Origin of the sequence: Bacillus sp. AFS077874 (genome assembly GCF_002566505.1) — a bacterium.
GTDB lineage: Bacteria > Bacillota > Bacilli > Bacillales > Bacillaceae_G > Gottfriedia.
Genome location: NZ_NUYF01000012.1, coordinates 230,686 through 288,356 on the forward strand (window position 1 = coordinate 230,686; position 57,671 = coordinate 288,356).

Sequence of the window (57,671 nt, forward strand, 5' to 3'; positions counted from 1 at the left end):
ACATCAATCATTATTAATAAAATTATTAATGAGAATTTTGATAAAGAATATATTACGGTAGTTGATGGTGGAATCGAAGAAAGCACGATATTATTACAACAAAAGTTTGATTTCATCTTTTTTACTGGCAGTGTTCAAGTTGGAAAAATTGTGATGGAAGCAGCAAGTAAAAATTTAACGCCATTAATACTTGAATTAGGTGGGAAAAGCCCAACAATTGTACACAACGATTCGAATATCCAACTTGCTGCGAAGAGAATTGTTTGGGGAAAATTTACAAATGCAGGACAGACTTGTATTGCTCCAGATTATATTTATGTCCACAAATCAGTAAAAAAGGATTTTATTGATGCATTAAAGAATGAAATTGTTCAGTTTTATAGTGATAAGCCTTTGTTAAATAATGATTATACAAAGATCATCAGTGATCGCCATTTTAACCGCTTAGTTGGATTTTTGAATAATGGTGAAATCCTACATGGTGGGGAATTTGATCAATCATCTCATAAAATCGAACCAACTTTAATTTCTGATTTATCTTGGGATTCCCCAATTATGTCTGAAGAAATATTCGGTCCCATTTTACCAATTCTTACCTATGAAAATATAGATGAAGTAATCAATGAAATTAATCAACACCCTAAGCCATTAGCACTATACGTCTTTACAGAAAGTAAACAGATTGCTAATAAGGTAATTGAGAGAGTTCCTTTTGGTGGTGGATGTGTAAACGATACGCTTTATCATATGGCGAATCCGAATTTACCTTTTGGTGGGGTAGGAGAAAGTGGTTCAGGAAATTATCATGGGGAGTACAGTTTTGCTGCTTTTACACATGATAAAAGTGTCCTTTTACAAACTACTAAAATTGACTTGAAAATTAGATATCATACAACAAAAAACGCTTTACGGTTTATTCGTAAATTGTTAAAATAAAGGTTAATTGTAACTTAGTTTCTTAGCTCCTTGACAAAAGGGGCTTTTTATATGTTGAAAATAATTTATACATTTTTACATAATTATAAAAATATTAATATAGATGGGACGCGAAAATGAAAAATATAATTGAAATTGAACAGGTCGAGAAAAATTTTAGTGAAAATTATGTGATTTCTCCACTTTCACTAGAAATTTATTCTGGAGAATTCTTAACAATCTTAGGACCAAGTGGTTGTGGGAAAACGACACTATTAAGAATGATTGCTGGTTTTGAAGAACCATCGTCAGGTGTAATCAAACTAAATGGAGAAGCAATTAATAGTTTACCTCCATATAAAAGGGATATGAACTTAGTATTCCAACACTATGCATTATTTCCTCATTTGAATGTTGAAAGAAATATTCAATTTGGATTAAAAATGAAAGGTATTTCGTTAGAAGAGCAAAAGGTCCGTGCTGACGAAGCGATGAGATTAACCCAATTAACTGAATATAGAAATCGTAAACCTAGTCAGTTATCAGGTGGACAACAGCAAAGGGTTGCAATCGCTCGTGCAATAGTGAACAATCCAAAAGTCTTATTATTAGACGAACCACTAGGAGCACTTGATTTTAAGCTTCGTAAAGATTTACAAAGGCAACTGAAAAATCTTCAACGCGAATTAGGAATTACTTTTATTTATGTAACCCATGATCAAGAAGAAGCGATGAGCATGAGTGATCGAATCGTCGTTATGAATAATGGGAAAATCGAACAAATCGGCACACCGAAAGAAATTTATCAACATCCAGCAAGCAAATTTGTTGCTACATTTATTGGTGAAAATAATTTCTTTGATAAAGGTGTGAAAGAAATTGCAGTTAGACCAGAAAATATTAAAGTTTCTCATGCTACAAATGAGAATAATCCTTATTCAGGCATAATAAGAGATGTAGAATTTGTCGGGACTCTAAATAAAATCTTTATTGATTTACAAAAACATGAACAAACGATTATTGTCTATCAAATGCCAGATCAAACAAGTTTTAATCGAAATGATAAAGTTGAGATTAGTTGGAAGTCGGAAGATGAGGTGATTATGTATTGAGAAATGAAAAGTACATAATTGCACCTACGATTATCTGGCTATTAGTTTTTTTTCTAGTACCTTTATTATTAATTTTTGGTTTTGCATTTATGAAAAATGGAATGTACGGTGAAATTGAAAAAACATTTACACTTGAAAATATTGTAAAAGTTTTTGACCCACTTTATTTAAAAGTTTTATGGACAACTTTTTGGATTGCTTTAGTTACTACAATAATAACTCTTTTGATTGGATATCCTTATGCATATACGGCTACAGTTGTAAATGAAAAATGGCAGAGGGTTTTACTATTATTAATCACAATCCCCTTTTGGATAAATTTCTTAGTGAGATCATATGCATTAATTGTTATCCTTCGTTCAAAAGGGATTATTAACACATTATTAATCCAGCTTGGGATTATAAAAGAACCTTTACAACTACTTTATAATACACCATCAGTCATAATGGGAATGGTCTATACATTACTACCATTTATGGTGTTACCGATCTTTGTTGCCATTGAGCAATTGGATAACCGAAAATTGGACGCTGCTAATGATTTAGGGGCTACTCCACTTCAAACCTTTATATATGTAACTCTTCCGTTAACGATGAAGGGGATTTTTGCAGGTAGTATTTTAGTTTTTGTTGCTTCATTTGGAATGTTTGTCGTTTCTGATGTAATGGGTGGATCAAAAGTTGCTTTAATCGGAAATGTCATTCAAAATCAATTCTTAGCAGCAAGAAACTGGCCATTTGGTTCCGCACTTTCAATATTCTTAGTCATTACTTCAATCGGTTTAATAGGACTTTACTATTTAGCTACAAAAAATATTGGTGCTGATAAAAGTAGAGGTGAAAAATAAATGAAAAAACCTATACTTATTGGATTTTCAACAATTATCTTGATTTGTTTATACTTACCAATCTTGATATTAATCCTATTTTCATTTAATAAATCAAAGATTAATGCACATTGGACTGGATTTACGTTTGATTGGTACATAAATTTATTTCATAACCCGCAAGTTATTGATGCCTTTATAAATAGTTTATTTATTGCCATTGTAACGACAATCCTTTCAACAATTCTTGGTACTATTTGTGCACTTGCCTTACATAAGCATAAATATAAATTTTCAAATCTTATTAGTGGGCTAGTTTACTTACCAATTGTCGTTCCAGATATTTTAATGGGACTTTCATTACTAATACTATTTACTAATTTCCATATTGAATTAGGTAGTATCACAATTATTATTGCCCATGTCACTTTTTGTATTTCATATGTCATTATTCTTTTAGAAGCACGACTTTCAGGAATGTCATCTGATTTAGAAGATGCTGCAACTGATCTTGGTGCTACACCATGGCAGACATTTAGATTTGTAACTTTACCAGCGCTAATGCCTGGAATTATAGCTTCAGCACTTTTATGTTTTACATTAAGTATTGATGATTTTGTCATAAGCTTTTTTGTTTCAGGACCAGGTTCAACTACATTGCCAATTTATATTTATGGAATGGTTAAAAAAGGTGTAACTCCTGAAATAAATGCAATTTCGACGATTTTAATTGTTACAATTATTTTCTTAATGGTAATTTCTGAAGTTTTTCGTACAAAAGGTATTAATAATCAAGAAGAATCAGAGAAAAAATCCTATATCGTTTAAAAGTGCTAGTGACCTTTTTTCTAGTTCCACTTAAAAACGAATTTTCTGGTTTAGAATTCAATTAAGGCATACTGGTTTATGTGCCAAATTTTAAGGAGGTAGTCAGTAGGCATTATGAGTATATTTAGAAAAACTGCTACAATAATGGTTTCTTTAGGCTTAGTAAGTTTACTTTTATCTGCCTGTTCAGTTGGAAAAAAAGAATTAAATATTTATAGCTGGGCAGATAATTTTGACGAGAAGGTTTTAGAATCATTTGAAAAGAAATATGATGTTAAAATTAATTATCAAGTTTTTGCAAGTAATGAAGAGTTGTATGCAAAACTAAAAGCTGGTGGTTCGAATTATGATGTAATTCAGCCTTCAGATTATATGGTTAAACTAATGATTCATCAAAATATGTTGGCTAAATTGGATAAAAATAAGATGCCAAATTTAAATAATATTTCACCAGAATATACAAATCAAGAGTTTGATCCAAAAGGTGACTATTCTGTTGTTTATACTGGGGGATTAACGGGGATTGCTTATAATCCAAAATATGTAAAAGAAGATATAAATAGCTGGGATGATTTATGGAACCCAAAATACAAAGGTCATGTAACTTTACTTGATGATAATAGAGAAGTATTTGGAATGGGATTAATTAAAAATGGTTATTCAAATAGCTCAACAAATGAAGACGAATTGCTAAAAGCTTATAACAATTTAAAAACATTAACACCTAATTTATTAGCATTCGACACAGATACGGTGAAACAAAAGTTTATTACAGAAGATGCATGGATTGGTCAAGTATGGTCCGGAGATGCTGCATATATTCAAAAAGAGCTTAAAGATATTAAATGGGTTGTACCAAAAGAAGGATCATCAAGATGGGCAGATACTATAGCAATACCAAAAGATGCAAAACAAAAAGATCTAGCTGAAAAGTTTATTAATTATCTATATGACCCAAAAGTAAGTGCACAAAATTATGAGGCGATTGGTTATGCGGATCCAAATAGTAAATCAGGACCATATCATTCGGCGGAGTATAAACAAAATCCGTTTATTAATGTAACAAAAGAACAAACTGATGCAACCAACTGGATTAAGGACGTTGGGGACCAAACAGAATTATATGATAAGTATTGGACAGAATTAAAAACTGGCAAATAATATTCCAAACTAAAAAGGTTATCTCCTAAGAGGTAACCTTTTTAGTTTGAGATTAATTTGTTTAATAAAAATCGAAATTGATCCCTTTCACTAGGTGAAAGATTTTCGAATAAATTTAGCCACAATTCCTGACGGAAATTGAAGTTTTCTTCAATTAAACGTTTTCCTTCATCAGTTAATTCAAGCCATGTAACTCTTCGATCACGGCTATCTCTTTTTCGAGAAATTAAATGATTATTAACCAATTTATTCACAGCTGTTGTAATAGAACCTGAAGATAGTCCAATTTGTCTTCCAAGTTCAGAAGCAGTAAGTTTTTGATTTTTATATATTAAATATAAAAGCAAATATTTTGGTGGAGTTAAGGAGTTTTTTACTTCCTCATCAGTTTTTTGCCAGTTTTTTCGAACTCGAATCATTAAACTTGTTAAATCATCTAGAAGAAGTTTGTCGTTTTCGGTTAACAAGGAAGAGCACACCTCCTAAATTATGATTTAAAGTTGTTAATAAAGTGGGTATTGTACGTATAGGTTACCAATATTCTAAATCATTTTCAAGAATGTAGTGAATTTAGTCAAGATTTTTAAATTTGTCAAGTTTTGGCTGTATAGTATCTATAGTGTTTTGTAAATAGTATGATAAAAGACATTGGTAGGGGTGAAATTCAATGTTTAAGTATTTTAAGTTTAAAATAAATGATACTGTTCAATTTGTAAAGAACGATGGTCATTTCTATCGAGTGATCGGGTACAGGATCGAAAAAAGTATTTATTTAAATGATGAGTACAGTAGCATTATTTATGAACTCTTACGAGAATTTGATGGTCTTCAAGTAGACGCTGAAGAAGAAGAATTAGTAAGCGTATCGAACTTTGATGAATTCTACGGTTCAATGTTTGAAAAACTAGGTACATTTACAATTAAGTTTGCTAAAAAGCAAGAAGAAGTAAAAAAAACAAACATAGGTGAAGCCTCATCTGTGGACGAGCTATTAGATAAATATAATGATTATCGAAGACTGGCAATACTATTTAAAGATTGTCTTTACGATTTAGCTGCCGAAAATGTTCTAAATGAGCTCACCGATTTTTCTGAATCAAAAAAGGTTTGAAACTCTAATTTACAACGTAAAAAAGATTACATGCATTAAGCATGTAATCTTTTTTCATTAGTTTTAATTGTAACAGATTTTTTTTGAAATTTACTTTCATAGACCAATTCTGTTACTTTCGCACAGATTGCAACAGAAAGAATTGTATATCCTACTTCATTCCATGATAGGTAAGATAGTGAACAAAGAAGAATGATAAAGTCAAAAATAAAATATACTTTACCAATCGATATTTTTGATTTTTTGCTCATTATTATTGTTATTAAATCATCTCCACCAGTTGCACCACCACTTCTTAGAATTAACCCTAAACCAAGTCCAGCGAAAATTCCACCTAAAATAGCGGGTATCCAAAGATGATTTCCGAAGTTAAATGTAATATTAGAAGATGTTTTTTCTATTATAGAATAAAAAACAGAAAACGAGATGGCTCCGATGGTAGTATTGATTAATAATTTTCTACCTAAATACAATCCAGCGATCAAGATAATTGGAATATCGAGTAGCAAAGTTGTAATTGAAGGTGATATATTTAGTGCGTTCTTTACTAATAAAGCAATACCAATAAATCCACCTTCAGCTAAATTATTTTGATAATGAAAATGATACAGTGTAGTGGCTAAAATAAATGAACCAATTAAAATCATTAAGGTCTCACCCAAACGATTGTTACTCATTGTTATTTCCTCTTTTCGTAGTTAGTAGTTAAAAGTACAGCTTATAAACTAACTACGTACATATAGAGCTCGTAGTTAGTTTTTTGGCTTTCTAACTACATAGCTATATATCATTGAAGAAATAACATAATCGCCTGTCAACCATAGTTTCGCCTACCTTCAGTTTTATTTTAGAGTTCTTTTGGTTCTCTAAATTAAAACTGCTAAGTGTAGGATAAGTCTTTACGTTGCCAAATGCTCCTTCGAGCAATCATGGTTACACGTCCTTTTTACCAGTTTTGTTAGAAAAATCTAACAGGTGAAAAAAGTTCTACTAGAACTTATTCCTAATTTTATCATATGCGGAAATTTTTGAAAAAAGAAAAGAATTAACAAAAATCAACAAAAAGTTAAAATATATACGAATAAATGTGAAATATTTCACAAAAAAGACATAGCATTTTCAATTAAAACGATATATATTATATTTGTAAACAAAAATGTGAAATATTTCACAAGATGATTTGATTAAATGGGACGTTTTGAATCCTAATTGGATAATTTATGTCCAACATCAGAGGAGGAGAGCCAAATGGCTGTTCAAGAAAAAATTGTAAAAGAAATTAGTAACGCTTCTGAAATGGTAAATGAATTAGTTATAAAAGGACAAAAAGCATTAAAAGAATTTGAAAACTTTAATCAAGAACAAATCAATGAAATTGTACATTCGATGGTTTTAGCTGGTTTGGATCAACATATGCCACTTGCTAAAATGGCAGTTGAGGAAACTGGGCGAGGAATCTATGAGGATAAAATAATTAAAAATATTTTTGCAACAGAATATATATGGAATTCAATAAAAGATAATAAAACAGTTGGGATTATAAGTGAAGATCAACAAACTGGCATAACAGAAATTGCTGAACCTGTTGGAGTAATCGCAGGTGTCACTCCAACTACTAATCCGACATCAACAACATTATTTAAAGCAATCATTGCGATTAAAACAAGAAACCCAATTATATTTGCTTTTCATCCTTCCGCACAAAAATGTAGTAGAGAAGCAGCAAGAATCGTTCGTGATGCGGCAATAAAAGTTGGAGCACCTGAAAACTGCGTACAATGGATTGAAGTCCCTTCAATTGAAGCAACAAAGTGTTTAATGAATCATGAAGGAGTAGCACTTGTTTTAGCAACAGGTGGTGCTGGAATGGTTAAATCGGCTTATAGTACAGGAAAACCTGCTTTAGGGGTTGGACCTGGTAATGTACCATGCTATATCGAGAAATCTGCTGAAATAAAGTGTGCAGTAAATGATCTTATTCTTTCAAAAACATTTGATAATGGAATGATTTGTGCATCTGAACAAGCAGTTATTGTAGATAAAGAAATTTATGATGAAGTGAAAGCAGAGTTAAAAGCAAATAATTGTTATTTTGCTACAAAACAAGATAAAAAGAAATTAGAAAAGCTTGTTATAAATGAAGCAACATGTGCTGTAAATGGTGATATTGTTGGTAAATCTGCATATGAAATAGCAGCGTTAGCTGGGGTAAATGTCCCAGTAGATACAAAAATTCTTATCGTTGAATGCGAAAGCGTTGGCGCAAATGAACCTTTAACTAGAGAGAAACTAAGTCCAGTTTTAGCTGCAATTAAAGTAAATGGAAAAGAAGAAGGGTTTAAACGTTGTGAAGAAATGTTAGAGCTAGGAGGATTAGGCCATTCGGCAGTTATTCATAGTAATAATGAAGAAATTCAAAAAGAATTTGGTCTAAGAATGAAAGCTTGTCGTGTTATTGCAAATGCTCCTTCAGCACATGGTGGAATTGGGGATTTATATAACGCATTTATTCCTTCGCTTACATTAGGCTGTGGTTCACACGGTAAAAACTCTGTATCAACAAACGTAACAACTGTTCACCTATTAAATATTAAAAAATTAGGAAGAAGAAATATGAATATGCAATGGGTTAAACTGCCACCGAAAATTTATTTTGAAAAATATTCAACTCAATATCTAGAAAAAATGCCTAATATTAAAAAAGCATTTATTGTAACAGACGAAGCAATGGTTAAATTAGGTTATGTTGACGTAATTAAATATTATTTGGAGAAAAGACAAGAGAATATTCAGATTGAAATCTTTTCAGATGTAGAACCAGATCCTTCAGATGTTACTGTAATGAAGGGTGCAGATAGAATGTTATCATTTGAACCGGATACAATTATCGCTTTTGGCGGTGGATCAGCTATGGACGCAGCCAAGGGTATGTGGATGTTCTTTGAATACCCGGAAACTACTTTAGACGGACCGAAACAAAAATTCTTAGATATTCGAAAAAGAGCTTATAAATACCCTAAATTAGGTCGTAAAGCTCAGTTTGTCGCAATACCTACTACTTCTGGTACGGGTTCTGAGGTTACACCTTTTGCCGTAATTACTGATAAAGCTAATAATATTAAATATCCTTTAGCTGATTATGAATTAACGCCTGATGTTGCAATTATTGACGCTCAATTCGTATCAACTGTTCCTAAAAGCATTACAGCGGATACAGGTATGGATGTATTAACACATGCAATTGAGGCTTATGTAAGTGTATTAGCAAATGATTATACAGATGGATTAGCTTTACAAGCTATAAAATTAGTATTTAAATACTTGCCTAAAGCATATGAAAATGGAAACGATTTTGAAGCTCGTGAAAAAATGCATAATGCATCAGCTATCGCAGGTATGGCATTTGCAAATGCGTTCTTAGGAATTAACCACAGTTTAGCGCATAAAATTGGAGCGGAATTCCATATCCCTCATGGCAGAGCAAATGCAATCTTAATGCCGCACGTAATAAGATATAATGCAAAAAAACCAACTAAATTTACAGCATTCCCTAAATATAAGCATTTCATTGCAGATGAACGATATGCTGAAATTGCTCGTTTCCTAGGACTTCCAGCATCAACTACTGAAGAAGGCGTTGAAAGTTTAATTGCAGCAGTTATTAAGTTATCTAAGGATTTAAATATTAGTATGAGCATCGAAGCACAAGGTGTTACTGAAAAAGAATTTTTAGAAAAAGTTTCATATTTAGCTGATCGTGCTTTCGAAGATCAATGTACTACTGCAAATCCAAAACTACCTCTAGTAAAAGAATTAGAAGAAGTTTATCTGAATGCTTTCAAAGGATGTTAATTCATTAACTAAAAACTTGAGTTTCAGACTGATTGCAAGCGTTTGTCTTTCGAGGCGTGAAGCCTGGTGAGGAGCGGAGTTNNAGAAAGCGAGCGTTTGTCAACAATCTGGGAGCACCTAAACAGGTGCTTCTTTTTTGACTAATTATATTTTGATATAATAGTCATATTGAAAGTGGTGATTAATGATGGAGTTAAAGCAACAGAATCCATGGTTTAAGGTAATAATAGGTGTTGAATATAAAAATCAAACAGTGGAGTCATATTTAAAAAATGTGTGGCAGTTTCCAAAGAAGTTGCTACATGAATTAAGGATGGCAAAAGGTTGTAGGATTAACGGAGAAGTTAAACCTTGGAATACAATCCTTTTGAGTGGTGACCAAGTTGAAATGCAATTGTACATAGAAGAGGAATATGGTGTAATTCCAATAGAACAATCTATTGAGGTCTGCTACGAAGATGAACATTTACTTATTGTTAATAAACCGTATGGAGTCGATACACATCCAAATGAAAAAGGACAGTTAAATACATTAGCAAATGGGGTAGCATTTCATTTTCAAGAAAATGGATTAAAAACAAAAGTACGCCATATACACCGCCTCGATAAAGACACTACCGGTGGAGTCGTATTTGCTAAACATGCTTTAAGTAGTTCAATTCTAGATTCGATGTTAAGTCAACGTAAAATAAAACGTACCTATACTGCTATAGTTGAAGGGAATGTAAAATTACCTAAAGGTACAATAAATGAAGCGATTGGAAGGGATCGACATCATCCTACCAGAAGAAGGGTTTCACCAAAAGGCGATAAAGCAATTACACATTATAAAAAAATAAGATATATATCAAATTTGAATATAACGATATTAGAATGTCAGTTAGATACTGGTCGAACACATCAAATCCGAGTTCATTTAAGTTTTTTAGGTCATCCATTAATTGGAGATCTAGTGTATGGTGGGAAACAAAAATTATTGAAACGTCAAGGATTACACGCTAGCAATGTACAATTTACACATCCTTTTACGAAAGAAAATATATCGATTGATATCCCATTCCCGTCGGACATAAAACAACTACTTAATGAAAAGTGAGATGAATGAAATGTTATTAGAAGTCATTGCCACAAACGTAAAAGATGCATTAGATGCAGAAAGCTTTGGGGCAAATCGCATTGAATTAGTTACTGGAATAAAAGAGGGAGGATTGACACCAAGTTATGCGACAATTAAACAGGTTGTTAAAAGTGTCTCTATTCCAGTGCATGTCATGATTCGACCACATAGTCGTTCATTTTTATATGATCAATATGATCAAGAAGTAATCTTAAGCGATATTGATGTATGTAATGAGCTCGGAGCAGCTGGTATCGTTTTTGGAGCCTTGACTAAAGAGAATACAATTGATGAAGATCTTTTAAAAAAAGTAACAGCTCGAGTAAAAGAAATGAACTTTACATTTCATAGAGCAATAGATGAATCAAATGATCTGTTATCATCTATCGATACATTAAAACAATATCCTGAGATTACGCATGTATTAACATCAGGCGGTGTTGTTAGTGCAATTGATGGAAAAGAAACAATAAAAAATATGATCGAACTGACAAATAAATCGAATCTAAAAATTTTAGCAGGAAGCGGATTATCTATTGAAAATGTTTCAGACTTCATTGAATTTACGAATGTAGAAGAAATACATTTCGGTTCTGGGGTTCGAAAAAATAACTCTGCAATTGAAGAGATTGATTCTTCCTTGATGAAAAGTTTGCGAAGAAGGTTAGTACGAGGATCAATCAAATAATGTTTGAATACATCAAAATTATTTTCATATAATAAAAAAGTAGTCCGCAAAAACGGACTACTTATAATACAGCTTTATACAATTTTATTTATTATTTACCGATAAATTGTTGAGTCCAAGCATTTGATCTTGAATCATAACCAACACCAATTTGAGTTAAGTTAGGATTTAAGATATTTGCACGGTGACCAGCACTGTTCATCCAAGCAGTAACTACTTCTTCAGGTGTTTTTTGACCTTTAGCAATGTTTTCTGCTGCATAGCTATAAGTGATTCCGAATTGTTTCATCATATCAAATGGTGATCCATAAGTCGGTGAAGTGTGATCAAAGTAATTCTTGTCAGTCATATCTTGTGATTTTAAACGTGCTGTTTTAGATAATGTTGCATTAACAGTAAATGGTTTTAAACCAGCTTTAGTACGTTCAGCATTTGTTAAATCAACTACTTTTGATTCATAAGCTGATAATGATGCTGAATTTGATGGTGTTTCAGGTTTAGCTGGCGTTGTTGGTACTGTTGGTTTTGTAGTAGGTGTATTTGAACCATTACCTTTTAATTGAGCTTCTAATTGTTGTTTAATTGCATCTTGAAGCTTCGTCATATCAATACCAAATTTAGTTAAATCTACTTTACCGTTAGTAGTGTTTAAGCTTGGTAGATTAAAGTAGCTAAATAATACATTATTTAAATCAACTTTTTGAGTATATGCTTTTGTATCCTTATTAATTGTATCCGCGTGTACTGCAGTTACAGGAGCACCCACTAGTAGAGTAGCAGCCAATGTTGATAATGAGATTACTTTTTTCATGTCTTATTCCTCCATTTGTTTGGTTATTGTCTCGCTGTACAAGTAATACTTTAGCATGAAAACGCATGACATAATTATGGGAAATAATGGGGAGCCAAATTTGAGGATTTTTTTGGTAGTACCGTTTTAGTACAGAAACAAATTAAATCGTTGTTATGACAACTATTTTACTAGAATAATATTAAATGAGTATCATAAATTTTTGCTTAAAATTTCCATTAAAAAAGTTTGAAGTTAAGAAAACGTCATATTTCCTCGTTATAATACAGGAAGAAAAATCCAGTTTTGTTGTTATCCAGTTACGATTGTAATCATTCTGTAACGAACGTATAGAGGGTGAATAATTTGAAATTATTTATTGATGATACTGGGCCAGTTCCAAACGGTTTTATATTGGCAAGACCCTTTGAGGAATGATTAAAAGAATGTAAACAACAACAATTTCAACAAATATCTCTAGATTATAAGCTACGATTTAGGAAAGAAAATGGATTAGACCATATAAAGAAGTTTATTGCACATACTTGGCGTTTTTAAAATGGAATATGAAATAAATCATTAATAATAGAAGGAAAGAAACAAAACACTATAATTACATAGAGCTATTTATTAAAAAAAGGACACTAATTAAATTAGTGTCCTTAAACTTTTCCTTCATATATATATATAGAAGCGAAATTGTATAACCCGGTTTACTTAAATAATACATGCTTCTCTATCACTGTCTTATGCACTTTATAATAATGTGTAATAACAGGAAGTATATCTTTAAAGTCCGGACATTTAATACTTGTATTTTGTAGATCAGTTAAGGTATTCATACAATCATACTCGGATTTACAATTAAAATAAGATAAAACTTCTTTTTCAACTTTAAGTAATCGTCTAATGAATGGAATTGATAGGAGAGGACTAATAAATTTAATTGGAATATTGCCCACGGTAGTTTTGTTTAAATAATAGGAAAGAAAATCTTTATAAACATCTTGTACAAGGTAGGGAGAGGGATCTGTAATTTGATAAGTTTTGTTAACTCCGATTTCTGCATGACTCAAATAGTAAACAGCATTAATTAAATAATCAATGGGAATGAAATTGCAATAAGCATTGTCTTTACCTATTTGAGGTATAGGTAAATAGCGAAGTTTTGTGAAGAAATTTAAAATGAAATATGGTCCATCAAATTTACTTGTCTCACCAGTTTCTGAGTGACCAACTACAATTCCTGGTCTGATTATGGTGATTGGAAGTTGTGTTTTTAGTTTCTCAACTTCTCTTTCAGCATAATACTTCGTTTCTTCATAAAAGTTTTTAAATGTTTGTCCCATTTCTAACTCATGTTCATAAATTTTTCCTTCACGAGTTCCCGAGACATAGCTAGTACTAAAATAGGTGTATCGCTTCAAAGATTTCAGTTTAAGAGCAAATTCATTTACGTTTATTGTTCCTTTCACATTTACTTCATATGCAATCTTTTTAGGGACTGCAAGGTCGTAAATTGCAGCCAAATGGAATAAGTCCGTTAGATCATTAAAAAGTACATTAAGGTTTTTTAGGCTGAGCCCAAAGTTTTTCTTTGTGATATCACCACTTAATAGTTCTATTTTTAAAAGAGCGTAATATGGATACTTTTGATCTAATGTAAATAAGAAGTCTCGGCATTGTTTTTCAGTATTAGGAAGAACGAGTAAATAAATTTTTTGAAAAGACATTTCATTATCAAGAATTTTGAGGAGTAAATGCTTCGAAATAAATCCAGGAAATCCAGTAATAAAGTATGTTCTTTCCATTTTAGCCACCTACTTTATGTAAATTAAATCCCTTTGTTTATTTTATTAAAGAAATATGCATTTAATGTAAAGTTCGCTTCAATATAATAAAGGAATTTTGATCTTTTTTCACTATTTATGGTAGGTAAAACTCAAGTTTTAGCCTATCTAGTTCCTCATGAACCTTTTATGAGGATGTATGATTCAAGTTTTAGCTTATTTAGTGCCTCATGAACCGCTTATGAGGAAGTAAGATTCAAGTTTTAGCTTATCTAGTTCCTCATGAAGCCCTTATGAGGAAGTATAATTGATGATTTAGCTTATTTAGTGCCTCATGAACTGCTTATGAGGAAGTATAATTGATGATTTAGGTAATTTAGTGCCTCATGAACTGCTTATGAGGAAGTAAGATTCAAGAATTAGCTTATTTAGTTCCTCATGAACCGCTTATGAGGAAGTAAGATTCATGATTTAGGTAATTTAGTTCCTCAAGAACCGCTTATGAGGAAGTAAGATTCAAGAATTAGCTTATCTAGTTCCTCATGAAGCCCTTATGAGGAAGTATAATTCATGATTTAGCTTAATTAGTGCCTCATGAACCGCTTATGTAGAAGTATAATTGATGATTTAGGCGGATTTAGTTCCTCATGAACCGCTTATGAGGAAATATCTAGTATATAATCCTTATTCACCAGCTCATAAATCCCTTAATCAACAAAATAAGCAAAAAAAAGCTTGCCCAATGGACAAGCTTTTAAAATCGATTATTTAACTTGTTTTTTCAAGTCTTCAGCAACAAACTCTACGTTTGTACCTACAACTACTTGTACGTTTTTATCGTCTAATTTAATAACTCCACGAGCACCTGCTTTTTTAAGAAGAGCTTCATTTACTTTAGAAGCATCTTTTACTTGTAAGCGTAAACGAGTTGTACAGTTATCAATATTTGTTAAGTTTTCTTTTCCACCTAGAGCTTGTAGGTATAAAGAATCACCAATTTCAGTTGTTACTTCATCAGTTTCAACTTCTTCGTCTTCACGACCTGGTGTTTTAATGTTAAATTTCTTAATTGCGAAGTAGAACACTACAAAGTAAATTACACCAAAGATTAAACCGATTAGGAGTAACAGAATAGGTTTAGTTGCAATATTATAGTTCAGAATGTAGTCCATGAAACCAGCTGAGAATGTAAAGCCATCTTTAATTCCTAAAGCATTTACTAGCCCCATTGATAATCCAGTTAAGATTGCATGGAACGTATATAGTACTGGAGCAATGAACATGAATGCAAATTCGATTGGTTCAGTAATACCTGTTAAGAAAGATGTTAAAGCAAGACCAATAAACATACCTGCAACAGTTTTACGTCTTTCTGGTTTTGCAGCAGCGATCATTGCAAATGCAGCAGCTGGAAGACCAAACATCATAATAGGGAAAAAACCAGTCATGAATGCACCAGCAGATTTGTCACCAGCGAAGAATCTGTTTAAGTCACCGTGAACTAATTTACCAGCAGCATCAGTAAAGTCACCTAAGTTGAACCAGAAAATTGTATTTAATACGTGATGTAATCCAAGTGGGATTAAAATACGGTTTAAGAAACCGAATACTGCAGCTCCGATTGGACCGATATCAATGATCCAGTTACCAACAGAGTTAATTGCATCTTGAATAGCTGGCCATACATAACCAAATATTCCTGCTAATACAAGCATAGTAGCTGACGTTATAATTGGAACGAATCGTCGTCCACTAAAGAATCCTAACCATTCAGGTAATTTAATACCACTGAAACGGTTGTAAAGAAGACCAGCTACAACCCCTGTAATAATACCACCAAGGGCAGCCATATTAATATCTTTATTTATCGTTGTTGTTCCTGCAGTTAATACAAAGTAACCGATTGCACCTGCAAGACCGGCGGCTCCATTTCCATCCTTTGAAATACCGATTGCAACACCGATTGCAAAGATTAATGGAAGATTAGAGAAAATCGCATTACCAGCAGCCGCCATAAACGGTATGTCTAGTAGATCGGGTTGTCCAAAGCGCAGTAAAAGTCCTGCAGCAGGAAGGACAGCGATTGGTAACATTAATGCTTTACCAATACGTTGTAAGAAACTAAGCATATTATTTTCCCTCCGAAAATTTTTATAATGATTACGCTTTCAATAATAACTTAAAAGCTTTAACTTGTCTATACAACTAGTTAAGATAAAAATTTCTATTTTCTTCCAAAAAAATTAAAAATAAAAAGGGAAGAATCAAATCTCCCCTATATTAAGCCATTTTATATAGTTTGTTTTTCTTTAATTATTGACCCTTTAAATGACTTTGCGCTTGAGCAATTAAACGTTTAGTGATTTCGCCACCAACTGATCCGTTTGAACGTGCAGTTGTATCGGATCCTAAAGTTACACCGAATTCGTTAGCGATTTCATATTTAAATTGATCAAGTGCTTGTTCTACACCTGGAACTAATAGTTTATTTGTTCTTGTCATGATGATCTCCCTTTCTGTAAGTAATAGCTTACAACTCTATTTTTTACATTTAGGGTTTTCTCATGCTTGGTAAATACAGTCATATTAGGGTTATGTTAACTTTTTAACCAACGCTGAGCCTTCAACAACGAGTACATTTTCTTGATTATAAACATTCGTTTGGAGCGTTAATAATTTTTTATCATCTCTTTTACGTACAACACTGACGATTACTTTAATTGTGTCATTAATTTTTACTGGTGCTTTGAAGAATACTTCTTGAGATAGGTAGATGGTGTTTTTGCCGGGTAGTTTTGTACCTAGTACTGAGGAAATAAAGCTGCAAATCAACATGCCATGTGCAATTCTTTCTTTAAAGATGCTTTCTTTTGCAAAATCATCTAATAAGTGAATTGGATTTACATCTGTTGAAATTGCAGCAAATTGTTCAATTAACTCTGCAGTAATTTTAACTTCAAGAGTAGCTTCGTCACCAACTGAAATGGAGTCAAAATGAACTTCCTGTACATGTCTTGCACTTTCGAAAACATTCATTTTGTTTCATCCTCTCCTTGATGAAATGTCTAGCTAATCAAGAAAATTGTTTAACTATATTGATTATAGTTTAGTGAATGAGAATTCTTGTAAGTTTTTAAACCAATCTTCTTGTGTTTTTTGGAACTGTTGGTACATGTTCGTCCAAGCAGAGTAAGGTGTGCTATTTAATGGTTGTTTAAAAAATTGTTGAAAAAATTGTTGTTGTTGATTTGAAAATGTACTCATAGCTTGAAAAAATGGTTGATATGGGTTTTGATTCATATTTGTCCATAAAGATTGAAATGGAGCAAACTGATCAACTAATTTTTTCCAAGTCTTTTCATAAGTTTCTTGATTAATTGTAGGCTTAATTTCGTTTAATAACTTAATCATTTCTTGGAACTGCTCGTAAGACTCTTGTTGTTGTACTTGAACTTGCTCGTTTAACGTTTTCCATTGTTTTGCTTGTTCTTGAAATAAAGACTCTGTCCATTGTTGAATTTGTAATTGATTGTCTAACAAATATTGAAGCATTTTTTGAAAATTCTCAGCTGCAAGTTCAGTTTGTAATTCGATTGTTTTTTCAGTCATTAGTGTTTCCTCCAAAAAAATTTATTATTGAATGCATTGCTGCAATTTCAATCATCTTTAAAACTTTGATCAGAGTTGCTAAAAGGAAAGAATGAATTTGTGTAAATCGAAAAAAATGTTTGGAGCATCTGATTATATTGAGTAAATGAATTATGACAAGTTTTTAGATATTCCTCTCCGGCATCTGTAATTGAGTAAATTCGCTTTGCCGGACCTTCCATTCCATATTCCCAACTAGATTTAATATAACTTTCTTTTTCAAGTTGTCTTAGAATTCGATAAACATTACTTGAATCAAGCGTAGTAAAACCTAAATCAAATAATACTTGCATTAATTTATAGCCATGCATATTCCATTGCTTAAGGCTAAGAAGTAGAAAGGGAACTAAGAAGTTTTTAGGCAATGTAATCGATTCAGAGGTTTCGTGTTTATTTTTTTTACTTGTTTCCTTTTCATTTGTTGTCATAAAGTTATGTTCCCCCCTATATCGTAGTAATGGAATCATCATCCCTTAGGTGTAATTTACACTTAGTTAAATTTATTGTCAATGTATTTTAAATATAATGAATATTAAAAAACAAATTTCGACAGAAGATGTAGAAATATCGCGAAAACATTGGATTGTTTTGTCGTTAGCTTGTTTTCTATACTTAAAAGTAGTGAGGGGGATTAACATGTCAGAGCAAAATTATTCAGATCCATTGAAAATGTGGAAGCAAATGTATGATGTAAATGAAAAATACTTTGGAAAAATGATGAACGAATATGTTCAGAAAGAAGAATTTTCCGAGTGGATGGGTTCTGTAATAGATTTTAATCTATTCTGTAAAAAGATGTTGAATGATCAATCAAAAACCTTCTTAGAGGCTTCAAATATTGCTTCTAAAGAAGATATCGCAAATGTAGCTAGCTTAGTGATTAATTTAGAATCGAAAGTAGATACATTAGAAGATCAATTATATTTAGATTCCCAACCCGAGTTAGATGTAGCAGCATTGAAAAAAGAGTTAGACATTGTGACAGTTAAACGAGATCTTACAAAATTGAAAGCTGAAACCAAATCAATTCATCAACAAGTTAGTGAATTAAAGTCTTCAATGGAAAGTATTGAACAACTAAAATCTTCAATGGCTAACATTGAACAACTTTTACAACAATTAACGACTAAACAACCAACAAAACAATAATTAGTTAAAAAAGGAGAAATGATAATGGATTTAGTAAATCGTGTAGCGATCGTAACAGGTGGAGCAAAAGGGATAGGAAAAGGTATAGCATTTGCTTTAGCAGAAAAAGGCGCAAAAGTTGTAATCAATTATAATAATAGTGAAGCACACGCAAAAGCAGTTGTAGATGAACTTTTTGAAAATGGTTATGAAGCGTTAGCAGTGCAAGCTAATGTTGCTGAATTAGATCAAGCGAAAGCATTAATTGATCGTACGGTTGAGCATTTTGGACGTTTAGACATTATTGTTAATAATGCTGGTATTACTAGAGACCGTAGTTTCAAAAAACTAAGTGCAGAAGATTGGCATGAGGTTATTGATGTAAATTTAAGCAGTGTTTATAACACTTGTAATTCTGCTTTACCATACTTACTTGAATCTGATAACGCTCGTGTCGTTAATATTTCATCAGTTATTGGTCAGGCAGGCGGATTCGGCCAAACAAACTATTCTGCTGCAAAAGCTGGTATGATTGGATTTACTAAATCATTAGCACTTGAATTAGCTAAAACAAACGTTACAGTAAATTCTGTATGTCCAGGATTTATTGAAACTGACATGGTGAACGAAATTCCAGAAAATGTAAAAGAGCAAATTAAATCAAGAATACCAAAGAGAAGATTTGGTACTGTAGAAGAGATTGCAAAAGCTGTTATTTACTTATGTGAAGGTGGAGAGTACATTACTGGTCAACAGATTAATGTAAATGGCGGACTTTACGTTTAAGTCTAACTTATAGATTACCTTTTTTAAGATCAAAAGGGGGGAAATGTGTGTTTAATTCACAATTGTTAGAAGAAGCTACGAAATCGCTTCCTAGCGGATTAAAAGAATCATACAAAAGATTGAAGAAAACTGCAGATATTCTTATAAAAGAGGGAGAACCTTTAGTAGGTCAATCTCCTAAAGAAGTGATTTGGACGAAAAATAAAAGTAAATTATATCATTATATTCCAACTACAAAAAAGGTAAAAAAGACTCCAATCCTTCTTATCTACGCTCTAATTAATAAACCGTATATTCTTGATTTAACAAAGGGGAACTCTTTTGTTGAGTATCTTGTTAATGAAGGATTTGATGTTTATTTATTAGATTGGGGTACTTTTGCTCATGAAGATCGTCATTTGAAATTTGACGATATTATTCACGACTATATTGCAAAAGCGGTAAATAAGGTACTTCGTTTTTCAGGTGCAAAAGAATTATCGATGTTAGGGTATTGTATGGGGGGTACTTTAACAAGTATTTACGCATCACTTTATGAAAATGCACCAATTAAAAACTTAATTTTTGTAACTAGTCCATTCGATTTTTCAGATACAGGATTATATGGTGCATTTTTAAATGAGAAATACTTTGCACTTGATAAAGCTGTTGATACATTAGGGAATATACCTCCTGAAATGATCGATTTTGGTAACAAAATGTTAAAACCAGTTACAAATTTTGTTGGGCCTTATGTAACATTATTGGATCGCTCTGATAATACAAAATTTATTAAATCATGGCAGTTAATGCAAAAATGGGTTACAGATGGTATTCCATTCCCAGGTGAAGCATATCGCCAATGGATTAGAGAGTTTTACCAACAAAATAAGTTATTAAGCGGTGACTTAGAAATTAGAGGAAGAAAAGTAGATGTATCTAACATTAAAGCTAATGTTTTAAATATATCTGCTACGAAAGACCATATTGCGATGCCTTGCCAGGTTGAAGCTTTAAATGAGCATATTTCTAGCGTAGATAAGCAGTATGTTTCGATTCCATCGGGCCATGTATCAATCATGTATGGACCTGTTTCATTAAAAACGACATATCCGACAATTGGTAAATGGTTAGCTGAAAGATCATAATTTCAGTAAATTTCTAGAAAACCATTCATATTATATTATGTTAAAAAATCTCACTTTTATAAAAGTGGGATTTTTTTTATTCAACTGACAAAAACTACCTTAAATATGATCTGAAGAAAGGAGAATAAACGTGAAAAGTATTAGCGGGATTTTGTATTGGCCCACGACTTACACTGATTTACATCCTGAACTAGAAAATATAAAGCCACTCGATGAGGATCTAGAATGTGATTTTGTAATAGTTGGAGGCGGTGAATCAGGGAGTTTATGTGCATATTTCTTAAGTCAAACAGGAGCTAAAGTCGTTTTATTAGATAAACGAAAAAAAGTAGTACAGGGAAGTACTAGTGCAAATACGGGGCTCTTACAATATTCAAATGACAAAACTTTAAAGTCGTTTATTAATTCATATGGAAAAGAAAAAGCTGTCCGTCATTATCAATTATGTGTAGAGGCAATTAAAGGTCTTGAAGAAATGTCAAAAACAATTGATATTAATCCTGATTTTATAAAAAGAAAAAGTTTATATTATGCTAGTAATTTAGATGGTAAAGAAATGATTGATTTGGAATATAAAACATTAAAAGAAAATGTTTTTAATGTTGAACGATATACAAAATCGCAAATTGAAGAAAAATTTAATTTTACAAAGGAAGTTGCACTATTCACAAGGGATGACGCAGAAGTAAATCCATATAAATTCGCACACGGCTTACTTTTATATGCTATGAAACGAGGATTGAAGGTGTTTTCGGATACAGAGGTAACTCGGATCATCGGTACAGATGAAGGGGTACAACTTTTTACTAAGAATAAACATACGGTTCGAGCAAAAAAAGTTATTTTTGCTGGAGGCTATGAATCGATGGAGGTAAAAAGTGAGAAAAATGCAATTTTAACTTCAACATTTGCGATTGCAACACAACCTCTAGTTGAGAAAAACAATGCATGGTATGAAAATTGTTTAATTTGGGAGACGGCAAGACCATATTTATATCTCCGGACTACAGTTGATGGAAGAATAATTGTCGGAGGACTTGACGAACCTACAATAATACCAGAAAAACGTGAATCTATGTTATTCCATAAAAAAGAACAGCTTATAAAAAATTTAATAGAGTTATTTCCTCAATATAAAGAAGCTAAAGCAGAATATTATTGGACTGGTACATTTGGAGGCACACATTCCGGCTTACCAATGATTAGACAATACGATGAATATCCTAATTGCCTTTTTTTAATGGCCTATGGTGGCAATGGAACGGTTTATAGTTATATATTAGCTAAAATATTAAAAGATCTAGTTACTGTCGGCTCTCATCCAGACGCATCTATTTATATGGATCATTAAATTTTAATTAGAATGTTAATCAATTACCAATTTTATGTATAAAAAGAGTAAAGTAGTAAGAAAATTTAATAGGTAATAAAAGTATAGGAGTGTATTACATGAGTTATCATGAAATGTTTACAGAGTTGTTTTTAGGTTATATAGCTCTTTTTATTGTCGTTAAAATTAATGGGAAAACACAAATTACACAAATAACGCCATTTGACTTGATTTCATCACTAGTGTTAGGAAATATACTTGGGGATGGAATATATGATAAAGAAGCAAATCTTCCAAAAATTCTTTTTAGTATTTTTGTTTGGGGTGCTTTAATATTTGTTACTGAGGTCTTGACACAAAAGTCAATGTGGGCAAGAAAGTTCTTAGAAGGTGATGCTTCAGTTGTAATTAAACACGGAGCAATTCAATGGAAAGAATTGAAGAGAAATCGTTTGGACACTGACCAATTGATGCAATTGCTAAGAGCAAAGGATACTTTTGCAGTAAGCGAAGTTGCGTATGCTATTTTAGAAAATGACGGTACGATTAGTGTATTGAAGAAATCAAATTTCGACACGCCTACGAAACAAGATTTAAAAATTCAAATGGAAAAAGAATTTTTACCGGTGGTCGTAATTAGTGATGGGAAAATAATTAAAAGAGCTCTTAACTCGTTGAAAAAAGATGAAAAGTGGGTTCATAAAAAACTTTCTGAGTCAAATTTATCACTTAAACAAGTATGCTTTGCAGAATGGGATTCAAAACAATTACATTTACATACGTATTAATATAAAAATTTGAGGATGAGATAAATGAAATATTATATTTATTACTGTTTTGGAGGTACACATTCTTCACCTTTGGCTGCTGCGTATCATTTAAAGCAATTACCACTTGATCGCCAGCCGACAACGGAGGAAGTAAAGAATACCTACTTATTTAATAAGCTAAAACCTAAAGATGGTGGAAAACTATTTTATCACGGTGAAGATGAAAATGGGGACCAAGTGTATACAGTAGCAAAAAGATATACTAAGAATGTGCCGACAGCAATCGAAGGTTTAGGAAAAATTTTATTAAATGAAGAAGATAAAATTATTTTATCAAGTACATCACCAACAGTCCCTTTAGCTATGACTTTAGGTGGTTTTACATCAAGATTTTTACATATCGATTTTATTGGGGTTCCATTACTTGTATTAGGGGCTAAGCAAACTTATCTTAATTTGATAAAATTAGTTGAAAATACGAAAAGATATCACAACATAGCAGCTGAAAAGGTCACTGACTTATCTAATAAAAACTTTAACAAAGATTAAAAAATGGACGTTCTATTACGTCCATTTTTTAATACGGCATATTTATGACATCCATAGCTTTTTTAGCATCGTTTTCGATTAACTTATTAATATTAAATACGGAATATTGACCTTGCTTTGATAAATAGCTAAAAATTTGAGTATGCAAATTGTTCACCGATACAAGATGCTTAATAAATAAATTATTTAAATCAGGAGTAGCTGTTTCTGTAAGCGCATGCGCATACATTTTTGTTAATACTTTTGTTGCTGATAATAAATCTTCTGCACTCATTTCACTTGCTAATTTATCGCTTGCTGCATCTCTTTCCCCAATCGTAATATTGCTCATAAATTTAAGTAATTCCCGTAAGTTATTTTCAAACAATGTAATAGAAGTTTTATATAATTCTTTTAATCCAGAATCTGTTATATTTTTTATATTTGTTTTAAGCTTATATAAGTAGTAAGTAGTTGTAGCAACAATTTCATGTAATTCTAAGGTTTCATGCCAAGCCAATGTTCTCATTAATATCCCTCCTATATGGTACAAGTCTATTCAGTAGGAAAGGGTTATATGACGGATAAAAAAAGGTAGAGGTTAAGCAGGAAAGGAGGAAAAGGGAGAAGGTTGGTAATTAATTGAGGGATTGATCTAAAACTATTCCGCCATTCTTGTCCAGCCCAACTTATGTATATTGAAAATGTGATTCATCAATTGAGTTTATGTGTAAAGAGTGTTTTAGAAATGATTGAATTAATTAATGAGGAAGATTTAAATTTCCGACCTGTTGAGGACAAGAAATCGATCGGGGAGTTAGTCCAGCATCTATGTGAACTTATTGGTGCTGATATGGTAATTATGAGCGGAGTTAGTCAAGAAATGATGGTTAAATACTATACCGGGGTTGAATGTAAATCACTAGTTGAAATGAAAAGTTTATTACAAAATAATTTTCAAGACTTAAAGGAATTCTACTTTAAAATGAAAGAAAAAGATTTAGTTGAAAAAACTACTTCATATTGGGGTCTTCAATATTCAAAATTTGAATGGTTATTAGAGATTTTAGTTCACTTCACTCATCACAGAGCACAATTACATATGCTACTAGTTCAAAAAAAGGGCGAAATTAATATCGGACTATTTTAAAGATAAAATAGGGGATAGGAGAAATGATACTTTCTTCCTATCCCCTAAATCTTGCACTTCATCAGTCCGTCGTTTCATGCTGTGGATGCATAAATTGTTTTGCAGGTTGTTCTCTCTTTTTTGATTCTAATAGGTCAGTGTTTTCTGCACTTGCCCAACCAATATCATTAGTTGGATGTACCCATTCGTCACCTGCCATAACTGATGGATCAACATCTTCAGACCAATTATTTAATGGAGAGTTAGGAGAGCTATACTTACTGTCTCCAATTACTACACCCTTTGAATTTACAAAAGGTTCTTCCATTTTAATGTCTGTACCTTTAAAAGAAGGAAAACTTGAAATATGGGGTAAAGTATCATTCATTACCGGTGAATCGATTTCAGTTTTCTCATTTTTTCTCTTCATTATATATCACCTCTACTTACAAATTATTATTTGCTAAATAGTAAAATCAATACAAAAAGGACAATATCCAAAATGAATATTGTCCTCTTTTACTTATGCTTCAATTGTAAAAAATGAAGGCGATAATGTTTTAGGAGAGAAATAAACTAGCATCGCATAATTACCAGTTCTATATTCTCCAGTTAATAAGAAATGTTCGATATCAAATGAAAGTGACTCAATCATTGTATGCTTATAAATTTCTTTTTCATTTAAATTAAGTGAAATAAAATCCGAACCTAAATATTCAGGATTTTCGATAATTCGCTTATAAATATCCTTCGCAAAATCATGGCTTGTTACTTCGTCCCACCAAGGTTTACGCGGTTTATATTTATGATTTAAATAATAATCAATTTTCATAATATCTTTAACGATTGTCTCGTTTTTAATTTGATAGTGAGTTAAAAATTCATTTAGACGCTTAAATAAATCTTCAAGCTGGTGTCCGATTCTTGACCAACCTCTTTCTTCCCAATATGAACCAAATAATTGGAAGAAATCAAATGGACTTTCAAACTCATTTTTAATTAAATATTCAATCGTACTATTTGTTCGATGGTCATTCCAATATTTTTCAAGTACGTCTTCAACTTGCTTAATTTTTACAATATCGTCAAAGGGTAATACATTATTACTTAATATTTCATACGGAGCATAATCCATATACACATAATCATGTTCATGCGCTCTTAATCGTACGCCAGTGCCTCTTAGCATTTTTAAGAATCCTAGTTGTAGCTCTTCCGGCCTTAATGCAAAAACGTCATTGAATGTTTGACGGAATGAATTGTAATCCTCTTCAGGTAAACCAGCAATTAAATCTAAATGTTGATCTATTTTTTCGCCATCTCGTACAAGTGTGACAGTTCTGCAAAGCTTTTCAAAGTTTTGTCTTCTCATAACTAGTTCGTTTGTAGCATCATTTGTAGATTGAACACCTATTTCAAATCGGAATAAGCCTTTAGGAGCATTTTGATTTAAAAATTCGATGACTTCTGGTCGCATTATATCACCAGTAATTTCAAACTGGAATACCGTTCCTTCCACATGTTCGTCAATTAAAAATTGGAACATATCCATTGCATAACTACGACTTATATTAAACGTTCTGTCTACGAATTTAAACACCTTCGCTCCATTTGCCATAAGATAACGAATATCATCTTTGATTACCTCTCGATTAAAATATCGGACCCCAACCTCAATTGAAGATAAACAAAACTGGCAATTAAATGGGCAACCTCGGCTTGTTTCGATATATTGAATTCTTTTACTTAGAAATGGTAAATCTTCTTTAAATCGATATGGGGAAGGAATAGTTGTTAAATCTAATTTTTCGGTTTGTGGTTTAATGATATTTTTTCCTTCATCTCGATAACCAATGCCATTGATGGAAGTGAAATCATTCCCATTTTCAATAGCTTTAATTAATTTCTTAACCGTAATTTCTCCTTCACCAATCGTAATGATGTCAATTTCCTTTACGCGATCTAACCAATAATTCACATCATAGCTTACTTCTGGTCCGCCAACAAAAATAATAACGGAAGGATCAATTTTTTTATACATACGGATGACTTCAATTGTTTGTTCGATATTCCAAATATAGCAGCTAAAACCAAGTATTTTTGGCTTACGTTTATATAAGTCAGTGATGATGTTAAGACTTGGGTCTTTAATTGTATATTCTGCAAGCTCTATATCATATTCAGGCTGAGCATACGCTTTAATGTATCGAATACCCAAATTAGTATGGATATATTTTGCATTTAATGTTGCTAAAACAATGTTCATTTATATACCTCGTTCTAAATTATTATCGATTTATTTTATCATAAAATATTGAGATTACTAAATTTTCAAAAGCGAAATAGAAAATGAATGATGAAAAGAAGCGATCCAAATATCAAATTACTTATTTATTAGGGGATTTTAGTCCGTACCTTCTCCAAAATATTTACCGCCTTAAAGTGATTTCTTCTAACTAAAACTTGCCAGATTTTATAGTAGATTTTCTTCACATTTTTTATAAAAAAGACATATGATTTACTAAATACAAAAAAGTTTCCCTAGGGAAAGAAAGGATAAACAATATGAGTAAGAAAGTTTTATTTTTCACTTATTTGTGTAATAAAATAGGAGTACTGTCAAATCAGGATGTAAAAAAAGTATTAAATCATTAATTACTATCAAAAATGGATAAAAGTTGTAGAAAATTGATGATTGTTCATTTACTTAGAACTATTGACAATGAAGACCGACACATGACATAATTTTATTAAATAGTATGAATAGTTTGAATTTTTAACGGTGTCCAAATAGATAGTCTAAATAAGTGGAGGTGTAAATTATGAGTTTATTTTTAGAACAATGGAAAAAGCTTGCGAATATTAAATGTGATTTGGCTAAAAGAGATTGGTTTTATGGTACTAGTGGAAACTTGTCTATGAAAATTTCAGACGATCCATTATTATTTCTTGTAACAGCGGATGAGAAGGATAAGAGAGCACGCTGTGATGAAGAATTTATAGTAGTTAATAATCTTGGTGAACCAGTATTTGATACGGTATTAAAGCCATCACTTGAAACTTTAGTTCATGCAAATATTTACGAAAAAACATCTGCTAGTTGTGTGCTCCATGTACATACCGTAGATAATAATGTTATTTCTGAATTATTTGGTGATGAGGGCCAGGTAGAACTTGAAAATAATGAAATGATTCATATCTTAACAAGTTCTTATTTCGAAAATAAAATAAAAGTTCCAATCATTGAGAATGCACAGGACATGGAAACTTTTAAACGTGCATACACTCCATTTTTAACTCAGGATTTTGGGGCTGTTCTTGTTAGAAATCACGGGATCACTGTTTGGGGGAGAAGCCCACTAGAAACGAAGAAGTGGCTAGAAGGTATTGAATTTTTAATAAGTTATAAAGTGAAACTAATGATGATTCAAGGTCATAAAATAAAAGCAGGCAACTAAATAAAAGCGAAAAAAGCTGAAATAGTAGTGGTAAATAAATTCCATTACATTTCAGCTTTTTTATTTTATAATAAAATTATACTATTTTTTAATAGTCGTCATTTGTAGTAGGTTTTGCTAAATAAAAATTCTTTAGAGTATATTGTATATAAAGAAATTGAGCATTACTATTTATACATAGCTACAATTACTAAACTTTAGATTAAAGTGCCTATAGAATATTTCACTTAAATCAAAATTAATCATTTTAAGCAGGATTTAATAAAAAGTCGTCTAATTTATAAGTAAGAACGATAGAAATAAGCGCTATTTCATAAAATAAATAAACCTACTAGGTAATTTTGCTTAGTAGGTTTCATATTGTATCTATTTTAAATAATTTAGATAGAATGAATAATAAAAATTAATTCGATTATGAATGAAAAGGTTTGTTAAAAAACATCCTGTAGAAGGGAATCAGTCTAATGAATGAATATCAACTCAGCCGTTTATTATTATCTATTTCATTAAAAAGGGAAGAAATGGTATTTTTTGCGGAAACTAAAGGTTTAAACGAACATTTGACCTTAAAGGCCAGTCAAGAATTGGACGAGTTAATTATTTCATACCAAAAAAAATTGCTATCGGAATTAAATAAGTCATTTTCATTGAAATAATCTTAAGATTGATTAATAAGTGTAAAATAAAAATATAGAATAAACAATGTAAAAGAATTGAAGGGGTAATATTATGGAAGAGACAAATAGAAAAGATATAGAGCTTTCTTTAAAGCTATTTATTGTATTATCGCGAGCTCATAGAAAGATTAATGATTCTGCAAATAAATCAATTGCTAGTTTTAATTTAAACCCAACTGAATTTGCAGTGCTAGAGCTCTTGTATCATAAAGGAAATCAACCACTGCAACATATTGGAGAAAAAATATTAATTGCAAGCGGCAGTATTACTTATGTTGTAGATAAACTTGAGAAAAAAGGTCTAGTTTATCGAAATCCTTGTAGCGCAGATCGTCGAGTAATTTATGCAGAAATAACTGAAAGTGGAAATAAACTGATGGAAGAAATATTTCCTGTGCATGAAGAATTTTTACATGAGCAAATGAGTGATCTATCTAATGAAGAAAAAAATTTCTTAATTCACTTATTGAAGAAAATTGGATACCATGGGTCTAACTAAAAAAGCTCTCATTTAATGGAGCTTTTTTTATTTTCAATCAATTAACGCTTATAAACAACTATTTATGCTAGTAAAAACTAGTATATTTGAAATTTTAGTGTTAGGTTCTAAGTGGATAATTTTTAAATTTTCAGAAATTTATTTAGATTTAGGTTTTTTTACACGAAGTTTTTTTATATAATAGCAATATCACAAAAAATGGAGGGATTAACATGGGTTTTCAAGATTACCAGTATTCTAGACCAAGTATTAAGAACTTTGGTGAACAATTTAAACGTTCACTACAAAATTTTTATGATGCTTCGACGGTCTATGAACAAGAATTAGCAATGAATGAAATCAATGATTTAAGAAATGAATTTTCAACAATGGAAAATTTATGTGCAGTTCGCCATTCGGTTGATACAAACGATAAGTTTTATGAAGATGAGCAAGCGTTTTTTGATGAGAATACTCCAATTGTTCAATCATATGGGCAACAATATTATAAAGCATTAATCGGTTCTCCGTTTAGAGAGCAACTTGAAGAAAAATATGGCCATCAATTATTTGCTTTAGCTGAATGTGAAGTGAAAATTCTAAGTGAAGAAGTAATTCCGGATTTACAGGAAGAAAATAAACTAACGACTGAATACGCTAAGTTAGTAGCGGCTGCTAAACTTCCGTTTTATGATGAAGTGAAAACGTTAGCACAAATTTCAGCACATTTCGAGGATAAGGATCGAGAGGTTAGAAAGACAGCTTACGATACATACTTTGGATACTTCTCGCAGAATCAAGATAAATTTGATGAGATTTACGATAAATTAGTAAAAATCCGAACTCGTATTGCAAACAAACTTGGTTTCTCAAACTTTATTGAACTAGGGTATGCTCGTATGATGAGAACGGATTACGATGCAAATGATGTTAAGAAGTTTAGAGAGCAAGTTCTTGAAACAATTGTTCCAATCGCTACCGAATTAAGAGAACGACAAGCTAACCGAATTGGCGTAGATCAACTTTATTACTATGACGATAAATTCGAATTTGTAACTGGTAATGCAACACCTAAAGGTAATCCTGAGTGGATTATTGAGAATGGTAAAAAAATGTATGATGAATTATCAAAAGAAACAAGTGAATTTTTCAATTTCATGTTAAAGGAAAACTTACTAGACTTAGTTGCTAAGGAAGGAAAACAAGGTGGGGGATATTGTACTTATATTCCAAACTATAAAGCTCCTTTTATTTTCTCGAATTTCAACGGAACATCTGGTGACATTGACGTATTAACACATGAAGCTGGTCATGCATTCCAGGTTTATGAAAGTCGTAAATTTGAAACACCTGAGTATAACTGGCCAACTTTTGAGGCGTGTGAGATTCATTCAATGAGTATGGAATTTTTTACATGGCCTTGGCAAGAAGAATTCTTTAAGGAAGATACACAAAAATATTATTTTACACATTTAAGTAGTGCAATTACTTTTATTGGTTATGGTGTGGCAGTAGATGAATTCCAGCATGAAATCTACGAAAATCCTGATTTAACACCTGAGGAACGTCACGGACTTTGGAAAAGCATAGAAGAAAAATACTTACCACATCGAGCAAATGATGGAAATAGTTATTTAGAAAAGGGTGGTTTATGGCAAAGACAGGGGCATATTTACCAATCACCATTCTATTATATTGACTATACATTAGCTCAAATTTGTGCATTACAATTTTGGAATAAAATGCATGAAGACCGAAATTCAGCTTGGTCCGATTATGTTGGACTATGCCAATTAGGTGGAAGTAAATCATTTTTAGGCTTAGTTAAAGAGGCTAAACTTGAATCTCCATTTAATGATGGCTGTATTGAGGAGACACTAGAACCTGTTAGAAAATGGCTAGCAGGAGTTAACGATCAAAATTTATAAGGAATTACTCCGACTTTTTAATAGTCGGAGTTTTTTTATATGGGTTAGAAAAGATGAGGAAATGATTCTAATGCCGATGAAGTACAATTAAAGATGAAAGCAAAAAGAGAAAGGATTATTACCTTTCTCTTTTACTATTTATTAAATTTAATGATTAACTACTTTAGCAGTTTCCTCAGAATTAGCATGCTTCTTTGTTCTTTTAGTAAAGAACAGTTCATATACAACCGGAATAAATACTAGCGTTAATAAAGTCGATGAAGTCAAACCACCAATTACTGTAATAGCTAAACCTTTGGAAATAAGTGTACCACTAGACTTTGTTAATGCCAAAGGTAGTAATGCAGCTATTGTGGCAAATGCGGTCATTAAAATAGGTCTTAGACGTGTTTTACCTCCTTCGATGATTGCTTGGCGAAGAGGTAATCTTTTTTGTTCAATATTTTGTCCGATTCGATCGACTAGTACGATTGCATTTGTTGTAACGATCCCAATTAACATAAGTAAACCAATCATTACACTAATCGAAAGCGGTTCGCCTGCTAGGAATAGTGCAACAAATGAACCGATTGGTACAAATACTAATGCGGATAAAATAATAAATGGAATGCGAGCTTTTCCAAAAGTAATTAACATCGTTAAATAGACTAATCCGATTGCAACTCCCATCGCAACACCTAAGTCTTTAAATGTTTGAGTAGTATCATCACTACCGCCACCACCTTTTAAAGTTACATCAGATGGTAAGTCTATATCTTTTTTTACATCCTTGATTACTTCATTTGTTACTTTTGCAATGTCTTTTCCCTTTATTTGAGCTGAAACTTTCGCAAATACTTTTCCATCTAATTTTTGAATTGCAGAATATGTTTCAACTGCTTTTACTTCGGCTACATCTGATAATTTAATGGGTCCTAATTTACCAAGCAATCTAATATTTTTAATATCCTCTACAGATTGGAGTTCTTTATTATAAGTTAATTGCACATTTTGGTCTTTACCATCAATTTTTAATGTTCCCATATTGACTGGGTTTGTTTGGTCTGCAACTAAGCCTAAGATCATGCCAGCGGAGAGACCATTTTCAGAAACTTTTTTCTCATCAACTGAAACAATAACTTGTTTTTGTTTTTCAGAAAAATTATTTGTAACATATTTTAGGTGATCATTCTTTTTCATATAATCTTCAACTTTTTTTGCACTTTCTTGAAGTGCAACTAAGTTATTAGAATATAAATTGATGTCAACATTATTATTTGAAGGTGGACCACCAGAAGAGTTTTCTTGCAATCCTACTTTAGCACCTTGAACTTCTGAAGCTGCTACTTTCGCCATTTTACTTTTTGTATCTTTAATAAATTGATCAACATCTGCACTTTGTTTTAAATTAATAAAATAGCTAGCTTTATTCTCAGTTTTTAGGCCAGTCATAAAGTCCCGGCTACCAACACCAGTAGAAACTTCTTTCACTTGCTTCATATTTAAGAACATCTTTTCCATTTTTAATGAAACATCATTTGTTTTTTCTAATGATGTTGATGATGGCAATTCTAAAGAAGCAATAATTGATCGTGAAGATTCATTTGGAATAAATGTGAAACCAAGTCTACCTACTAAAGAGAAAGAACCTGCAAGTAATACAATTGCTAGTACAATGATAATCCATTTGCGATTTAAAGATTTTTCGATCACTTTTCCGTACCAAACTTGAATTTTTTCTTCTTTTTCTTCAGGTGGCACTTTTTTAAATGCATAGCGACCTAAAATTGGTACGATTGTTATCGAAACTAATAATGAAGCAAGTAAAGAAAAAACAATTGTTAAAGCAAAAGGCAGGAATATTTTACTAGTAAATCCACCTACAACACCTAAAGGTAAGAAAACTACAATAGTTGTAATAGTAGAAGATGTAACTGCTTTTAATATTTCTTTTGTTGAAGATAAAATTAAATTATTTGAAATGCCTTCTTTTGATTTACGCATTCTTCGGAAAATATTTTCAATTACAACGATACTATCGTCCACTACACGTCCTACTGCAACTGCCATACCACCAAGGGTCATAATATTTAACGTTATATCTAATTTAAGCAAGAAAATCGATGTAATTAATAATGATAAAGGGATCGATATTATAGCAATAAATGTAGCTCTGAAATTACGTAAGAAAATCAATACTGCTAATGAGGCGAATAATGCGCCTAATAAACCTTCTTTAATTAAAGATTCAACAGATGACTTTACGCCTTCAGCAGAACTATAACCCACTTTATATGATATTTCATTTTTGTACTTATTTAGTACGTTTATTACTTTGTCGGCTACTTCAACTGTATTTGCATCTTGTTTCTTCGTTATTGCCATTGAAATAGCATCGTTTTCGTTATAACGAATTAATTCATCTTTAGAGTCTACTGATTCAATTTTAGCGATTTCTCCTAATAAAACTTTCGGAGTTTGAGCATTTTGATTTGGTGCGGTAGAAGTAAATGATGCAGGTTGTAATTCTAAATCCTTTAGTTTTTGAAGTGTATCTAATTTTTCTTCGACTCGAATTGGAATTTTAATATCGCCATCAGTTATTTTTCCAGCCGGGAAGGATAGGAATTTTGCATTAATTTGATCTTTAATACTTGTTAAAGAAAGCCCTAAGTTTGCAATTTTTTGCTTATCAACTTCGATCGTTAAGGAAGTAGATTTTCCTCCACCTATCGAAACACTGTTTACACCTTCAATTTTATTTAAAGCTGGTACAATTTCTTCATTTAAAGTTGATTCAATATTTGAACCATCTTTTGAAAACATAGAGATGTAATAAATAGGGAATGATCCGAACGAAAAACGGTCTGCCTTTGTTGTTACATTCTCAGGTAAGCCAGCGTCCTTTAAAGTCGTATTTACTTGTTGTTCAACTTTATCCATATCCGTATTAAAAGGAAATTCTAAATTAATAACAGAAACGCTTTCGAATGAAGAACTTGAAAGTGTCTTAATTCCTTCGATTGATTTAAATGAATTTTCAAGTTTTGTTGTAATCTGCTCATTTATATCATCTGGTGCTGTACCAGGGTAAACAACTTGAACAGAGATTGCTGGAAATTCAATATTTGGAAGCTCTTCAACTTTTAATTTTGAATAGGAATATAATCCTCCAAATATTAATAAAAACGAAATAATAAATATTGCTACAGAGTTTTTTAAACTAAACTTAGTCAAAAAGTTCATTAACTACCTTCCTTTCTATTAATAGTGATAAAGTGATAAATATGTATAATCCGAATTTTCAATCTTTTAATGGCGTTTTTTCTATTAGAAATAGAATGTTTATTTCAGCTCTAGGATGCTCGTTTTAAAATTCAAGAGAAAGAACTTAAAATTTTATACGATTTTCATGCTCAATCCTTCTAAAAATAATTAACATAGATTTTCATTTTTTGTGAAATGATAAGATGGCAAGAAATTGATTAATTTTAGGAGGTATGAAAATGTCAAAATCAAAAAAAGAAAAGGAACGATTTTGGAATGAAAGAAAGTCGAACCAACAGCCACATGATAAAGTAAAATCGTTTAAAGAATTGGACAAAGAAACAAAATAGCCATCTCCTTTACTAAAGAGTGATTGGTACCAGATTTTTTTCGTGAAGATCACTTATCACATTTTCATTTGTAATCATAAAAAAAAGTCCCGTGATATACACGGGACCTGAGACTGATTTGGTAAAGAATTCTAATAAAATTTTAATAGAATCGAAATATATGTAGTTCGAACCTTTTAAAATATGAATATAAGCAGAATCTACTATTTTTAAACTATTCGGCTGTTCTTAGTATTTTATAATTTTTATGGTTTACGACTGTTAGCGGTTCCATTTCTAAATCTCTGAAGTTTTCCATTATGGATATGTCAACAATGACAGAATTTTTATTAACTTTTTGTACTCTACCTTTCAACCCCTGTTTAAACTCAATGATATTTCCTGCTTCTGCAATTTTCATGAGCGTATCTCCTAACAAAGTTTTGACTTGACACCTTCTATAATGCATGAAAACGGTTTAAAGGTAAAGAGAAAATTTAAATTTTTTTACAATTTTGTCTTTTTTCATAAGAAATTATGTTTAAAAACCTTTTGAAAGGCAAAAATGGTTGTAGCACTTTCAGGAGGTTAGTTTGTTGAAAGAATGGTTTGAAGAGTTTGAAGTAGAAATTTCAAATGAAATTAAAAATTTGGTTAGTAGTAATACGCTAATAGGTGATCCGATTTTATTTTTTGAAAACATTATTTTAGTACCATTTTTTGAGATGATTTTAGCGCTAGGCGAAGCTCATTCATCATACGAGTTTGCGAGTATTGGAACAGGAGTAGAAGTAATTCCTAAAGCATTTTTAGTTTTAAAAGATGGAAAAACTGAAGTAATTTTAGTAAATAATAAAAATATGAATTTAGCTGTTACAGAAAAAATTCTTGATGTAACGATTTAGTTTCCATTAAGTACATTCTTTGTTAATGTTAGGATTGAAGTTTATTTCTTGTAGCCATCAAAAAAACGATCAAAATAATAAAGGGTGATTATATGGAACAAAATGAATTTATCAATTTGATTGATCAGCTAGTTAAAGGTGAGATTTCAGAAATTAGCGTTACAAAAGATGATTTTTTAACATTTAGACAAATAATTGTTAATCGAGAGGATTTTAAGCACTTTCGAGGAATCGCTCAGCATGGAGGCCATGTAATTTATACTTACTTGGAAGAAGCAAGAAGTTAACTGTTTTTGTTAAAATCTAAAGTCAAAATAATATTATTTTAATCGTGTACTCATTAAAAGTTTGCGAAAAAAAAAAGTTTTTTTAGCTTTTTTTCTTATTTCGCAAGGTGTTAATGAGTACTTTTTTTGTGAAAATGTTATGACCTCATTTGACAAAAAAATCGTTTTACACTTTATTGCACTCTTCTCCATAATTTGTTAAATTTCATATATTGTTTTATTTCGAGACATATTGTCGAAATGTTTATTTTCTAATTTCAGTACCTATATGTTGTGTTTGTTCTAAAAAGGTAATACAATATGTAGGTATATAATATAAGTATTTTCAATATTCTTACATATTAACGAGGGTGATAATATGGTGATAGTTTACAGTTCAATGACTGGCAATGTTAAGCGATTTGTCAATAAAGTTAGAATGCCGTCAATCCAAATAAAAGATGGACTAAAAATTGAAGTACCGTATATTCTCGTAACCTATACTACAGGATTTGGTAACGTACCTGAAAACGTAAGTACTTTTTTGGAGAGTAATTCGAAGTATTTAAAAGCAGTCAGTGCAAGTGGTAATAAAAACTGGGGAGATTCTTTTGCAGCAAGTGCAGATAAAATAGCATCAGACTATCAAGTTCCAGTGTTATCAAAGTTTGAACTGTCAGGGACAAGTCGAGATGTACAATATTTTATTGAGGGAGTGGAAAAGCTTGAGACATATTGAGCTGAATAATGAATTGACGATTAAAAAAGATGGTTTTTTTGATCTCGCAAAAGATAAAGAAGCACTTCTTTGTTTCCTAAAAGAAGTTGAAGATAAAAAGATTCAGTTTTCTTCTTTAAAAGAACGCTTAAACTATATGATTCAAGAAAACTACTATTATAATGTTGAGATGGATTACTCCTTTGATGAAATAGAAAAATTATATGAGTTAGTATACAATGCAGGATTCACTTTTCAATCATATATGGCCGCATCAAAATTCTTTAAAGATTACGCATTAAAAACTAATGATGGAAAGCATTATTTAGAAGGATATGAAGATCGAATTGCGATCGTTGCACTATATTTAGGAAGAGGCAATATTGAAAAAGCATTGAAATTAGCAAAAATGATGATTCAACAAAACTATCAGCCAGCTACTCCAACTTTCTTAAATGCTGGAAGAAGTAGAAGAGGCGAATTGGTGTCATGTTTCTTATTAGAAATGGATGATAGTTTAAATTCAATAGGATTTCAAATTAATACGGCAATGCAACTGTCAAAAATCGGCGGTGGTGTTGCATTAAATCTATCAAAACTTAGAGCTCGTGGAGAGCAAATAAAGGAAATTGATAACGCTGCAAGTGGTGTTGTTCCTGTTATGAAGCTATTAGAGGATTCATTTTCATATGCTAACCAGCTAGGACAACGTAAAGGTGCTGGTGCAACCTATTTAAATATTTTCCACTGGGACGTAGTTGAATTTCTTGATACAAAAAAAATCAATGCCGATGAGAAAAGTAGAATTCAATCACTATCAATCGGTTTAATTGTTCCAAATAAATTCTTTGAATTAGCAGAAAAAAATGAACCATTCTATGTATTTGCACCATATACAGTGTATAAAGAGTATGGAATTCATTTAGATGATTTTGATATAGATGAAAGATATGAAGAGTTAGTAAATAATGAGCGAGTTAAAAAGAAAAAACTAGATTTAAGTGCACGTGATCTTTTAGTAAAAATTGCTGCGATTCAGTTAGAATCTGGTTATCCATATTTGATGTATAAAAGTAATGCTAATCAGCAGCATGCATTAAAGGATATTGGCGAAATTAAAATGTCTAACTTGTGTACAGAAATTTTTCAACTACAAGAAACATCAGTCATCAATAACTATGGCGAAGAAGATCAAATCAAACGTGATGTGAATTGTAATTTAGGATCATTAAACATTGTAAATGTAATGGAAAATAAAGCGATCAGAGAATCTGTACATGTTGGAATTGAAGCATTAACAGCTGTAACAGATATGACGGAAATAGAGAATGCACCTACAGTGAAAAAGGCAAATGAAGAACTTCATTCGGTTGGTCTAGGTGCAATGAATTTGCATGGATTTTTAGCGAAAAATGGAATTTCATATGAAAGTGCTGAGGCTAAGGATTTTGCGAATACATTCTTTATGATGGTAAACTATTATTCTATTGAAAAAAGTATGCTAATCGCTAAAGAAACTGGTAAAACGTTTAAGGATTTTGAAAAGAGTGAATACGCTAAAGGAACTTATTTCAAAAAGTATACTTCAAAATCATTTGAACCTAAAACAGATAAGGTAAAGGAATTATTTAATGGAATCTATATCCCAAATGAATTTGACTGGGTTACATTAAGTAAGCAAGTACAAGCGTATGGATTATATAACAGCTATCGTTTAGCAATCGCGCCTACACAATCGATTAGTTACATTCAAAATGCTACTTCATCGGTTATGCCGATTGTAAATGTTATAGAGTCTAGAACTTACGCAAATTCAACAACTTATTATCCGATGCCATATTTATCAAAAAATAGTTTCTGGTATTATAAATCAGCTTATGATATTAACCAATTTAAGTTAATCGACTTAATTGCTGAAATTCAGCAGCATGTCGATCAAGGTATTAGTACTATTCTTTATGTAAACAGTGACATCTCAACGCGAGAGCTTGCTAGATACTATATTTATGCTAATAAAAAGGGTTTAAAGAGTTTATATTACACACGTACTCGTAAATTGAGTGTAGAAGAATGTATAAGTTGTTCAGTATAAAAAAGTAGTATTGAACTTTAGTATATAAAGAGTTCAATAGTCTAAATTAAATTACTTAATGATCTAAAATGAAAAGCTCGAATATAGAATGCTTTATGCATATTGTTCTATATCATCGAGCTTTCTTTATGATTAGGGGGAAATATGAATGAAAGCTGTTAACTGGAATAAAAAAGAAGATGAGTTTAGTTTAGTATTTTGGAAGCAAAATCTATCACAGTTTTGGACTGAAGAAGAAATTGTCGTTTCATCTGATAAAAATACTTGGAATACATTATCAAAAGAAGAACAATCAGCATTTAAAAAGGTTTTAGGCGGTCTAACATTATTAGATACTAAGCAAGGCGGAGAAGGTATGCCTTTAATCTTAGTTCATCTTAAAAATTTACAAGCAAAAAGTGTACTAGCGTTCATGGGTGCGATGGAAGAAGTACATGCTAAAAGCTATTCGCATATTTTTACAACTCTAGCTACAGAAGATGAAATTGAAGATTTGTTTAAATGGGTGGACGAGCATCCAATTTTAACAAAAAAATCGGAATTAATTTCCTCTTATTATCTAAATTTATTAAAGCGTGATGTTTCGGATGAAGAGTTATACATGGCAATGGTTGCAAGTGTATTTTTAGAAAGTTACTTATTTTATAGTGGATTTTTCTTCCCGTTATACTTAGCCGGTCAAGGTAAAATGACTGCTAGTGGTGAGATTATTAATCTAATTTTACGAGATGAAAGTATTCACGGTGTATTTGTTGGACTATTAGCGCAACAAATTTATGACCAATTTGCTGATGAACAAAAAACTCGACTTTACAATGAAACAATGTCATTATTAGTTCAATTATATGAAATTGAGTTACAATATACTGAAGAAATTTATTCTTCAATAGGTTTAGTAGATGAAGTTAATAAGTTTATTCGATATAATGCAAACAAAGCGTTAATGAACTTAGGCTTTGATACTTATTTTGATGAAGAAGATATTAATCCAATTGTTTTAAATGGTTTAAAAACGGATACAAAAAATCATGATTTCTTCTCTGTTAAAGGTAATGGGTATGTAAAAGCAGTTACAGTGGAAAAATTAACAGATGAGGATTTTGTCTTTGAATTTTAAATGTAAGGAAGTATGTAAATGAAAGCACTTGTTTTTAGAGAATTTGGTCAATCAGACGTATTGAAATATGAAGAAATAGCAACACCTAAAATTTCAAATGATGAAGTATTAGTTGAAATGAAAGCTGTAGGTGTTAATTTTGCAGATATCTACCGTCGTAAAGGAAATTATCATTTAGCAGGTGATCCTCCGTATATTTTAGGGTATGAAGGTTCTGGAATTATTACCGAAGTCGGTTCTGATGTAAAAGACTATAAAGTAGGAGATCGCGTAGCGTTTGCAGATGTTCCTTTTTCGAATGCAGAGTATGTTGCTGCAAAGGAATCTCATATTGTACCAATTCCAGATGAAATTAATTTTGAAATTGCTGCGTCTATTATGCTACAAGGGTTAACTGCCCATTATTTAATTAATGATAGTTATAAAATAAAAGCTGGTGATATTGCACTTGTTCATGCAGTAGCAGGTGGTGTTGGCCAATTATTGACTCAAATGATTCTTTTAAAAGGTGGAGAGGTAATCGGATTAACCTCATCACAAGAAAAAAGAGAAAAAGCTTTATCAATCGGTGCGAAAGAAGTATTTTTATATAGTGATAATTGGGTTTCACAAATAAAAGAGTTTACAAAAGAAAAAAATGGTGTAGATGTTGTATATGAATCAGTAGGATCTACAATAATGGAAAGCTTTGAAGCAACAAAAGTTCACGGTACAGTTGTATTTTATGGAATGGCTGGAGGGGATCCAGTTCATATTGATCCAAGAATGTTAATGGATACTTCAAAAACACTAACTGGTGGAGACTTGTGGAATGTGCTAATTTCGAAAGAAGAGAGACTACGTAGAAGTAAAGAGCTATTTAATTGGATTGCAACTAAACAATTAATCGTACAACAACCTACTGTGTTTCCTTTAAAAGAAGGTAAACTTGCTCACGATCTATTAGAAAGTAGAAAATCAACCGGAAAAATCATATTATCTGTTTAATAAAAAAGACCAAAACTTTGATGTTTTGGTCTTTTTTTAGATGTGAAATATAAAACGGTCTATAGGGAAACCAAATTTAGTGGAATAGTATTGATGTTAAAATTCATTTTTTTATATTTATTAACGCTTTTAAATGTTAAAGTGTTTCAACAATTTTAATATACAAACAAACTATAGTAATTGTTTTTTAGGAAATTAAAAATAAGAGCAAATTTTAGATATATCAGTTTAATTGATTAGTTTTTAAGTTATTGTTCAATCTCATTTGACTTAAACACTGATTATTAAACTGTTACACTAAGTAATGGATATTTAACAGAGTGAATAAAGCTATTTAATTGGTAATGTAATTGTAAAAGTAGTTCCATTATTATCGCTCTTTACGCATATAGTACCGTTATGATTTTGGATTAGTTTTTTAGTTAAAGATAAACCGAGTCCAGTACCGTCATCTTTAGTTGAGAAGAACGGATCAAATATATATGGTAAATCTGAAGGTGGAATTCCTGATCCATCATCTTTTAATGTGATATAAATAAAATCCTTATCAATATAAGTTGCAATGATAATTGTAAGCAGACCTTCTTTTTTTGCATCTAATGCATTATGAAATAAATTTAAAATAACTTGTACAAGTTGGTTTTTATCAAAGAAAATATGTGCTCCTATTAATTCCTCAGATAGGTAGTATTCAATTTTAACATTATTTAAAACGGTTTCGCTAAATAATAGTTGTTTTATGTGATTCGATAAGAAATCATTAATATTAATTGGCTCTGGTTTATAGTTCGCATTCTTTGTAATAGATAAAAAGTCAGTAATAATTCCATTTGCCCTATCTAATTCTGGAATCAATAAATCATTAAACAATTGCTTATACCTAGGTGGAGCGTCTTCTTGCAAGAATTGTAAATAACCTCTAACAGTTGTAAGTGGATTGCGGACTTCATGTGCTATACCTGCAGCAATTCTACCTGACATTGCTAGCTTTTCAGAATCCCTTGCCTCGTTTAAATTATGAAAAATACCAATTACTCTTGAAATTTCTCCATTTATATCACGGATGATACGGGTATTGATAATACCATAGTTAATATTTAAAATTTCCTTATTATAAAATTCTTCACCTGAATAAAGTGTTTGTAGTAAACAAATGTCCTTATCGTCTATTTTTAATAAATTACTAATATGTCGTCCGATTAATTCGTATTTAGTAATTCTAAAATCAATCGCAACTTGTTGGTTATATAGCGTAATGATCCCATCTTTATCGATAAATACTATGTGATGCGGTAAAGCATCGTAGATCGATTGCAAAGTTCTGCGACTATTAAATAAAAAGGTAGAGAATTTAGTATGTAATGGAAGTGTTTCATTATTTGTATTACATAAACTTGTATTTCTAGTTAAATGATTCGAATTTGATAATTCACGAGTTTCATTTGAAAATATAGATCCGGAAGTTATTGTATTTAAAATTGTTTCATACGTTTTTACTTTTTCTTCAAGCTCGGTTATTTTATTTTTTAATTCTAGTACTGTCTCGTTAATCATTTACACTATACTCCAATTTCTACTAAAATAAGATTATACTGTAGTCAATTATATCAAACTAATTCGTTTATTTTAATGAAAATTAGAAATAATTAATTAGTAATGAAAGAACTAATGGGAGAGAAGTATGGAAATAAAAATTGGAGTTACTGGGTGGGGCGATCATGATAGTTTATACCCTGATCGGATTCACTCTTCAAAAAAATTGAGACAATATTGTACGCATTTTCCTATTGTTGAAATTGATTCTTCCTATTATAGTATTATGCCACAATCAAACTATCAAAAATGGGTAAATCAAACAACCGCTGACTTTTCATTTATCGTTAAAGCGTATGGAGGTATCACCGGCCATTCAAGGCAAACCTATTCTAAAGAGGAACAAATTTTACTGTTAACGCCATTTTTAGAATCAATCCAGCCTTTAATTGAAGCGAATAAATTAAAAGGTATATTATTTCAGTTTCCACCATGGTTTAATTGTAAAAAAGAAAATGTTGAATTATTAAGAACTTTAAAAAGTAAACTTAAAGGTCTTCCTGCTATTTTAGAATTTCGTAATCAGACGTGGTTTTATCCTAAGTTTTATGAACAAACGTTGAAATTTATGGAGAATGAAGGATGGATTCATTCAATTTGTGATGAGCCACAAGCAGGTAATGGAAGCATACCAATCGTATTACATCCTACGAATCCAAATTTAACTTTAATCCGTTTCCATGGCCGAAATATATATGGATGGAATCACAATGGACAAGATAATTGGCGTGAGGTACGTTATTTATACCGATATAATGAAGAAGAATTATATGAATGGTTAGAAAGAATTGAACAGTTATCAAAAAACACAAAAGAAATTTGTATACTGTTTAATAATAATTCTGGTGGAGATGCAGCGGATAATGCTAAACAATTAATGAAGCTGCTTGGTATTGAATTTGGACCATCCTCTACCGAGCAGCTTGAATTATTTTAATTTGATTTTCGTAACAGAGTTATGCAGCAAATATTAATAAGTAGGAATGCAACAAATGCCAGCATTGGAATTGTAATGAATCCAAACCAATTTAAATAATCCCCAGTACAAGGGACTGGACCACACTGTGTTGCTGTTTCCTTAAGTGCAGGAACTTTTTGAATTAAAATATGATAGATTGAAATACACATACCTATTAATGATAAAGGTAAAACATAAATAACATCTTTTATTTTATTTTTATAAAAAGCGATTCCTAATATAAAAACAATTGGGTACATAAAGATTCGCTGATACCAGCATAATGAACAAGGTGTCCAATGATTAATAACTGAAAATGATAAACTACCTAGTGTTGCAATAATACTTACAATCCAGGTGAAAAATAAAATTGATTGCTGTTTCTTCATTCCTTACCATCCTTAATTTGATTTTCGATATTGCTATTGTACCTTTGATTGGATGTAAAGTGGTATAAAAACGACGTTTGGTCATGAAATTTAAATTTTAGTTATTTATAGAGCCCAGAAAAAGAATATTCTAGGCTTTTCTGATTTGATAAAAAGAATATTTTAAAAGCTAAAAAACCTGAGATCATAATCCCAGGTTTTTTAAAGATATATTAAGCGATTGCCGCATCTAACGCGATGACAATCATGTCATTAAAAGTAGTTTGTCTTTCCTGTGCAGATGTTTCTTCACCAGTGAAGATATGATCACTTACAGTTAAAACAGTAAGTGCGTCTACATTATATTTTGCTGCGATTGTATATAATGCAGTTGTTTCCATTTCTACAGCAAGCACTCCGTAATTAGCTAATTTTTCATACATGTCCATACTGTCTCGATAGAAAAGATCTGAAGTTAAAATATTTCCTACTTTAACATTTAACCCTTTATTCACTGCACCTTCATACGCTTTCTTTAATAAATCAAAGCTAGCACATGGAGAATAATCGAAACCAGGGAATGTTTGACGATTCATATTTGAATCTGTACAAGTCGTCATCGCAATAATGACGTCACGAATTTTTACATCCTTTTGAAGTCCACCACATGTACCAACGCGAATTAAAGTTTTTACACCATAACTATTAATTAGTTCATTTACATAAATACCAATTGAAGGTACTCCCATTCCAGTACCTTGAACGGAAATTCTTTGGCCTTTATATGTACCAGTAAAACCAAGCATTCCACGTACATCATTATAACAAACAACATCCTCTAAAAATGTTTCTGCGATATATTTAGCTCTTAATGGGTCACCAGGTAATAAAATTTTATCAGCAATTGCACCTTGTTCGGCACCGATATGTATACTCATTTAATGATCCTCCTTAAAACTGTGTGTAAATAGCCCATCCATTATCAGTATGTTAGTTTCTACATTTAAATAAAAAACATTCTTATTTGTATGTCGCTTAAAGGAAAAAGTGAGATGGACGTAGTACATATTAAATATAGAAATATTCATAGACAAAATTAACCAATACAGATAATTTATGGCGAATTTTAATTATTGCACAGGTGATAAAATAATGAAAGAGTTTACAATTAGAATTTCAGCTTTCTTGAAATAACTAAAAATTATTAATTTTAACCTATTTAAGGGAGAATGATCTATGAAATTTCGTTTTATTGCAGCTCTATGTATAGCTATATTAATTATTCTATTAATTAGCAATCGTCTAGTTAATCATAGTATATTATCAAGTGGTAGTCAGGTTAGCCAACTGAAAGTTCAAAAGGTAAAATGGAATCTTACAACTAAAAAAAATTCACAAGAAGTAACCGTATCCTCTAGAACTTTGAATGTGTTACAACGGGAAAAAATCAGAATATTTATTACGACAGATCAATTAAAATCTTATAAAGTCATTGAACCAGTATATAATGGAAGTAATCAATTTACATTTAAGTATTCTTTTAAGAAAGACATTCCTTATTATGTTAGTATATTTTTAAATAATCAAACGCTTGATACTAAGATATTCCAAAAACAAAAGGACAAAAAATCAGAAGTATTTCCGACAGCTATTCTAACGAAAAAGACTGATGATTATAGAGTTTCCCTACTATATACTTCAATTCTTCCAAAAACTAAGAGTAAAATTACATTTGATTTTGATCAATTTAAAAAACGTTCCCAATTTACAAATCAGCAATTTTATATTATGAATGAAGAAGGAACCTATTTTAAGTTAATTAGTAATCCTACTAATCATTCAAAAGTAAACTATGAACTTGATTTACCTGAAGCAGGTATGTATAAAATATTTTATGAATTTAAATTAAATGACGATCAAAAATCATTTGATTTTATTTTAGACGTAAAAGACAAAGACAGCTAAGGAGTAGGAAATGCATAATTTATTAATGAATTCAAAAGTATTAGTTTTTGATTTAGATGGTACTTTGTATGATGGTACTGAGCACTACGATTACTATGCTAAATTACTAGCTAATGAAATAAGTTCAGAAAAGCGTGATTCTTTTTTAAAGGATTATAAAAAAATAAAAGATTATGACCATGCACTAACAATTGGAAAAATTTATGACACAGAAAATGATTTAATCATTTCATTAGATCCAATTACATTGAAGCCAATACAAGTATTTACTTGGGAAGGGAAGCTACTTTCTAAAGAAGAACTTCCAGAGAATTATCTTGAAAAAATTCATTATGAATTACCATATATCCCAGTAGGTGATGGTTGGTGGATTCCTTTAGTAGCAAGTTATCACTACGGTGCAAGAGACGTATATCACTGTTATGATAAAACAAAAGAGTATATGGCAACAAAAGAGTTTAGTATTCCTTATATAAAAGGATTAAAAGAGGCTTTAGAAAAAGTTAAGGATTCTAAAAAATTAGTATTGTTAACGAACTCTGATCGAGAAGATGTAACTAGATTACTGAAGTTACTTAATTTAAATGAATTATTTCACCTAGAAATTACGGATGGTAAGAAGCCATTAAAAACAGAAAACCATTTTAAAACGATCATGAATAAGTTCAATGTCATGCCTCATGAAATTGTGTCAATCGGTGATAATTTCATTAATGAAATTTCTCCTGCATTAAAACTAGGTATGCACGGTGTTTACATTACAAATCAAACGACTACGCAAGTTAGTGACTCCTTATTAGTAGTTAAAAAACTAGAGGAAGTATTTGAGTAACAAAAAAACTGTAAGCGAAAAATTGCTTACAGTTTTTTTTGTTATGCAGTGGAATGATTTTTATCACTGATTTGAATTACAATTCCAATTTGAAGTATACTCAATTCCTAACTTATTTTTATGGGCATCATACATACTTTTGAAATGGCTATGAGAAAATAATGTCAGGAGGAAGTGTGAATGAACAAAAATCGAAAACGATACTCTCTCATATTTTCTATCTTTATTTTTTTTACTGCTTTTTTTAGTAATAACATAAATAGTGAAGCAAGAACTACAAATTACGGCTATATTACTCACCCGTTATTAATTTACTTTTTTGATGTAGGTCAAGGAGATAGCATGGTTATGATTTTACCAAATGGTAAGACTGTACTGATCGATGGAGGAGATGTTGAACATGGAGGAGTCGTTATAAAAAAACTGAGACGACTACATATAAATTCGATTGATCTATTAGTCAGTACACATCCAGATATCGATCATATTGGTGGGTTATTAAAAGTAATGAATAGTGTTAATATAACAAAAATCCTGGATAGTGGGAAAAAATATAATTCACATTCTTATTACTTATATAAGAAAGAAGCGTATCAGAAGAATATTCCAATTAGTGTTGCAAGGTTAAATGAAAAAGTAATGCTTGACCCTAATGTAGAAATTACTGTTTTAAATAGCGGGAAAAAATCGTATACAAATAATAACAGTTCAATTGTATTGAAGGTTAAATATAATGACATTTCAATTTTATTAACTGGAGATATTGAAAGGAACACTGAAAAAAGATTAATTAAAAATGAGAATATCAATGCTCAAGTACTAAAAATTCCGCATCATGGATCATCAACATCAACTTCAGAAGCGTTTTTATTTGCTGTAAATCCTACAGTCGCAATCCTTTCATATGATAAATTTAACTTATTTGGTCATCCACATCGGTCAGTAATGAAGCGGTTAAATCATCTAGGTATTAAGCAATATACAACGGACCAGTTCGGAGATATCGAGTTATCAACAAATGGTCATAATTTATATATTGAAAAAGAAGAAGTTTTGGTAGATCCTTGAAGGACAATAACCATTACTTCTTCTTTTTTAAATAGAGAGGATATTAGGTATCTATATCAGTCATTATTTGTGACGTTTTTGTTAATTACTCGTTAGTAGTATAGACAACTAGGAGTATATATCATAAAATAGTTATGAAGAAATCAAGGTACTTATATAAATGAATGTGTATGATGATTAAGTAAACACTACTTTCTATATTGGAGTATTGGCGAAGACTTCTTAAGCAAAGGAAAGAGGAGAGTAAATGAAATCAATTATTAATGTAAAAATTTACACAGGTACAGAAGTAATTGAAAATGGTTATATTCGATACGATGAAAAAATTTCTTCTGTTGGTCATATGAATGGATACGAAAATGAAGGTGAAGAAACAATTGATGGAAAAGGAACAGTTATTATTCCTGGAATGATTGATATCCATATTCACGGAGCATATGATGTCGATGCAATGGATGCTGATCCAAACTCAATGGTAACGATGAGTAAAGAAATGATGAAGGAAGGGGTAACAACCTTCTTTCCGACTACAATGACACAATCTAAAGAAAATATTAAAAATGCTTTAAAGTCTTTAAACGAGGCTAAAAAACTTGGTGCTCATTTTGAATATATTCACTTAGAAGGACCGTTTGTTAATAAAAATAAAGCTGGAGCACAACCATTAGAATACATTATTAACCCTGACGTTGAACTATTCAAAGAATGGCAAGAAGCTTCTGGTGGATTAATTAAATTAGTTACTTATGCACCTGAGGTTGAAGGTGCAAAAGAGTTAGAAAAAGAACTAGAACGCACAAATGTAGTTGGCACAGTAGGTCACTCTGATGCGATCCGTTCAGATTTTGAAGGTAGAAATATTTTCCATGCTACACATTTGTACAACCAAATGAGACCTATGCATCATCGTGAAGCAGGAACAGTTGGACATGTATTACTTGATGACCGAGTAATGGTAGAAATGATACCTGATGGAATTCATATTCATCCTGATATGGTAAAACTTGCTTATCGCCTAAAAGGTGCTAAAAAAATAAGTGTAATTACTGATGCGATGAGAGCAAAAGGGTTAGAGGACGGCAAATATGAATTAGGTGGACAACCTGTATTTGTAAAAAATAAAAGTGCAAGATTAGAAGACGGAACGCTTGCGGGTAGTATTTTAAAAATGGATGATGCATTCAGAAACATTATGGCATTTACTGGCTGTAGTCCTGAAGAGGCAGTACAAATGACATCAATAAACCAAGCTGAAGAATTTGGTCTTAAACATAAGGGCGTATTAGAACCAGGTAAAGACGCTGATTTTGTGCAAATGACTCTTGATTTCTTCGTTATTGATACAACTAGACAAGGTAAAAATATGAATGAGGTGACTTTATGAACGTAATCGTAGTAAAAAATGCAGAAGAAATTTCAAGAGTAGCATATGAAAAAATGGTAAAGGCATTTGAAGGGAAAGCGGAATTCACATTAGGATTAGCTACAGGTGGATCTCCACTAGGTATATATGAACTTTTCCGTATTCATAAACCAGATGTGTCAAACGTCATTACTGTAAATCTTGATGAATATGTTGGACTTGCTGAAGATGATCAAACAAGTTACCACACTTATATGGCAGAACAGCTTTTTAACCATTTAAATTTTAAAGAAAACCATTTACCAAATGGAAATACAAAAAATTTAGAAGAAGCTTGTAAAAATTATGAGGAATTACTACAGAAGCATCCTGTAGATTTACAACTTTTAGGAATTGGTGAGAATGGCCATATTGCATTTAATGAGCCTGGTACACGATTCGATACACCTACTCATATTGTAGAGCTTACAGAATCAACTCGTAACGCAAATAAAATTTATTTTGAGAACGAAGAAGATGTCCCAACACACGCAGTTACTATGGGAATTGGTTCAATTATGAGAGCGAAAGAAATCATTTTAGTGGCTTCAGGCATTAAAAAGGCTGAAGCAGTTAAGGAAATGTTAAATGGAAAATTAGATATTAACTGTCCTGCTACTGCACTCCAAAACCACAACAACGTAACAATTGTTGTTGACGAAGAAGCATACTCACTTAGTAATAAATAATGTTAAAACTAGATAAAAATTCACCGTTACCGATTTATTTTCAAATTCAAGAGATTTTAAAGCTTAAAATTAACTCAGGAGAATGGAAACCTGGTGAGCGAATTCCCTCTGAGCAAACATTGAGTGAGATGTTAAATGTAAGCAGGATGACAATAAGACAAGCATTAAATAATCTTGTAAAGGAATCATTAATAAGTCGGAAACGTGGAATTGGTACGTTTGTATCAGTAAAAGATGGGATTGAAGTTGAGGAATCACTAAAATCATTAAGGAGTTTTTCTGAGGATATTACATCCATAGGATTGACCCCTACCAATAAACTACTTGGCTTTTCAACGATCGAAGCTGATGAATATTTAGCAGAAGTGCTATCAATTGAAAGTGGTTCTGAAATATTTAAAATTGAAAGATGTCGTTTAGCAAATGATCATCCCATTGCAATTGAAACAACATACCTACCAAAAAAATTAGTAAATCGAATTGATGAAAAAGTATTGAATCATTCCTTATATGAATATTTTGAAGTTACATTAGGTTATTCAATTAAAAAAGCCACAAAATGGATTAAAGCATCTTTAATGACAGAAAAAGATTCATTAATTCTTGAGGTAGCGGAGGATTCTCCTGCACTAGAATTACACCAAGTAACATTTATTAATGAAGGAATACCACTTGAATATGTAAGCTGTATTTACCGAGCTGATCGCTATCGTTTTACAATTGATATTGAACGTTAAAAAGAGTGCTTTTTTAAGCACTCTTTTTTCATTGTATAGTGGTCAAGCCAGCGGTGGTGCAAATAAAATGGCTGAAACTGCAATTAAATTTGTGGAAGTGCAAATAAAAAAGCCGAAACTGCAAATAAAATTGGTAAATCTGCAAATAAAAAAGTTATATCTGCAATTAAATTTAGGGAAACTGCAATTAAAGGGCCCCATTCAAGAAGAAATGGAGTGAAGGAATCAATAATAGAAGAAATTTCGGTAAAATGATTTGAAATACGTATAATAAATGGATCCTGAGTAAGTAAAAAAGGGAAAACCAGAAAAATACTAACTCATAAACGGTGACTTCCATACATTATATTTCAATAAGAAAAAGGGTGCCTTAAGTAGCACCCTTTCCTCTTACTTAATTTGTAAAACAATATTAACAGCTTCGGCTACAGAAGGAACGATATACGAAGCATATTTCTTAACTTCATCATCAGCATTTTCCATTGCAAAGCTATTAGGAGTTAGTTCAAACATTGAGATATCATTGTATGCATCACCGATACAAGCAATTTCATCAGGTTTAATTCCTAATTTATCGATTAATATTTGAATGGCTGAACCTTTACTCACATTAACTGGAACGATGTCTAAACAATTTTTAGCAGAAATAAAAGAAGTTACAAATTCAGGTAGTTCTTTTTGTAATTCTTTTTGAAGCTCAAGTAAGTCCTCATCTTCACCTAAAACTACATATTTTTTTGGGGTAATCGATTTACCTAAATCGGTTTTTAGTGTCTTTAATTCAACTGCATTCATGCTAGAGTTCTTTTCAATTTCTCTTACTAAATCAGTTTTCTCTTCGATATAGTAAGTTGAATTATCAGCTACATAGATTAAAAATTTATCGTGTGAAATCATTTCGTAAACTTTATCGATTATACTTGGATGGAATGTTGCATCTAACAATGCTTCGCCATCATTTGAATAAATATAAGTTCCATTCATACTAATACGATGGAAATTACCTTCTAAGCTTTCCATAATTTTTACGATTTCATAATCTAAACGTCCGGAAGCAAAACATAATAAAACACCACGATCTAAAAGGGTTTTTAATGCTTCTACATCATGTTCAAATAGTTGACCTTGGTGAAACATCGTCCCATCTAGGTCACTAACAAATAACTTAATCATTTTTCTTAACACCTACTCAATTTATATTTATACTTTTATATTCTATCCTACTATAATAGATTATCAAAAAAATATGATTAATTTATGAAACTTAAACTGCGTTTTAACTTTTTCAGAAAAATTATGTTATGATATAAAAGCGATTTTTTAAACTTGGGGGTGATAAAAAAAATGTCAGAGATGTCAGTATGTTATACAATCAAAAAAGTTCTTAATAATAATGTTTTAATAGCGAAAAATCCCGATCATACCGAAGTAGTTTTGCTTGGTAAAGGCATTGGTTTTAATAAAACTAGAGGAGATTTAATTTCCGAAGGTGTAGTAGAAAAAATGTTTATCTTAAAAGATGAACAAAAACAAAAACAATATAAATCATTAATTAACTTTATGGATGAAAAATTAATGGGTACGCTGCAGCAGGCGATTTATTTAATTTCTGAAAGAACAGGATGTACTTTAAATGAGCAAATTCATATAGGGTTAACAGACCACTTAATATTTGCGATTAAACGTATTAGAGAAGGCTATAATGTCGATAATCCTTTCTTACAAGAAACGAAAGCAATGTATCCAGAGTATTTTAAAATTGCACAAGAAGTTATTGATTTGATAAATAAAGAAATAGATATAAATTTACCGATCGAAGAGGTGGGGTTTGTAACTCTTCATATCGTTAGTAATTTATCGATGGAAGTTGTATCGGATGTAAATAAGTTTTCTCAGATCATTAAAGATTTAGTAATTTATATAGAAGAATATTTACAAATTGAAATTGATAAAGAAAGTATTCATTATTCAAGATTAGTTCGTCATTTGCGATTTTTAATTGACCGTATATTTCATGGTAATTCATCTGAAGAGTCACCAGCTTTGGGCATAATCTTAAAAAAAGAATACCCGGTATGCTATGATTTAGCATGGAAAATTTTAAAGTCAATCCAAGCTTCATTAAATAAAAAAGCAAGTGAAGCCGAAGTAATATACTTAACCTTACACTTAGAACGACTTGTTCAGAGTAAAATTAATAAATAATTCAATAAGCCTAAAGAGCAATTGCGCTTTTTTAAACATAGTAAATTAATATTAAAAAAAAATAGGTAATTTGGCTTGATATTTTTAAAATCTATAGATATAATGAAAGCGAAATCATAAAAAAAAACATAATTGAATACTGTACACATTAAACGTGTTACTGATTCGATCAGGCATGAGTTGAAAAAATGTGAATTATTATACTTGGGTAGGGGAAACTATATCCAGGATTCAATAATCTCATTTTTTCTGCTCATGCCTTTTTTGTTTGGATAAAAGGAGGAAAACAATGTTTAAGAAAATCTTTGGAGTTTTACAAAAAGTTGGTAAAGCGCTTATGCTTCCTGTTGCAATTTTACCAGCTGCTGGATTGTTACTTGCATTCGGTAATGCATTTCAAAATCCACAAACATTAAAGTATTTACCGTTTCTTGACGCGCACTGGTTCCAACTAGTAGCAAAAGTTATGGAACAATCCGGTGACATCATTTTTAGTAATCTGTCATTATTATTTGCAGTAGGTGTTGCCGTTGGTTTAGCAGGAGGAGAAGGTGTTGCAGGTTTAGCAGCGATCGTTGGATTCCTGATTATGAATAAAACAATGAGTGTGTTCAAAGATGTTGGACAATATGTTGTTTTAGATAAAGCATTAAATATTGCTAAATTTGATGATCCATCATTTGCCTATGTATTAGGAATTCCTACATTACAAACAGGTGTATTTGGTGGGATTATCGTCGGTATTTTAGCTGCATGGGCTTACAATAAGTTTTTTGAAATTGATTTGCCATCATACTTAGGTTTCTTTGCAGGTAAGCGATTTGTACCGATTGCTACAGCGGCGTTTTCAGTATTACTTGGTATTTTAATGTGCTTTATTTGGCCGCCAATTCAGCACGGTTTAAACTCATTCTCACATAATATGATTGATGCGAATTTAACATTATCCGCATTCGTATTTGGTGTTATTGAGCGTTCATTAATTCCATTTGGTTTACACCATATCTTCTATGCACCATTCTGGTTTGAGTTTGGTTCATATACTGATAAAACTGGTATGGTTGTACACGGGGATCAAAAAATCTTCTTCGCTCAATTAAAAGACGGAGTAAAATTAACTGCTGGTACATTCATGGTAGGTAAATTCCCATTCATGATGTTTGGTTTACCAGCTGCTGCATTAGCTATGTATCATGAAGCAAAACCTGAAAATAAAAAAATCGCTGGTGGTATTTTAGCATCAGCAGCATTAACTTCATTCTTAACAGGTATTACAGAGCCAATTGAATTCTCATTCTTATTTGTTGCACCAGTATTATTTGGAATTCACGCAATCTTTGCAGGTTTATCATTTATGATCATGCAATTATTAAATGTTAAAATTGGTATGACTTTCTCAGGTGGTTTAATCGACTACTTATTATTCGGTGTTTTACCGAATAGAACTGGCTGGTGGTGGGTAATCATCGTCGGTTTAGTATTAGCAGTGATTTACTACTTCGGTTTCCGATTTGCAATTAGAAAATGGAATTTAAAAACTCCTGGACGCGAAGATGCAATTGCTGAAGATACTACAAGTAATACGCCAGCTAATGAATTACCATATGAAATTTTACAAGCTTTAGGTGGAAAAAGTAATATTTCTTCATTAGATGCATGTATCACACGATTACGAGTACAAGTAAATTCAAAAGATGAAGTAAATAAAGATCGTTTAAAAGCATTAGGTGCAGCTGGAGTTCTTGAAGTTGGAAATAATATTCAAGCAATTTTTGGACCTAAATCAGATACATTAAAATCACAAATTAAAGACATTATGACTGGAAAAACACCAGTTGTTAGTCAAGAAGCACATAAAGAAACAGCTTCAGCAGTAGATACTACTATTGAAGAGGCGATTATTAATCCAATTGAAGGTGAAATAATCTCAATTACAGAAGTACCAGATCAGGTATTTTCTGGAAAAATGATGGGTGATGGATTTGCGATTATTCCTTCAGAAGGTACAGTTGTATCTCCAGTAGATGGGGAAATCGTAAATGTATTCCCAACAAAACATGCGATTGGTATCTTATCTAATGGTGGAAAAGAAATCTTAATCCATATTGGGATTGATACTGTAAAACTAAATGGTGAAGGCTTTGAAGTACTGGTATCACAAGGTGAGAAAGTAACAAAAGGTCAACAATTAGTTAAAATTGATTTACACTTTATTCGTGAAAATGCACCTTCTACAATTACACCTGTTGTATTTACAAACTTAGCTGAAGGACAACAAGTTGTAATTGAAAAACCAGGTAAGCAATCAAAAGGTGAAGTAGGCATCATTAAGATTAAATAAATCTAATTAAATAGACGAAAAATGTTTGATTTTATAAGGGGTAGTATAGTTGACACTATGCACCCCTTTTAATAGAATATTTATAGTAGGCCAAACGTCTATACCAAAAATGTAGATTTAATCACAAAGGAGATAAATTATTATGGAAAAAACTTTTAAAGTAACAGCTGATTCTGGAATCCATGCTCGTCCAGCAACATTATTAGTAAATGTAGCAGGTAAATTTAATTCTGATATCAATCTTGAGTATAATGGTAAAACAGTTAACTTAAAATCAATCATGGGTGTAATGTCTTTAGGAATTCAACAAGGAACTGAGATCAAAATTAGCGCTAACGGTGAAGATGCAGAACAAGCGATCGCTGCAATCGATGATACAATGAAAAAAGAAGGTTTAGGCGAATAATGTCTTTACATATTAAAGGTATTGCTGCTTCTAGTGGAATTGCAATTGCAAAAGCATTTCGCTTAGAAAATCCTGAATTAAACATTGTTAAAAAACAAATTTCAGATATTGATGCTGAAATTGCTAAACTTGACAATGCAATTCAAGTTTCTAACACTGAATTAGAAAAAATTCGTGATCACGCGAATGCGGAACTTGGTGAAGATAAAGCTGCAATCTTTTCTGCGCACATTTTAGTTTTAAATGATCCAGAGCTAGTTAACCCAGTTAAAGATAAAATTAAGTCTGAAAGTGTCAACGCTGATTTTGCTATGAATGAAGTTGCTTCAATGTTCGTTCAAATGTTTGAAAGCATGGATAATGAATATATGAAGGAACGTGCTGCAGATATCCGCGATGTTACGAAACGTGTAATGGCACATCTGTTAGGCGTTACGATTTCTAACCCTGCTAATATTACTGAAGAAGTAATAATTATCGCAGAAGATTTAACACCTTCTGATACAGCACAATTAAACCGTAAATACGCTTTAGGTTTTACAACTGATATTGGTGGTCGTACATCTCACTCAGCGATTATGGCTCGTTCTCTTGAAATTCCTGCTGTTGTAGGGACAAAAGAAGTAACTAGTAAAATCGAAAATGGCGTAATGGTCATTGTTGATGGATTAGATGGTCATGTAATAGTAGATCCTTCTAATGAAGAATTAGAAGAGTATAAAGCTAAAAAAGAAAAATTCGAGCTTCAAAAAGTTGAATGGGCTAAACTGAAAAATGAGCCAACTGTAATGAAAGATGGACATCATGTTGAGTTAGTAGCTAACATTGGTACACCAAATGATGTAGAAGGCGTTATCAATAATGGTGGTGAAGGTGTTGGCCTTTACCGTACTGAGTTTCTATATATGGGACGCGATAACTTCCCATCAGAAGAAGAGCAGTTTGAATCATACAAATCAGTTCTTGAAAGTATGGGTGATAAGCCGGTAGTAGTAAGAACACTAGATATCGGTGGAGATAAAGAATTATCTTATTTACACTTACCAAAAGAAATGAACCCATTCTTAGGCTACAGAGCAATTCGTTTATGTTTAGATCAGAAGGAAATATTCCGTACACAATTACGTGCATTACTTCGTGCGAGTGTATATGGTAACTTAAAAATTATGTTCCCGATGATTGCAACTTTAGATGAGTTCAGAGCTGCAAAGGCTGTTTTATTAGAAGAAAAAGAACAGTTAGTAAAAGAAAATGTTCAAGTCTCAGACAATATCGAAATTGGTATGATGGTAGAAATCCCAGCTTCTGCTGTTTTAGCAGATGTATTCGCTAAGGAAGTTGATTTCTTTAGTATCGGGACAAACGATTTAATCCAATATACAATGGCTGCGGATCGCATGAATGAACAGGTTTCATATTTATATCAACCATATAACCCATCTATTTTAAGATTAGTTAAAATGGTAATCGATGCTGCAAACAAAGAAGGTAAATGGGCTGGAATGTGTGGAGAGATGGCTGGAGATGCATTAGCTATTCCTTTACTTGTTGGATTAGGCTTACATGAATTCTCTATGAGTGCTACTTCAATCTTACCTGCTCGTAGTCAAATGGCTAAACTTTCTAAAGCTGAAATGGAGATATTAGCTGAAAAAGCTTTATCTATGTCTACAGCTGAAGAAGTTGTTAACTTAGTTAATAGCATCTAAAATAAAACAACAGGGAAACCTGTTGTTCAGACTGCCCGCCAAACGACTTTCTTCGTTGCTTCGCCTGTCTGCGGTGCTCATTACCGTCAGAGGTAATTCCGCTCCTCACCAGGCTTCGCGCCTCGAAAGNNAGTCTGAAAATCAAATTTAAAGTATTTTGTCTACACATCGAACAACAGGGAAACCTGTTGTTTTATTTTTAAGATTATATATATTCTGTATGATGATCTACCGATTGAAAAAATTCCTACTGTTGACAAATTCGCTTCTTTAATTTAGTGTATGTTTAAATTATTAAACGAATAAGATTATTTTTGGATAATAAAAGTAGGTGGAAGATTTGAGTAAAGAAGCAATTGAAGTATTTAGAGAATGTATTCCCTTGTTTCAAGCGTTAAGCGATCCTTACAGACAGGATATCATATTAATGTTATCAGATGGTGAAGCGCTAACTGTTAATGAAATTACGGAAAAAACTTCATTATCTAGACCGGCTATATCACATCATTTAAAAATATTGCGTGATAATCAATTAGTTCAAATTGAGCAAAAAGGCACAC

57 protein-coding genes and 1 pseudogene (2 of these 58 only partly in view) are annotated in these 57,671 nt (G+C 31.5%); 40 read left to right on the top strand and 18 right to left on the bottom strand.

Features of this window, described 5'->3' with window-relative positions:
• From COJ46_RS13750 to COJ46_RS13770, 5 genes are all read left to right on the top strand, one after another.
• On the top strand, positions 1-936 hold the 3' portion of the coding sequence (locus COJ46_RS13750) for an aldehyde dehydrogenase (protein WP_286133528.1). It extends 453 nt beyond the left edge of the window; 936 of the gene's 1,389 nt are visible here — the last part of the coding sequence; the start codon falls outside the window, past its left edge; the stop codon is at positions 934-936.
• Between the two features lie 116 nt (positions 937-1,052).
• Positions 1,053-2,027 carry an ABC transporter ATP-binding protein gene (locus COJ46_RS13755; protein WP_097975813.1) on the top strand — a complete coding sequence of 325 codons (975 nt, stop codon included), beginning with the start codon at positions 1,053-1,055 and terminating at the stop codon, positions 2,025-2,027.
• Complete coding sequence (locus tag COJ46_RS13760; RefSeq protein ID WP_335448516.1) at positions 2,024-2,875, top strand: ABC transporter permease; 852 nt, start codon at positions 2,024-2,026, stop codon at positions 2,873-2,875. Before COJ46_RS13755 ends, COJ46_RS13760 begins: the two co-directional genes overlap by 4 nt.
• Positions 2,876-3,682 carry an ABC transporter permease gene (locus COJ46_RS13765; protein WP_097975812.1) on the top strand — a complete coding sequence of 269 codons (807 nt, stop codon included), beginning with the start codon at positions 2,876-2,878 and terminating at the stop codon, positions 3,680-3,682.
• A 114-nt stretch (positions 3,683-3,796) separates the two neighbouring features.
• Complete coding sequence (locus tag COJ46_RS13770; RefSeq protein WP_097975810.1) at positions 3,797-4,843, top strand: polyamine ABC transporter substrate-binding protein; 1,047 nt, start codon at positions 3,797-3,799, stop codon at positions 4,841-4,843.
• 41 nt (positions 4,844-4,884) lie between these two features.
• Here the strand turns inward: COJ46_RS13770 and COJ46_RS13775 are convergent, their stop codons facing one another.
• The gene (locus COJ46_RS13775) at positions 4,885-5,310 is read right to left on the bottom strand and encodes a MarR family winged helix-turn-helix transcriptional regulator (protein WP_097975809.1); all 426 of its coding nucleotides are present in this window, start codon (positions 5,308-5,310) and stop codon (positions 4,885-4,887) included.
• 200 nt (positions 5,311-5,510) lie between these two features.
• On the opposite strand from COJ46_RS13775, the pseudogene COJ46_RS25350 reads away from it, so the two are divergent.
• Positions 5,511-5,709, top strand: a pseudogene (locus tag COJ46_RS25350) (histidinol dehydrogenase); the annotation flags it as partial.
• A gap of 280 nt (positions 5,710-5,989) precedes the next feature.
• Here COJ46_RS25350 and COJ46_RS13785 read toward each other — a convergent pair.
• Positions 5,990-6,601 carry a YitT family protein gene (locus COJ46_RS13785; RefSeq protein WP_097976187.1) on the bottom strand — a complete coding sequence of 204 codons (612 nt, stop codon included), beginning with the start codon at positions 6,599-6,601 and terminating at the stop codon, positions 5,990-5,992.
• Between the two features lie 601 nt (positions 6,602-7,202).
• On the opposite strand from COJ46_RS13785, the gene adhE reads away from it, so the two are divergent.
• The 3 genes from adhE to COJ46_RS13800 all read left to right on the top strand — a co-directional run bounded on the left by adhE (position 7,203) and on the right by COJ46_RS13800 (position 11,611).
• Positions 7,203-9,806, top strand: coding sequence for a bifunctional acetaldehyde-CoA/alcohol dehydrogenase (gene adhE, locus COJ46_RS13790; protein ID WP_097975805.1), 2,604 nt, complete (start codon positions 7,203-7,205; stop codon positions 9,804-9,806).
• A 187-nt stretch (positions 9,807-9,993) separates the two neighbouring features.
• Entirely contained in the window at positions 9,994-10,902 is a 909-nt protein-coding gene (locus tag COJ46_RS13795) for an RluA family pseudouridine synthase (RefSeq protein ID WP_097976185.1), read from the top strand.
• A gap of 10 nt (positions 10,903-10,912) precedes the next feature.
• On the top strand, positions 10,913-11,611 hold the full coding sequence (locus COJ46_RS13800; protein WP_097976183.1) for a copper homeostasis protein CutC: 699 nt from the start codon (positions 10,913-10,915) through the stop codon (positions 11,609-11,611).
• Between the two features lie 91 nt (positions 11,612-11,702).
• Here COJ46_RS13800 and COJ46_RS25250 read toward each other — a convergent pair whose 3' ends face one another.
• From COJ46_RS25250 to phaQ, 7 genes are all read right to left on the bottom strand, one after another.
• Positions 11,703-12,422 carry a CAP domain-containing protein gene (locus COJ46_RS25250; protein WP_097975803.1) on the bottom strand — a complete coding sequence of 240 codons (720 nt, stop codon included), beginning with the start codon at positions 12,420-12,422 and terminating at the stop codon, positions 11,703-11,705.
• Positions 12,423-13,114: 692 nt separating this feature from the next.
• On the bottom strand, positions 13,115-14,212 hold the full coding sequence (locus tag COJ46_RS13810) for an SDR family oxidoreductase (RefSeq protein ID WP_097975801.1): 1,098 nt from the start codon (positions 14,210-14,212) through the stop codon (positions 13,115-13,117).
• 743 nt (positions 14,213-14,955) lie between these two features.
• Positions 14,956-16,320 carry an N-acetylglucosamine-specific PTS transporter subunit IIBC gene (gene nagE, locus COJ46_RS13815; protein ID WP_097975799.1) on the bottom strand — a complete coding sequence of 455 codons (1,365 nt, stop codon included), beginning with the start codon at positions 16,318-16,320 and terminating at the stop codon, positions 14,956-14,958.
• Between the two features lie 184 nt (positions 16,321-16,504).
• A complete protein-coding gene (locus COJ46_RS13820; protein ID WP_056474082.1) occupies positions 16,505-16,693 on the bottom strand; it encodes an alpha/beta-type small acid-soluble spore protein in 189 nt (62 codons plus the stop codon).
• Positions 16,694-16,783: 90 nt separating this feature from the next.
• Entirely contained in the window at positions 16,784-17,227 is a 444-nt protein-coding gene (locus tag COJ46_RS13825) for a MaoC family dehydratase (RefSeq protein ID WP_097975797.1), read from the bottom strand.
• A gap of 63 nt (positions 17,228-17,290) precedes the next feature.
• Positions 17,291-17,800: a hypothetical protein gene (locus COJ46_RS13830; protein ID WP_097975796.1), complete on the bottom strand. Its 510-nt coding sequence runs from the start codon at positions 17,798-17,800 to the stop codon at positions 17,291-17,293.
• Between the two features lie 47 nt (positions 17,801-17,847).
• Positions 17,848-18,267 carry a poly-beta-hydroxybutyrate-responsive repressor gene (gene phaQ / locus COJ46_RS13835; RefSeq protein WP_097975794.1) on the bottom strand — a complete coding sequence of 140 codons (420 nt, stop codon included), beginning with the start codon at positions 18,265-18,267 and terminating at the stop codon, positions 17,848-17,850.
• 208 nt (positions 18,268-18,475) lie between these two features.
• Here phaQ and COJ46_RS13840 point away from each other — a divergent pair, with 208 nt between their 5' ends.
• From COJ46_RS13840 to COJ46_RS13865, 6 genes are all read left to right on the top strand, one after another.
• On the top strand, positions 18,476-18,988 hold the full coding sequence (locus COJ46_RS13840; protein WP_097975792.1) for a polyhydroxyalkanoic acid synthase subunit PhaR: 513 nt from the start codon (positions 18,476-18,478) through the stop codon (positions 18,986-18,988).
• A 21-nt stretch (positions 18,989-19,009) separates the two neighbouring features.
• Positions 19,010-19,753, top strand: a complete 744-nt coding sequence (locus COJ46_RS13845; protein WP_097976181.1) for a 3-oxoacyl-ACP reductase — start codon at positions 19,010-19,012, stop codon at positions 19,751-19,753.
• A 47-nt stretch (positions 19,754-19,800) separates the two neighbouring features.
• Positions 19,801-20,880: a class III poly(R)-hydroxyalkanoic acid synthase subunit PhaC gene (phaC, locus tag COJ46_RS13850; RefSeq protein ID WP_097975790.1), complete on the top strand. Its 1,080-nt coding sequence runs from the start codon at positions 19,801-19,803 to the stop codon at positions 20,878-20,880.
• 130 nt (positions 20,881-21,010) lie between these two features.
• Entirely contained in the window at positions 21,011-22,231 is a 1,221-nt protein-coding gene (locus COJ46_RS13855; protein ID WP_176522516.1) for an NAD(P)/FAD-dependent oxidoreductase, read from the top strand.
• Positions 22,232-22,329: 98 nt separating this feature from the next.
• Entirely contained in the window at positions 22,330-22,998 is a 669-nt protein-coding gene (locus COJ46_RS13860; RefSeq protein ID WP_097975786.1) for a DUF421 domain-containing protein, read from the top strand.
• Positions 22,999-23,022: 24 nt separating this feature from the next.
• Positions 23,023-23,529 carry a DUF3189 family protein gene (locus tag COJ46_RS13865; protein WP_097975785.1) on the top strand — a complete coding sequence of 169 codons (507 nt, stop codon included), beginning with the start codon at positions 23,023-23,025 and terminating at the stop codon, positions 23,527-23,529.
• 28 nt (positions 23,530-23,557) lie between these two features.
• On the opposite strand, the gene COJ46_RS13870 is transcribed toward COJ46_RS13865, so the two are convergent.
• Entirely contained in the window at positions 23,558-24,037 is a 480-nt protein-coding gene (locus COJ46_RS13870; protein WP_097975783.1) for a spore coat protein, read from the bottom strand.
• Between the two features lie 162 nt (positions 24,038-24,199).
• On the opposite strand from COJ46_RS13870, the gene COJ46_RS13875 reads away from it, so the two are divergent.
• A complete protein-coding gene (locus COJ46_RS13875) occupies positions 24,200-24,658 on the top strand; it encodes a DinB family protein (RefSeq protein WP_097975781.1) in 459 nt (152 codons plus the stop codon).
• Between the two features lie 61 nt (positions 24,659-24,719).
• Here the strand turns inward: COJ46_RS13875 and COJ46_RS13880 are convergent, their stop codons facing one another.
• Positions 24,720-25,067 carry a DUF3905 domain-containing protein gene (locus COJ46_RS13880; protein WP_097975779.1) on the bottom strand — a complete coding sequence of 116 codons (348 nt, stop codon included), beginning with the start codon at positions 25,065-25,067 and terminating at the stop codon, positions 24,720-24,722.
• 93 nt (positions 25,068-25,160) lie between these two features.
• A complete protein-coding gene (locus COJ46_RS13885) occupies positions 25,161-26,903 on the bottom strand; it encodes a B12-binding domain-containing radical SAM protein (RefSeq protein WP_097975778.1) in 1,743 nt (580 codons plus the stop codon).
• A 556-nt stretch (positions 26,904-27,459) separates the two neighbouring features.
• Here COJ46_RS13885 and mtnB point away from each other — a divergent pair.
• From mtnB to COJ46_RS13905, 4 genes are all read left to right on the top strand, one after another.
• Positions 27,460-28,095: a methylthioribulose 1-phosphate dehydratase gene (gene mtnB / locus COJ46_RS13890; protein WP_097975776.1), complete on the top strand. Its 636-nt coding sequence runs from the start codon at positions 27,460-27,462 to the stop codon at positions 28,093-28,095.
• A 464-nt stretch (positions 28,096-28,559) separates the two neighbouring features.
• Positions 28,560-28,751: an aspartyl-phosphate phosphatase Spo0E family protein gene (locus COJ46_RS13895; RefSeq protein ID WP_025671755.1), complete on the top strand. Its 192-nt coding sequence runs from the start codon at positions 28,560-28,562 to the stop codon at positions 28,749-28,751.
• Between the two features lie 73 nt (positions 28,752-28,824).
• Positions 28,825-29,271, top strand: a complete 447-nt coding sequence (locus tag COJ46_RS13900; protein WP_056474121.1) for a MarR family winged helix-turn-helix transcriptional regulator — start codon at positions 28,825-28,827, stop codon at positions 29,269-29,271.
• Positions 29,272-29,483: 212 nt separating this feature from the next.
• Positions 29,484-31,178, top strand: a complete 1,695-nt coding sequence (locus COJ46_RS13905; RefSeq protein ID WP_097975774.1) for a M3 family oligoendopeptidase — start codon at positions 29,484-29,486, stop codon at positions 31,176-31,178.
• Between the two features lie 147 nt (positions 31,179-31,325).
• Here the strand turns inward: COJ46_RS13905 and COJ46_RS13910 are convergent, their stop codons facing one another.
• Complete coding sequence (locus COJ46_RS13910) at positions 31,326-34,403, bottom strand: efflux RND transporter permease subunit (protein ID WP_097975772.1); 3,078 nt, start codon at positions 34,401-34,403, stop codon at positions 31,326-31,328.
• A 260-nt stretch (positions 34,404-34,663) separates the two neighbouring features.
• On the opposite strand from COJ46_RS13910, the gene COJ46_RS25035 reads away from it, so the two are divergent.
• On the top strand, positions 34,664-34,774 hold the full coding sequence (locus COJ46_RS25035; RefSeq protein ID WP_286133526.1) for a DUF6254 family protein: 111 nt from the start codon (positions 34,664-34,666) through the stop codon (positions 34,772-34,774).
• A 214-nt stretch (positions 34,775-34,988) separates the two neighbouring features.
• Here the strand turns inward: COJ46_RS25035 and COJ46_RS13915 are convergent, their stop codons facing one another.
• Complete coding sequence (locus tag COJ46_RS13915) at positions 34,989-35,174, bottom strand: YkvS family protein (RefSeq protein WP_097975771.1); 186 nt, start codon at positions 35,172-35,174, stop codon at positions 34,989-34,991.
• Positions 35,175-35,349: 175 nt separating this feature from the next.
• Here COJ46_RS13915 and COJ46_RS13920 point away from each other — a divergent pair, with 175 nt between their 5' ends.
• The 6 genes from COJ46_RS13920 (at position 35,350) to COJ46_RS13945 (ending at position 40,838) form a co-directional block, all read left to right on the top strand.
• Positions 35,350-35,658: a spore germination protein GerW family protein gene (locus tag COJ46_RS13920; protein WP_097975769.1), complete on the top strand. Its 309-nt coding sequence runs from the start codon at positions 35,350-35,352 to the stop codon at positions 35,656-35,658.
• A 92-nt stretch (positions 35,659-35,750) separates the two neighbouring features.
• Positions 35,751-35,945, top strand: a complete 195-nt coding sequence (locus COJ46_RS13925) for a hypothetical protein (RefSeq protein WP_025671747.1) — start codon at positions 35,751-35,753, stop codon at positions 35,943-35,945.
• Positions 35,946-36,303: 358 nt separating this feature from the next.
• A complete protein-coding gene (gene nrdI / locus COJ46_RS13930; RefSeq protein WP_025671746.1) occupies positions 36,304-36,663 on the top strand; it encodes a class Ib ribonucleoside-diphosphate reductase assembly flavoprotein NrdI in 360 nt (119 codons plus the stop codon).
• A complete protein-coding gene (gene nrdE / locus COJ46_RS13935) occupies positions 36,650-38,734 on the top strand; it encodes a class 1b ribonucleoside-diphosphate reductase subunit alpha (protein ID WP_097975767.1) in 2,085 nt (694 codons plus the stop codon). The genes nrdI and nrdE overlap by 14 nt, the downstream gene beginning before the upstream one ends.
• A gap of 148 nt (positions 38,735-38,882) precedes the next feature.
• Positions 38,883-39,851: a class 1b ribonucleoside-diphosphate reductase subunit beta gene (gene nrdF, locus COJ46_RS13940; RefSeq protein WP_097975765.1), complete on the top strand. Its 969-nt coding sequence runs from the start codon at positions 38,883-38,885 to the stop codon at positions 39,849-39,851.
• Positions 39,852-39,869: 18 nt separating this feature from the next.
• On the top strand, positions 39,870-40,838 hold the full coding sequence (locus COJ46_RS13945) for a quinone oxidoreductase family protein (protein WP_097975763.1): 969 nt from the start codon (positions 39,870-39,872) through the stop codon (positions 40,836-40,838).
• A gap of 330 nt (positions 40,839-41,168) precedes the next feature.
• On the opposite strand, the gene COJ46_RS13950 is transcribed toward COJ46_RS13945, so the two are convergent.
• Positions 41,169-42,392 carry a two-component system sensor histidine kinase NtrB gene (locus COJ46_RS13950; RefSeq protein WP_097975761.1) on the bottom strand — a complete coding sequence of 408 codons (1,224 nt, stop codon included), beginning with the start codon at positions 42,390-42,392 and terminating at the stop codon, positions 41,169-41,171.
• A 127-nt stretch (positions 42,393-42,519) separates the two neighbouring features.
• Here COJ46_RS13950 and COJ46_RS13955 point away from each other — a divergent pair, with 127 nt between their 5' ends.
• A complete protein-coding gene (locus COJ46_RS13955) occupies positions 42,520-43,368 on the top strand; it encodes a DUF72 domain-containing protein (RefSeq protein WP_097975759.1) in 849 nt (282 codons plus the stop codon).
• Here the strand turns inward: COJ46_RS13955 and COJ46_RS13960 are convergent.
• Both COJ46_RS13960 and deoD read right to left on the bottom strand, forming a co-directional pair.
• Positions 43,365-43,778 (bottom strand): disulfide oxidoreductase, encoded by a 414-nt coding sequence (locus COJ46_RS13960; RefSeq protein ID WP_097975758.1) that lies wholly within the window; start codon positions 43,776-43,778, stop codon positions 43,365-43,367. The genes COJ46_RS13955 and COJ46_RS13960 overlap by 4 nt on opposite strands.
• Before the next feature lie 212 nt (positions 43,779-43,990).
• Positions 43,991-44,695: a purine-nucleoside phosphorylase gene (deoD, locus tag COJ46_RS13965; protein ID WP_097975756.1), complete on the bottom strand. Its 705-nt coding sequence runs from the start codon at positions 44,693-44,695 to the stop codon at positions 43,991-43,993.
• A 298-nt stretch (positions 44,696-44,993) separates the two neighbouring features.
• On the opposite strand from deoD, the gene COJ46_RS13970 reads away from it, so the two are divergent.
• The 7 genes from COJ46_RS13970 (at position 44,994) to COJ46_RS24510 (ending at position 50,670) form a co-directional block, all read left to right on the top strand.
• Positions 44,994-45,722 (top strand): hypothetical protein, encoded by a 729-nt coding sequence (locus tag COJ46_RS13970; RefSeq protein ID WP_097975754.1) that lies wholly within the window; start codon positions 44,994-44,996, stop codon positions 45,720-45,722.
• Positions 45,723-45,732: 10 nt separating this feature from the next.
• A complete protein-coding gene (locus tag COJ46_RS13975; RefSeq protein ID WP_097975753.1) occupies positions 45,733-46,554 on the top strand; it encodes an HAD family hydrolase in 822 nt (273 codons plus the stop codon).
• Positions 46,555-46,734: 180 nt separating this feature from the next.
• Positions 46,735-47,622, top strand: coding sequence for a ComEC/Rec2 family competence protein (locus COJ46_RS13980; protein ID WP_097975751.1), 888 nt, complete (start codon positions 46,735-46,737; stop codon positions 47,620-47,622).
• A 247-nt stretch (positions 47,623-47,869) separates the two neighbouring features.
• Positions 47,870-49,006 (top strand): N-acetylglucosamine-6-phosphate deacetylase, encoded by a 1,137-nt coding sequence (gene nagA, locus COJ46_RS13985; protein WP_097975749.1) that lies wholly within the window; start codon positions 47,870-47,872, stop codon positions 49,004-49,006.
• Entirely contained in the window at positions 49,003-49,713 is a 711-nt protein-coding gene (gene nagB / locus COJ46_RS13990; RefSeq protein WP_141437782.1) for a glucosamine-6-phosphate deaminase, read from the top strand. Before nagA ends, nagB begins: the two co-directional genes overlap by 4 nt.
• Positions 49,713-50,450 carry a GntR family transcriptional regulator gene (locus tag COJ46_RS13995; protein ID WP_097975747.1) on the top strand — a complete coding sequence of 246 codons (738 nt, stop codon included), beginning with the start codon at positions 49,713-49,715 and terminating at the stop codon, positions 50,448-50,450. The genes nagB and COJ46_RS13995 overlap by 1 nt, the downstream gene beginning before the upstream one ends.
• A gap of 67 nt (positions 50,451-50,517) precedes the next feature.
• Positions 50,518-50,670, top strand: coding sequence for a hypothetical protein (locus COJ46_RS24510; RefSeq protein WP_176522514.1), 153 nt, complete (start codon positions 50,518-50,520; stop codon positions 50,668-50,670).
• A 170-nt stretch (positions 50,671-50,840) separates the two neighbouring features.
• Here the strand turns inward: COJ46_RS24510 and COJ46_RS14000 are convergent, their stop codons facing one another.
• Positions 50,841-51,623 (bottom strand): Cof-type HAD-IIB family hydrolase, encoded by a 783-nt coding sequence (locus COJ46_RS14000; RefSeq protein WP_097975745.1) that lies wholly within the window; start codon positions 51,621-51,623, stop codon positions 50,841-50,843.
• A 180-nt stretch (positions 51,624-51,803) separates the two neighbouring features.
• On the opposite strand from COJ46_RS14000, the gene glcT reads away from it, so the two are divergent.
• The 5 genes from glcT to COJ46_RS14025 all read left to right on the top strand — a co-directional run.
• Positions 51,804-52,655: a glucose PTS transporter transcription antiterminator GlcT gene (glcT, locus tag COJ46_RS14005; RefSeq protein WP_097976180.1), complete on the top strand. Its 852-nt coding sequence runs from the start codon at positions 51,804-51,806 to the stop codon at positions 52,653-52,655.
• 289 nt (positions 52,656-52,944) lie between these two features.
• Positions 52,945-54,996: a glucose-specific PTS transporter subunit IIBC gene (gene ptsG, locus COJ46_RS14010; RefSeq protein WP_097975743.1), complete on the top strand. Its 2,052-nt coding sequence runs from the start codon at positions 52,945-52,947 to the stop codon at positions 54,994-54,996.
• Between the two features lie 142 nt (positions 54,997-55,138).
• On the top strand, positions 55,139-55,402 hold the full coding sequence (locus COJ46_RS14015) for a phosphocarrier protein HPr (protein WP_025568635.1): 264 nt from the start codon (positions 55,139-55,141) through the stop codon (positions 55,400-55,402).
• Positions 55,402-57,111 carry a phosphoenolpyruvate--protein phosphotransferase gene (gene ptsP, locus COJ46_RS14020; protein ID WP_097975742.1) on the top strand — a complete coding sequence of 570 codons (1,710 nt, stop codon included), beginning with the start codon at positions 55,402-55,404 and terminating at the stop codon, positions 57,109-57,111. The genes COJ46_RS14015 and ptsP overlap by 1 nt, the downstream gene beginning before the upstream one ends.
• A 340-nt stretch (positions 57,112-57,451) precedes the next feature.
• Positions 57,452-57,671: the 5' portion of an ArsR/SmtB family transcription factor gene (locus tag COJ46_RS14025; protein ID WP_097975740.1), read on the top strand. 80 nt of this gene lie beyond the right edge of the window; 220 of the gene's 300 nt are visible here — the first part of the coding sequence; the start codon lies at positions 57,452-57,454; the stop codon falls past the right edge of the window.

Excerpts from the sequence above, each read along its gene's own strand:
- COJ46_RS13840 (WP_097975792.1), top strand. The coding sequence starts at position 18,476 with ATGTCAGAGCAAAATTATTCAGATCCATTGAAAATGTGGAAGCAAATG.
- COJ46_RS13900 (WP_056474121.1), top strand. The coding sequence starts at position 28,825 with ATGGAAGAGACAAATAGAAAAGATATAGAGCTTTCTTTAAAGCTATTT.
- ptsP (WP_097975742.1), top strand. The coding sequence starts at position 55,402 with ATGTCTTTACATATTAAAGGTATTGCTGCTTCTAGTGGAATTGCAATT.
- nagA (WP_097975749.1), top strand. The coding sequence starts at position 47,870 with ATGAAATCAATTATTAATGTAAAAATTTACACAGGTACAGAAGTAATT.
- COJ46_RS25250 (WP_097975803.1), bottom strand. The coding sequence starts at position 12,422 with ATGAAAAAAGTAATCTCATTATCAACATTGGCTGCTACTCTACTAGTG.
- COJ46_RS13995 (WP_097975747.1), top strand. The coding sequence starts at position 49,713 with ATGTTAAAACTAGATAAAAATTCACCGTTACCGATTTATTTTCAAATT.
- adhE (WP_097975805.1), top strand. The coding sequence starts at position 7,203 with ATGGCTGTTCAAGAAAAAATTGTAAAAGAAATTAGTAACGCTTCTGAA.
- deoD (WP_097975756.1), bottom strand. The coding sequence starts at position 44,695 with ATGAGTATACATATCGGTGCCGAACAAGGTGCAATTGCTGATAAAATT.
- COJ46_RS13895 (WP_025671755.1), top strand. The coding sequence starts at position 28,560 with ATGAATGAATATCAACTCAGCCGTTTATTATTATCTATTTCATTAAAA.
- COJ46_RS13800 (WP_097976183.1), top strand. The coding sequence starts at position 10,913 with ATGTTATTAGAAGTCATTGCCACAAACGTAAAAGATGCATTAGATGCA.
- COJ46_RS13755 (WP_097975813.1), top strand. The coding sequence starts at position 1,053 with ATGAAAAATATAATTGAAATTGAACAGGTCGAGAAAAATTTTAGTGAA.
- COJ46_RS13925 (WP_025671747.1), top strand. The coding sequence starts at position 35,751 with ATGGAACAAAATGAATTTATCAATTTGATTGATCAGCTAGTTAAAGGT.
- COJ46_RS13770 (WP_097975810.1), top strand. The coding sequence starts at position 3,797 with ATGAGTATATTTAGAAAAACTGCTACAATAATGGTTTCTTTAGGCTTA.
- COJ46_RS13885 (WP_097975778.1), bottom strand. The coding sequence starts at position 26,903 with ATGAACATTGTTTTAGCAACATTAAATGCAAAATATATCCATACTAAT.
- COJ46_RS13975 (WP_097975753.1), top strand. The coding sequence starts at position 45,733 with ATGCATAATTTATTAATGAATTCAAAAGTATTAGTTTTTGATTTAGAT.
- nagB (WP_141437782.1), top strand. The coding sequence starts at position 49,003 with ATGAACGTAATCGTAGTAAAAAATGCAGAAGAAATTTCAAGAGTAGCA.
- COJ46_RS13830 (WP_097975796.1), bottom strand. The coding sequence starts at position 17,800 with ATGACTGAAAAAACAATCGAATTACAAACTGAACTTGCAGCTGAGAAT.
- COJ46_RS13810 (WP_097975801.1), bottom strand. The coding sequence starts at position 14,212 with ATGGAAAGAACATACTTTATTACTGGATTTCCTGGATTTATTTCGAAG.
- glcT (WP_097976180.1), top strand. The coding sequence starts at position 51,804 with ATGTCAGTATGTTATACAATCAAAAAAGTTCTTAATAATAATGTTTTA.
- COJ46_RS13905 (WP_097975774.1), top strand. The coding sequence starts at position 29,484 with ATGGGTTTTCAAGATTACCAGTATTCTAGACCAAGTATTAAGAACTTT.
- COJ46_RS25035 (WP_286133526.1), top strand. The coding sequence starts at position 34,664 with ATGTCAAAATCAAAAAAAGAAAAGGAACGATTTTGGAATGAAAGAAAG.
- COJ46_RS13860 (WP_097975786.1), top strand. The coding sequence starts at position 22,330 with ATGAGTTATCATGAAATGTTTACAGAGTTGTTTTTAGGTTATATAGCT.
- COJ46_RS13945 (WP_097975763.1), top strand. The coding sequence starts at position 39,870 with ATGAAAGCACTTGTTTTTAGAGAATTTGGTCAATCAGACGTATTGAAA.
- COJ46_RS13785 (WP_097976187.1), bottom strand. The coding sequence starts at position 6,601 with ATGATTTTAATTGGTTCATTTATTTTAGCCACTACACTGTATCATTTT.
- COJ46_RS13910 (WP_097975772.1), bottom strand. The coding sequence starts at position 34,403 with ATGAACTTTTTGACTAAGTTTAGTTTAAAAAACTCTGTAGCAATATTT.
- COJ46_RS13980 (WP_097975751.1), top strand. The coding sequence starts at position 46,735 with ATGAACAAAAATCGAAAACGATACTCTCTCATATTTTCTATCTTTATT.
- COJ46_RS13950 (WP_097975761.1), bottom strand. The coding sequence starts at position 42,392 with ATGATTAACGAGACAGTACTAGAATTAAAAAATAAAATAACCGAGCTT.
- COJ46_RS13875 (WP_097975781.1), top strand. The coding sequence starts at position 24,200 with ATGTATATTGAAAATGTGATTCATCAATTGAGTTTATGTGTAAAGAGT.
- nrdI (WP_025671746.1), top strand. The coding sequence starts at position 36,304 with ATGGTGATAGTTTACAGTTCAATGACTGGCAATGTTAAGCGATTTGTC.
- COJ46_RS13960 (WP_097975758.1), bottom strand. The coding sequence starts at position 43,778 with ATGAAGAAACAGCAATCAATTTTATTTTTCACCTGGATTGTAAGTATT.
- nagE (WP_097975799.1), bottom strand. The coding sequence starts at position 16,320 with ATGCTTAGTTTCTTACAACGTATTGGTAAAGCATTAATGTTACCAATC.
- COJ46_RS13795 (WP_097976185.1), top strand. The coding sequence starts at position 9,994 with ATGGAGTTAAAGCAACAGAATCCATGGTTTAAGGTAATAATAGGTGTT.
- COJ46_RS13825 (WP_097975797.1), bottom strand. The coding sequence starts at position 17,227 with ATGAATGTTTTCGAAAGTGCAAGACATGTACAGGAAGTTCATTTTGAC.
- COJ46_RS14015 (WP_025568635.1), top strand. The coding sequence starts at position 55,139 with ATGGAAAAAACTTTTAAAGTAACAGCTGATTCTGGAATCCATGCTCGT.
- ptsG (WP_097975743.1), top strand. The coding sequence starts at position 52,945 with ATGTTTAAGAAAATCTTTGGAGTTTTACAAAAAGTTGGTAAAGCGCTT.
- COJ46_RS13970 (WP_097975754.1), top strand. The coding sequence starts at position 44,994 with ATGAAATTTCGTTTTATTGCAGCTCTATGTATAGCTATATTAATTATT.
- COJ46_RS13765 (WP_097975812.1), top strand. The coding sequence starts at position 2,876 with ATGAAAAAACCTATACTTATTGGATTTTCAACAATTATCTTGATTTGT.
- nrdF (WP_097975765.1), top strand. The coding sequence starts at position 38,883 with ATGAAAGCTGTTAACTGGAATAAAAAAGAAGATGAGTTTAGTTTAGTA.
- COJ46_RS13955 (WP_097975759.1), top strand. The coding sequence starts at position 42,520 with ATGGAAATAAAAATTGGAGTTACTGGGTGGGGCGATCATGATAGTTTA.
- phaQ (WP_097975794.1), bottom strand. The coding sequence starts at position 18,267 with ATGACAACAAATGAAAAGGAAACAAGTAAAAAAAATAAACACGAAACC.
- COJ46_RS13880 (WP_097975779.1), bottom strand. The coding sequence starts at position 25,067 with ATGAAGAGAAAAAATGAGAAAACTGAAATCGATTCACCGGTAATGAAT.
- mtnB (WP_097975776.1), top strand. The coding sequence starts at position 27,460 with ATGAGTTTATTTTTAGAACAATGGAAAAAGCTTGCGAATATTAAATGT.
- COJ46_RS14000 (WP_097975745.1), bottom strand. The coding sequence starts at position 51,623 with ATGATTAAGTTATTTGTTAGTGACCTAGATGGGACGATGTTTCACCAA.
- COJ46_RS13865 (WP_097975785.1), top strand. The coding sequence starts at position 23,023 with ATGAAATATTATATTTATTACTGTTTTGGAGGTACACATTCTTCACCT.
- COJ46_RS24510 (WP_176522514.1), top strand. The coding sequence starts at position 50,518 with ATGGCTGAAACTGCAATTAAATTTGTGGAAGTGCAAATAAAAAAGCCG.
- COJ46_RS13915 (WP_097975771.1), bottom strand. The coding sequence starts at position 35,174 with ATGAAAATTGCAGAAGCAGGAAATATCATTGAGTTTAAACAGGGGTTG.
- COJ46_RS13870 (WP_097975783.1), bottom strand. The coding sequence starts at position 24,037 with ATGAGAACATTGGCTTGGCATGAAACCTTAGAATTACATGAAATTGTT.
- COJ46_RS13820 (WP_056474082.1), bottom strand. The coding sequence starts at position 16,693 with ATGACAAGAACAAATAAACTATTAGTTCCAGGTGTAGAACAAGCACTT.